We start from the raw sequence: 53,118 nt of genomic DNA on the forward strand, positions 1-53,118 counted from the left end.
GCTCGGGCTTGTCCTGGGCGCCGGTCGTGCCGGAGGGATTGTCGAACCGGATCCGCGAGGCGTTCACCCGGGAGAAAAAGAGTTTGCCCGCGGACGCGCTCGATATGCAGGCCGAGCGGGCGCTCATCGGCGGACGTCATTACCAGAAGCGCGAGGTGCTCGGCGGGACGTACCTGCGGCTGCTCCTGCGCCTGCATTCGGACAGCCAGCCGATCGTGGCGTATGCGCCGGACGCGGTCGCGCGCAAGCTGCCGATGTTCCGCAGGTTCCGCGCGAGAATCGTGGGCGAGCTGCATCCGGCGCAGGACCAATACGAGGCGCGGGGCGAGGCGATCCGGGCGCTCGCCGTCGGGACCGTCACGGTGCCGGAGCGGGGGACGGCCGGGGCCAAGAGCTGAGCTGATGGGGGGCGATTATTATCGCCAGGCCGTCGCCCGATGGGAGGGCACGGCCCACCTGCGGATCACCTCGTGGCGGGCGTTATGGGCCGCTCGGCTCCGGCCGAGCGCGCTCTTCGCGGTGGTGATGATGGCGATCACGGAGCGGCTCTTCGGGCCGGCGCGGCTCGTCACCCGGATGCAGCCCACGTCCGACGCGAATCGCTTCGACCACCTCGCGGAGATTCGCCGCTTCGGGATGCGCGTCTACCGCGGGCGACGACGTATGCAGATTCAGCCCGACGGCGTCTCGGTGCAGATCGAGGGCGAGGAGGCCCTCTGGCCCCGCCTCGGCCGGGTGATTCCGCTGCCGCCGGGTACGGCGACCGTGCTCGACGCGCGCCGCGCCCGGTATCGCATGGCGAGCACCGGGCAGGTGTGGGACATCGATTTCGACATTGGCCCCACGGAGGCCCTGTCCGTGCTCACGTCCCCCTGGGGCCGGGGCGAGGAACGGCTCCGGCGCGCGGGTGACCCCGGCGCCGGAGCGGTTTGACGGTCATTGTTTCGGCCGGGGCTTCGGAATCGGCACATTGGCGGGCGTCTGGGCCGCCTTCGCCGGCGTGGCCGAGAAGATGGCCTTGTTCGCCAGGGCGAAATCGGCCACGCCGTCGGCAATTTCCTGGGCGATGGCGTCACCTTGCGTCATGCACGCGTTCCGGTCGGCGTCGTTCGTGATGAACCCGAGCTCGATCAGCACGGAGGCCTTGGTCTCCGGGCCGAAATATTTCAGGTTGATCACGTAGAGGTTGTCGCGGGACTTGGCGCCGCGGGTCTTGATGATCTTGGCGCGCCCCGAGAGCGTCGATGCCAGCGTCTTCGAATGGGCGTAGCTCGGGTGATAAAGGACCGATTGGCCCGAGGCCGTCGCGCCGGCCGCGTCGAGGTGAAGGCTGATGAAGATGTTCGCCTTCTTCTCCTTGGCGATCGCGACCCGCCATTTGAGCCTCGGCAGGACGTCGGTGATCTCGCCCTCGCGCGTCAGGTACACCGCCTTGATGCAGTCCGTCTTCGCTTCGAGCTTCGATTTCAGCTTCTTGGCGACGTCGAGCGCGATGTTGCTCTCGTAGATCGTGCCGGAGACGGCGCCGGGGTCGACGGGGTTCTTCGCCTTGAGGCGATCGCCATGGCCGGGGTCGATCACCACGATGATGGCGCAGCTCTGGACGGCATTGCCATCGGCCTGCGCCCCCGCGATCGCCTGTTGTTGCTCGCTGGTTACGGTCGCCATGACGGGATCGAGCCTCCGAGGTCAGACGCAGAGAATGGCGCGATTGGCGCTCACGTAGGAGCAGACCCCATCGCAGAGCCAGCCGGCGATGTTGTCCTTGTTGTCGATGACGGCCTTGCGGTCTCCATCATTCGAGATGAAGCCGAGTTCGAACAACGCGGCGGCCTTCACCGATTGGAAGATCGTGGCGTCGCGCCATATGCCGAGCTTGCTCGACTTCCACTTGTACGTGGCGAGCACGCTGAGACCCGACGTCTTGATGGGCGGCTCGCGCCCCGCGATCGGAAGCTTGTACTCCGCATACAGCGCGGCCGCGAGCTTGGCGCTCTCCGCCTTGTTGGAGGATTTGTGGTTGTAGAACACCTCTTTGCCGTTGGCCGAGGCGCTCGAAAAGGAGTTCATGTGAAGGCTGACGAAGACGTCGCACTTCTTGGCCACCGCGACCTGCTGGCGCCACAGGAGTTTTGGCTGTGAGGGGTTGTCGACGTTGCCCTCGCGGGTCAGGTGCGCCGACTCGATGAGATCGGTCTTCGCGGCGAGCTTGCTCTTCAAGAGCTTCGAGATTTCGAGGACGACGTCGCTCTCGTTGAGGCCTCCGCCGACGGCCCCCGGGTCGATGATGGTGCTCTCGTCGTGCGTGTCGCCGTGCCCCGGATCGATCACCACGACGACGGTGCACCGCTGCACGCCGTTGCCCGTCCCCGCGACCTGCTGCTGCTGCTCCGTCCCGACGTTCATATCGGGATCGCGCTCCCGTCTCCGTCGGCCGGATCGTCGATCGTGTATTCGGGCGAAGGCGCGTGATCGTCCGGGCTCTCGCCCGCGGTCGGCTGCTCCTCTTCCTTCTCCTCGAACGGCCCTTCGGGCTTCGAGCCGCTGCCGTCGCCGGGCTCGCCGCGCTCGTTGATCCACACCATCGTGCCCGAAATGGTGACGCCGGCGCCGTCGAGCTTGATGAAGCCGCCCGCGCCCTTGATCGTGGCCGCGCCGCCCGCCTCGCCGACCCACGCCTCGCCGGCCACGTGGTGAATCTCCTGGCCCGCCCGGAGCGCGCTGCGCCCCTCGACCTTCTCGTGCCGGCTCTTCTTCACCGTGAGGGATTGCTTGCCGTCGACCCGCTCGCGCCGGCTGCCCTTCACCGTCAGGTGGACGTCTTTGTTGTACGTCTCGTTCTTGTTTTGCTTCGTGACCTCGTCGTAATCCTTGCCGACCCAGAACTTGCGGTTGCCGAGGGTCTGCTCGGATTCGTCGTTCTTCACGAGCTTCTGCCGGTCGTGGACGATTGTGGCGAACTCGTCGTTGTTGACGTTCCGGTTGCGGTCCTTTTGCGCCTGCTGCCAGACGAGCTCTTTCTGCGCGAGATCCTCGAACATGATCTCGTTGAACCCGTCCGAGCCGAGCGAGGAGTCGCTCTTCCACGTGCTGCGCGTCTTGTCCTGCGGCAGCTTGTACGGGACCTGCTGCGCGGCATTGTAGACGCGGCCTACGATGATCGGCTGGTCCGGGTCGCCTTCGAGGTACGAAACCAGCACCTCGTGGCCGATGCGCGGCACGGTGATCATGCCATACCCCATGCCGCCCCAGCCCTGGCTCACGCGGACCCAGCACGAGCTTTGCTCGTTCTTCTGGCCCTCGCGATCCCAGTGGAACTGCACGCGCACGCGGCCGAACTCGTCGACGTGGATCTCCTGGCCCGAGGGGCCGACGACCGTCGCGCTCTGGAGGCCGTGAATGCGCGGCTTCGGCGTCTGTCGGGCCGGACGATAAGGCGCCTCGGCGAAAAACGCGTGGCCGAAGAAGCTGAAATCGCCGGTGTCCGTGCCTTCGATCGAGGCGCCGACGACGAGGAACGCGCGGCTCTCGGGCAGCGCCGCATGCGGGTGGCGGCCCATCGAGAAGATGACGCCCGGCGCGAGGTCGAACGTGTTCGCCGCGAACGAGATCATCCTCTCGCCCGTGCGCTCGGCTTCGAGGACACGCGTCGAGAGCTCGGTGCCGTATTTGCCGTCGTGCCGCGCGAAGCCACGATCGTCGGCGTTCGGCGTGCCCTCGGCCTTGCCCGTCTCGACGAGGAAGGAGCCCGCGTCGTAATGGTACTGCTCCATCTTGCCCTCGATGCCCGCCGTCGGTTCGGCCTTGCCGAAGAGGGCGAGATCGGGCTTGCGCGGGTCGTAATCGCGGAACGTGGCCGCGCCGGGGCGGACCTCGCGGCCGAAGCGCACGCGGCTGATGAACTCCTTCTCGGCCGACTCGTTCGGGTTGTCGACGTACGGAATGGGCGGGCCGGAGCGGGGCGTGTTCGTCTGGATGCGATCGCCGAAGACGAGCGTCGTGCCGCGCTCGGGGTGCTCGCTCAGGGTATACGCGATGCCCGCCTCTTCGAGCAGGCGGCACAGGAAGGCGTAATCGGTCTCCCGGTACTGGACCTTGTAATCGAGCTTCGGGTACTGGTCGCGCTGGATGCGCCAGGTCGGCTGGATGTTCCACTCGGCGAGCAGACGATCGATGATGTCCGGGATCGAGAGCTGCTGGTAGATCCGATTGCCCTGGCGATGCGTGAGCAGCCAGAGCTCCGGCACGATGTGGATCTGGTACGTCGAGAGCGCGTCCTCGGCGGACAGCTCCTGCATCGCGTGCGCCTGCTCGGCGCGGGCCACGATGCCCGTCCACGTGCGCTGGGCGCCGCCCTGCACGTGGGCATACCCCGCGTGCAGGCGGAAGCCCGCGGGATGCCCGACCGCGGCCCCGAGGTCGAGGCTATGGTCGGGCGAGCGGACGAGGAGGTGGATCGAGAACAGGTTCGAGACCGATTCCCGGACGGAAAAACGCCGCACGTAGAGGTCGCGTTGACCGGAGGCGAGGGAGAGCTCGAGGTTTGCCACGGCATTGACTCCGAATCAGTGAGGCCTTACGAGCGCCGAGAGCGAGAGGTCCTCTTCCTCGACGAAGATTTCCTCCATGCCGCCCGAGAACTCCTGGCGTTGCGCGGTGCTGCACGTCGGCCAGAAGACGCGGAACACGCCCGGATCGTAGAAACGGAAGTAGACCTTCTCGTTCGTCGATTCGAGCGTCACCATCAAGAAGCGCCGCCAGTGCCGCCGCACCTCCACGAACTTGTCGTAGCTCGTGCAGAAGATGCACCAGCGATTGCCGAACCCCTCGGCGAGGAGCCGGTCGAGCAAGGCCGAGTCCTTGCGGAACGGGCCCACGAGGTACGGCGCGACGTCTTCGAGCGTCTCGCCCTGCAATCCGTCGTAGAGCGATTGGTGCGGCTCGACGCCCTCGCGCAGCACTTCGAGGATCCGGCGGTCGCGCGCGCCGTCGACGACCGCATACAGCGGCACCTTCGCCGCCTCGGCGCGCAAGACCTCGCCCGCCCGCGCGGCCGCGTCGAGGCGCGCTTGCTCGTCCTCGGGGGACCGGGTCGGCTTGCGCCGCGGCGGCTGCGTCTTGCCCTCGACGTACACCAGGAAATCGGTCTCGCCCGCCTGAATCCAGCCGCCGTGCGGGACTTCGCCTTGCTCGACGGCCTGGCCGCCGAGGCGCGTCCCGCCCTGGCTGCCGAGATCACGCAACAAGCACGACGCGCCGTCCCATTGCAGCTCGAAATGCGTGCCCGACATCTGCCCGTCGTGCTGGACGACGAGGTCCGCGAGATCCGTGCGGCCGACCTTCAGCGCGCGGCCCGCCTCGACGGCCTTTTTCGTGCCGGCGAGCTTGCCATACCGCACCTCGACGATGAGGCGAGGCTCCGTCACGACCCGTCCCTCCCGGCCTTCTGGCGCGCAGCGCGCTCGGCCGCCTTGCGGGCGCAGTCCTCGCAGAACGGTTTGTCCGTCTGGAGCACGGCCATCGGATTGCTCCCGATGATCACCGTCGGGCATCCCGAGGCGATCGTTCCGCCGTGGTTCGTGGGGTCGCCTTTTCGTGCGGCGTCCTTGCCGCCGATGATGACCGTGGGCTCGCCGGCCGAGATGGCGGCGCCGCAGGCCTCGGCGTCGGTGACGCGCGCCTGCGGCTGAAAGCCGACGATGACCGTGTCCTCGCCCTGGACGATGACGTTCGGCGGGTGAATCCCGCAGACGTGACGATCCGTGATTCGTGCGGCAGGAGGCATTTTCGTGGCTCCTTTATTGCGCGATGAGCGTCTTGCTCACGTCGTCGACGACCGCCTCGATCGCCTCGTCCGGCTTCTCCGGCGACGCGCCCGATCCCTGGCCCGCCGCGCCGCCGCTGTTGATGTAGACCTTCGTGCCGCGGATCGTGACGCCGCTGCCGTCGATCCGGATGAACCCACCCGGGCCCTTCAGCGTGAGGTCCTCGGCCTCGATCACGAGCGCCGTCCCCGCCTTGATGTGCAGCTCCTTCGACACCGCGAGCGCGTGGTTCTCGCCGATGAGCTCGTGCCGGTCGCCCTTCACTTCGAGCGACTGGTTGCCCTCGATGCGCTGGTTGCGCTTGCCCTGCACGTGCAGGTGGCTGTTGCCCTCGACGCGCTCGCGCTTGTCCTGCTTGATGACGATGTCCTGGTCCTTGCCGACGAACACCTTCACGAAGCCGATCGTCTTGTCCTGCTCGTCATTCGAGACGAGCTTCTGCCGATCGTGGCCGATCGTGATCGTCTCGTCGTTCTTGACGAGCCTGCGCCGGTTCTTTTGCGCCTGCTCCCAGACGAGCTCCTGGCCCTTGAGATCCTCGAACATGACCTCGTTGAAGCCGCCGCCGCCGAGCGAGGTGTCGCTCTTCCACGTCGAGCGTGTCTTGTTGTCGGGCAACTTGTACGGGACGGCCTGCTTCGCGTTGTAGACGCGGCCCACGATGATCGGCTGATCTGGATCCCCGTCGAGGAAGCCCACCATCACCTCGTGCCCGATGCGCGGGATCACGATCATGCCGTACCCCGTGCCCGCCCAGCCCTGGCTCACGCGGATCCAGCACGAGCTGCCGTCGTCGTTTTTCCCCTCGCGATCCCAGGGGAACTGCACGCGCACGCGGCCGAACTCGTCGGTGTGGATCTCCTGGCCCGCGGGGCCCACCACGACCGCGCTCTGCACGCCCTCGACCTTGGGCTTTTGCGTCTTCTGCTGCGGCCGGTAGGGCGCGTCCGTGAACGCGGCTTGCCCCGACATCGTCCACTCCTCGCCCGGCGTGCCCTCGACCGAGAACTCCGTGACGAGCAGGCGTTTGTCCTCGCCGAGTTCGGCGTGCGGGTGTTTGTCGACCGAGAAGATTTGCCCCGGCCAGAGGTCGATCGTGTTCGTCTCGAACCCGATCGTGCGCTTGTCCGCGCGCGTGCCGCCGAGCATGCGATCGGCGCGCTCCTTGCCGAACCCTTGATCGTAGCGCGCCGTGCCCTTGTCGTCTGCGGCCGGCGTGCCGCCGCCGCCCTTGCCGTTCTCGACGAGCGTGGCGCCCGGCTGGTAATGGTACTGCTCGTACTTCGCCTCGGGGCCCTCGGCCTTCGGCGCGTCGCCGAAGAGCGCGAACATCGGATTCCGGAAGTCGTAGTCGCGAATCGTGTGCGCGCCCGGCCGGACGATGTGCGTGAGGCGGACCTTCGAGAGGTACTCCTTCTCGGACTCGCGGTTCGGGTTGTCCACGTAGGGAAGGGCGCCGCCGGGGCGCGCGGGGTTCGCTTCGAGGCGATCACTCAACGTGAACTTCGAGCCCTTCGCGTCGTCGTCCGGGAACGTGTACGAGATGCCCGCCTCTTCGAGCAGGCGGCTGACGAAGGCGAAATCGGTCTCGCCGTACTGGACCTTGTACTCGAGCTTCGGGTAGCGGCCCCGATCGATCTCCCACTTCGCCTCGACGCTCCACTCGCCGAGCAGGCGATCGACGATGTCGGGGATCGAGAGGTGCTGGTAGATGCGATACCCGCGGCGCTGCGTGAGCAGCCACAACGTCGGCACGATGCGGAGCGAATACGTCGAGAGCTCCTTGCCGAGGCCTCCCGGCTGCACCGCGTGCACCTGCTCGATGGAGCTCACCACGCCGCTCCAGAGCCGCGCGCCGCCGAGGCGCGCGTACGCCCAGCCGCTGATGACGCGGAGGCTCGCCGGCTGCCCGACGATCGCTTCGAGATCGATCGAGGGGCTCTCCGAGCGCGCCATCACGTTCACGCTGAACAAGCTCGAGACGGACTCGTGCACCGAGAAATAGCGCACCGACAACGACGTCTCACCAGATGCGAACGATAGCTCCAAGATCGGCATGGAAGCCGCCTCCTCGACGTGACCGCCCGGACCAATGCGCGTACTGTCCGATTTTTGGCATCGGCACCCTAAACCGGCTTCGCGGTCGGGCTCAAGATCAAAATGGGTGAAAAAAGGTGTCGCTCTGCGTCAATGATCGCGGTCGATCGCGTCGTCGCCGAGCCGATCGGGCATGTCGCTCACATCCTCTTCGGCCTCGGGGCCCGTGGCCTCGTCGAAGTGGGGCGCCTCGGGCCTTGCCCGAGGGAGGACGGGGAGCTGTGGAAGCTGGCGCGGAGCACCTGGCGGGCTGTATCCGCGGAGCTCAAGAGCGCCGCTCGTCCGTGATCGGTACCGCCCTTTCGTGTGCCCGGCGGGTGATCGACGCCCACGCGTCCGTGTGCTGGAACGGAAACCGCACCTCCTTGCGCGCAAGCCCGCTCGCAATCCGCTCCCGGATGAGCCGCAGCATTGCGAGCGCGTCGCGCTTCTTCACGTCCACCCGTAGCTCCGGCAGCGCGTCCCGTAAGGCGGAGAGCTCCGCCTCCGGCACCCCGCGCACGCGCCCGCTCGTGAGGATCGCCGGGTAGCACCGCTCCGCATAGAACAGCTCCCGGGCGGCCTGGATCAGCGCCTCGCGTGATCCCTCCGTGATCACACCGCGCTGCGCCGCGCGGCGCAGCGTCTCCCGCATATTCACCATGGCCTCCGACACCGGTCGATACCCCCCCTCCGCGAGCCTGTGCGCCACCGCCACCTCGTCATCGTCCGTGAGATCGCCCCGCGCGTACGCCGCATGAATCTCGCCCACCCCCTCCATGCCGAAGGGCCCAAGCTCCGCCGCCCGGAGCGCGCCCAGGCTCGCCGCGCCGAAGACGTGAATGCCCCGTGACATCGCCCATAACACCTCCTTGTGCGCCACGGAGGGCACGTGCTCGAAGGAGCCGTCGAGGATCCCGATGACCGCCGGCTCCTCCTGCGCCGCGCGGTACACGTCGCCCTGTGCGGCCGGGGGGCGGTACATTGCGTCGAGCTCCCGGAGGCCCTCCTCCGCTGAGAGCGTTGGGCCCGTGAAGATATGGACCTTCATCTCGTGCGCCCCTCCATGCGTCTCCGGGCGCGAAGCCCCGGCACATACCCCGGTACATCATGGTTGGCCTCGAGCCCCGGCACGATCACCCGCACCACCGGGATCCCGAAGGCTGCCTTCGTCAGATCGATCGTGATGACTTGCGAGAGCCCTGCCGCCGCGAGGCGTTCGAGGAGCCAGGCCACGTCGTCGTCGAGCGTCTCGTCTTCGTGATCCGGCGCGGCCTCGAAGCTTCGCGCCGGCGGCGACGCCGCGAGCATCCGGAGCGCCCGGCGCGCGGCGTCGAGATCGCCCCCCTCGGGCCGCTCGTGGCAATGCACGTCGTCGCGAGACCCCGTGATCAGCGTGAGCCGGCTCTGGGCCGCCTCCGTGAGCGCACGCGACAGGGCGACGGCGCGCGACGGGTGACAGCCCATGCCCCCCATCGGCCCGATCGGCCGCTGGGGGTTCGGCTCCCGGTCCACGATCACGCACGAGAAGACCGGGACTCCGATATCGGACGTCACCTCCCAGACGGCCACCTCCACGCCCGCCTCTTCGTATTTGTCGAGCAGGGACCGGCAGAGGGGGTCAGGGACCGTGGAGAGGTCCACGCGCGCCTCTTTTTGTGCCTCACCGGCAAGCTGGAAGAGCGCCGTCGCGTCGCGCTCGATCAGCTCGGCGAGGGCGTGGCCGAGCGCCTCCAGCGGGTGATTGCCGGAGGCGAGGCCGTTCGAGCTCATCAAGAAGGACCCGCTGCCCGAGGGGAGCGGCAGCGTGTAATCCATATGGACCATCTCGTAAGGCACCCACATGCTGCCGCCATGGAGCATTTCCTGCCCCTCGATCCACAACGTGCGTAGGTTGTCGTGAAACACGCTCCCCGCGAGGCGCGGCAGGCCGGAGAGGTCGGCCACGCGGTGGGAGAAGCGCAACTCGTTCCGTGTGGCGAGCCGGAGGGGTCGGTCGATATGCTCTGCATGATACTGCTCCACCGACTCCATGAGCGCCGAGGCCCGCGCCGAGGCGCGATCCGCGCCCTTGCCCTGCGATACCGAGAGCGAGCGCGCGTTCGGCCGGATCGCCATCGCCACGGGAATGCCGATGGTGTCGAGCCCGGTCACGTCGGCGATGCGGGTGATACCCATGATGGGCAGGAGGCCCTGGACGCGGGCGAGCGTCGCCTCGGGCGGGACGATGCGGTGTGTCCCCCGCCGAAAGCGCTTCGCTGCAGGCGTGGTGGACATGCCATCACACCTTCCTCACGAGCTTCCCGGGAGCCGGGGTGATTGGCGAGGGGTTCAGGACGTAACATGTGGTCCACGTCGGCGAGGGGGGCACGTAGGAGGCGAGCGTCTTGTCGCTGGACTGGGCCTTGCTGTTCATGTCGCTGAGCGACGGGACTTGGCTGCTTTGGGTAGGAACGATGGTCGCCAAGGTCCAGACGTCGGGCGTGAGCGCGTACAGGGCGCCGTCGGCGCCGTAGACGAGCAGCATCCCTGCGCGCAGCGTCGCATACCCAACATTGCCGTTCGCGTCGGCGGCCTGGATGATGGCCGTCCCGAGGTTGATGGCCTCCGCCTTCCCGTCCTCTGGGCCGATCGTCACCACGGCCTTGTTCAAGCTCGTCCAGGTCACGGCGTCCACGCCGCGTACGGAGAACGTGATGTCGTTACCCGTCTCGATCGCCGTATCTCTCGGGGCTACCTCGAGAGAACCTACGTAGAGGGTGACGCTCGCCGTGTTTTCATCCTCGTCCATGCCCGTGATGGTCACGGGCGAACTGCTTTGCTTGATGCCCGTCACGAGACCTGTTTGATCGACGGTCGCAATGCGCGAGTCCGAGCTTGTCCAGGACAGAGATTGCTGCTTCGTAACGCTCTTCAACGAAAGCTGCGTCTGCTGCCCGACGACGAGACTCCGGGTCTCCGCGTGAAGGATGAGCGTGCTCATGGTTCTTCAATTGCCTTTCTCGATCATAGGTATTCCGTCTCGCCAGCGCGGACGAGCGCGCGCCGCAAGGCATCCTCCGTGCCAACCTCGTCCCGCGCCGCCTCCAAAGCGGCCGTGAGCGCCTCGGGGAGCCGTTGCTGTCCCGGCTCGATCAGGGCCGCGGCGTAGCAGGCCGCGCCTTCGTGATCCCCCCGCGCGAGCGCCGCCGCCGCGAGCGGCAAGAGCGCCATCCACTGGAAAGGATACACCAGCGCCGACGAACGAAAGCGAGCGAGCGCCGCCTCCCCCAGGCGCATCACCTCGCCGAAATCGCCCTCCGCGAGCGCGACCCAGGAGAGGTTCGCGAGCGCCGCGCCCACGTAGTCGTCCATCGCCGCCGCCTCCGCCGTCCCGAGGCTCCTCTTCGCCCACGCCCGCGTCTCGGCCACCCGCCGTCGTCGCCGCCAGACCTGCGTCAGGTACGTCAGGCTCCGCGCTTCGAGCGTCACATCGCCCGTGCGCTCCGCCTCCGCGAGCGCGTCGAGCAGCCGCGCCTCCGCCTCGTCGAGCGCCCCATGCCAGAGCAGCACCGTCGCGAACGCGAACCGCGTCGCGGCGAGATCCGGCGAGCCCTCTTCCTGCTCGCAGGCCAGAAGGCAAGCCCGCGCGTTTCGCACCGTCTCGGCCGAGAGCAAATACCGCTCGCTTCGCAGCCCGATCTGCGTGAGCGCGCGGAAGAAACGCGCCCGCTGCGCCGCCGTCCCCCCTGCCTGTACCACGGGCCGCACCCGCTCCACGATCGCGGCCATCTCGTCGACACGCGCGGCCCAGTAAAACACGGCGATACGGTCGATCTGCACCTCGACCCACGCATCCCACCATGCCGCGGAAGCCCTGGGCGCCGAGGCCCCGAGCGCGGCCTCGGCCTCGGCATACGCCGCGAGCGCCTCACCGTGGTCGTGGTGGACTTCCCACGCCTTGCCGATCTTGCGATGGACGCGGGCGCGCGTGATCGCCCCCTCGGCAGGCAAGACCGCGAGGGTGTCGGCGTAGGCCTGCCGCGCTTCCTGCTGCCGCCCCACGAGCCCGAGCACGTCGCCGAGGCTCTCGAGCACGCCCGCCGGCGCGGCCCCCTGCGCCTCCTCCACGGCGGCCCGGTAGAGCCGGATCGCCTCCCCGTTCGCGTACGAGGCGCGTGCTCGATCCGCCGCGCGAGCAAAGAAGACGCTCGCCTGCGGGTGATCGCCGGCCTCCGCGTGATGATGGCCGATCTCCGCGAGCCGCTCCTCGCCGTCCGCGGTGAGCGCGAGCGCGACGCGGTGGTGCATGGCCCGGCGCAGCGCAGGCGCGATCCGCGCCTGCGCGACCTCCCGGATCGTGTCGTGCACGAAGGCGAGCCGCCCATCTCCCTTTTCTTCGAGGATCTGCCGGACCCGCAGCTCTTCGATCGCGTCCAACATCGCGACGTCCTCGAACTTTCCGAGCTTGTCGAGCATCGCCGTGTCGACATCGCGTCCCAGCACCGCCGCCCATGCGACGACCCGCGCGGCCAGCTCGCCCAGCGCCGACAGACGCCGCTCGACAAGCTCGCCCAGCGTGTGGGGCAGCGTGATCGAGAGCGCCTTCTCCCCGAGCTGAAAACGCCCCGCGGCGTCCCGCGCGAGCAGCCCTTCGCCGAGCGCCGCGCGCAGGTACTCCGCGACGAAGAACGGATTGCCGCCCGTGTGGAGATGCAGCCCATCCACGAGATCCCGGGGCGGCTCCACGAGCGCCACCATGCTCGTGATCATCGCGGCGACGCCCTCGCGATCGAGCCGTCCGATCTGGACGTCGCGCGCGCTCTCCCGGCGCACGATCGCCGAGAGCTCCTCGGTGCGCTCCTCCAGGCGATACGTGCCGAGAACGAAAAGCCCATCGTGACCGCGCTCCTTCGCTGCGAGGGAAGTCAGAAAGCCCAGCGAGAGGTCGTCGGCCCACTGGAGATCGTCGAGCACGAGCAGGATCGGCGCGGGCGTCGCGAAGGCGAGGAGGGTCTCTTCGAGCGCGTCGAGCACGCGCGCTCGGGCGGCCTCCGGAGGGAGCGGGGGCGGCTCCGGGAGCTCTCGCACGCCGGGGAGATCCGCGATCGCCGGCGCGTAGGGCGCGAGCAGCTTGCCCCGCGGGCCGAGCTGCCTCGCCGTCATGTCCGCCCCCGCGGCGCGGCACCGATCCGCGATCGCCGTGAGCGCCGGGCGAACGAGGTGGAGCGGGTCTCCACGCAGGACGGCGCTCCCGGTCCACACCGTCACGCCCTTTTGCACGGCGCGCTGGGCGATCTCCAGCGCGAGCCGCGTCTTGCCCACGCCGCTCTCGCCCCCGAAGAACCAGAGCCCCCCGCGTCGTTCGGCCGCGAGCGCCTCGATCGCCGCCGTGCTTTCGGCCAGGATCGCGGCGCGGCCCTCCAGCGCGGGTCGATAGAGATAGGCGCGGCTCCGCGACGCCGCAGGCGCATCGCTGCCGGGACCATCGAGCGCGGCGAGCGCGTCCGCCACGTCCTCTGCGTACCCGATCCGATCCTCGGGCCGCTTCGCGAGCAGCCGCGCGACGAGCCGATCGAGCGCGTCGGGGACGCCGGACGCCTTCGAGGACGGCGGCGGGGGTCGCAGGTTGAGGTGCCCGTGCCTCATCGCGGCCGCGTCGCGGCCGGCGAAGGGCGGCGCGCCCGTGATGCACTCGAAGAGGATGCATCCGAGGGCGTACAGATCGGCGCGCGCGTCGACGAGGGCGCCCCGGATCTGCTCGGGTGCCATGTACGGGAGGCTGCCCATCATGCCGTCGATCTCGATCGCCTCGCGCCCCTCGACGCCGCCGAACTGCGCGGCGATACCGAGGTCGACGAGCACGGGCGTGCCGTCCCTCCGGACGATCACGTTGTCGGGCTTGAGGTCGCGGTGCACGAGCCCGGCGGCGTGCAGGTGCGCGAGGGGCGCGGTGAGGCGTCGGAGCAGCGCGAGCAAGGGGAGGGCAGTGCGTATCGAGGCGCGGCCGCCCGCGGCGGGGGGAGCGCGGAGGCGAGGCGCGTCCGGGCGGGTCGTGGCGCCGCTCGGGCTCGTGGTCCGGGCGGCGAGGCGAGGGGACACGCGGGGCGCGTGGACGCGGTCGAGGTGGCCGCGGAGCGTCTGGCCCGAGACGAGCTCCATCGCCACCCAGGGCAGTCCGTCCGATACGCCCTGGTCGAGGAAACGCACGATCCCCGGGTGCTGGAGCCGCCCCAGCGCGTGGATTTCCCGGCGAATCGCGGCGATCGCGCTCGCGGAGGGGAGGGCCACGGTCTTTAGCGCGACGGGGGCACCGGTCGTGGGGTGTTTGGCGCGGTAGACGACGCCCATGCCTCCACGACCGAGGACGCTCGTGATCCGATAGGAGCCGATCTGCGGGAGCGAGCGTCCAGCCGCTTTCATCCGACTGCGATGTTACCCGCCTCGCTTGTGTGAGGTCGAGGGGTCTTCCGAGCGTGAGGGCAAGATGTTGCCCGCGGCAAGAGGTTGCTTTCGGGGGGAGGGGGCGTCGGGCCAATTGTTGCCGCTCCCGAGCGGCAATGAGGGGGCGCCGTCGCATGGACGATTGGCATGCGGATTGCTCGGTTTATGTGCACGGACGAATCGAGCGGTGCTCGACGGAATCGAACCATTCACCCGGCCAAACCCGACCATGCCCAACCTGAACGTGATCACCTGGAACAGCACGGGGGAGACGCCGCAGGGCGCAGCCGACCTGCTGGACGTCATCAACCATCTCACGACCAACGGCTGGCTGCCGGATCTGATCGTGATCCAGGAGGCGAACGCAGCACCCGGGGGCCCGATCTACCAGATGCTGCAGGGGCTCGGCGCCGCATACAACCAGCCACCTGCACACGCCACCGAGGGGGGCCCCGGCGGACGAGGTTACATCCTCCTCCTCCGCATCGGCATCGGCGGCAAGGGGTCCTTTGCCAGGGCCGATCTGGCCAATGATCAGGCGCTGTTGAACTGGATGAACATCCATTTGAGCCTCTCGGCACGGCAGATGGCCCTGGCCGAGCTCGCGACCATGCGTATGCCGGCGACGGCGACGCTGACCGTCGGCGGCCGAAACGTGCCGTTTCTGACGTGGCATGCGCCGCGCGGGCCTGGGCAAGTGCTCACCGGCGCCACGTTGGGAGGCGGCGCCAACCCCGATGCCTATCTGTTCCTCCAGAACTCCGGCATCTATGGGCCGCTCGTCGCCCCGGGGCCGAACAACCTGGGTCTCATTGCCGGTGACCTCAACGTGAACGTCGCCACGCTCAATCACAATACCGGTATCCCGGCTCTGCCCTACATTCTTCCCGGATTCGTCGGCGTGTCGGACAACCTCGATCACATCCTTGGACATGCCAATGCCGGCGGAGCGCCCCCCACGTTTTCGGGTTCCGGCCATTTCCCGGCCTCGGGCACGCACAACATCCTGGTCAGTACCGTTGGCTTCTAGCCGGCGCGGCCAGCGGACCAAAGAAGAATTCCCACGAAGCGTCCCCTCGCTGCTGAGGGGGCGCGTCGCCAAGCCCAATAGAAAGTGGCTTCAAGAAGAAGCCAGAGGAGATCGAATCATGCCCACGTTCAAGTTGAGCACCGCGTTTACCCAGGAGGACCTGAACCGCTTCTACGCTTCGGGGTCCAACATCGTCGTCGCCAAGCCGAACGCCGGCGGAATGCCGAACGTCGCGTGGCTCGTGTACAGGCCGCTGCTCGGCAACACGGTCACCTGGGAAGAACAATACGGCATCTACGCGTCCAACGTCGACATCATCAACGGGGCGCAGCTCACGCAGATGTCGAAGTCCGAGTTCCCGGCCCTGGACAACAAGAGCTATCCGCTCACGGCGGCCGGGTTCTTCGGTCCCCCGTCGACGGGCGGGAGACAGGGCTCCTACACGGCCGTGAATGAATATAACAACCTGCCCAAAGGGTACCTGACGTTCGGGTTGTTCCAGGACGCGGTGGTGGATGGAACGCCGGCCCTGGGGAACGCCGTGTCCGCCGCTCCGGTCATCTACAACAGCACCGCGGTCATGACCCCGTTCACCACGGTGTATCTGTGGGTGCAATCCCAGGTGGTGAGCAACACAGTCGTCACCAACGTGACCTCACCCATGACGGAGGTCATTTTCGGCGGCCCCGTCACGGAGGTCTCGCTGATGTACGACGCGAGCTCGGGCAAGTTCATCACGGCACCTGGCAGGACCATGGCCGAGAAGGCCCCGCTGCGACACCACCTCCCCTCGCTGGCCTGATCCAAGCGGATCCGAGGCGTTGGTCACGAGCGCCCCGGTCGCCGGAGGCCGAGCCGCTTCATCCGGTACGACAATGTTCGCACCGGTATGCCCAGCCGCTCGGCCGCCGCCTTTCGGCTCCAGCCCGCCGCCTCGAGTGCCTCCCGTAAGATCGTCGCCTCGTATCCCTCCACGCGCTCGCGGACCCCGGCCGGATCCTCGCCTTCGCCTTCCACGGGCACGTCGGCCGTCCTCGTCGGCGCTGGCCCCTCCCATTCCACCGCCGCCCGTGCCGGCCTCTCCGCCCCCCGCACCCGCGCCGGCAAATCCTCCTCGTCGATCAACGTCCCGCGCGCCACCACCACCGCTCGCTCGATCACGTTCCGCAACTCGCGCACGTTGCCCGGCCACGCATACGCCCGCAGCCGTTCGAGCACCGTCGGCGAAAACCCCTGCACCGCCCGCGCATTGCCCTCGTTCGCCCGCGCGAGGAACCTGCGCGACAGCGGCTCGATTTCATCCACCCGCTCCCGGAGCGGCGGGATCTCGAGCACCACCGTGCTCAATCGATAAAACAGATCGGAGCGGAATGCCCCGTCGCGCGCCATCGCCTCCAGATCCCGGTGCGTCGCCGACACGACCCGCACATCCACCGTGATTTCCCGGACCGAGCCCACGCGGCACAACGTCCCCGTTTCCAGCACCCGCAAGAGCGCCGCCTGCGCCGGCATGGCCAGCTCGCCGATTTCGTCGAGGAACACCGTCCCCCCGTCGGCCTCCTCGAAGACCCCCTTTTGCTGCGCCGCCGCCCCTGTGAAGGCTCCCCGCTCGTGGCCGAAAAGCGTGCTCTCGACCAGCTCCTTCGGGATCGCCCCGCAGTTGACGCGCACCATTCGCTTGTTTCGCCGCGGCCCGCGCTCGTGCAGCGCCCGCGCGAGCACCTCTTTCCCCGTCCCCGTCTCACCGTGCAGGATCACCGGCACCCGTGCCCCCGCCACCCGCTCCACCGTCGAGAGCACCTCGCGCATCGCCCGACCCGCGACGAGTGCGTCGTCCTCGAGCACCTCCCCGTCGGCGAACCCCCTCGTCCCCTCCACCTCCACGGGTCGCTCCGCTGTCGCACGATTGACCGCGTCGCGGGACAAGCTGATCAGCGCCTCCACGGTGCTCCCCGCGTCCGGATAGGCCGCCACGCCGACCCGGAGCTGCGCCCCTTCCTTCCCCTGCGACGCCACGATCCGCTGCGCCACGCGCGTCGCCTCCTCCGTCCCCATCTCGGGCAAGAGCACCTGCGCTGCCCCGGGCCCGTACGTCGCGATCCGATCGAAGGGCCGGATCGCTTCCCGCACCGCGGCGAGCCAGTCCCGCACGTGCGGCGACCGATCCCCCACGGGCTTCGCGCGCACCACGAGCAGCGCGAACGGCCGCCGCAGCTCGCGCGCCCGCGCCGCCTCCTCGTTCACGCGGCGCAAGAACCCCTCTTCGCCGTCAATCCCGAGCGACTCCCCCGTGGGGGCCAGCACGTGAACACACGCGAGCACGCTGCCCAGCATCACCTCGTCGCCGATCTCGATGCCGGCCCTGTCGATTCGCTGCCCGGCGAGCCACGTCCCGTTGCGCGAGCCCAGATCCTCCACGAGGAGCCGATCGCCCGCGAGCATGAAGCGGGCGTGTTGCCGGGAGAGGGTGCGGTCGTGAACCTGCAGATCCGAAGGCTCCGTCCGCCCCACGACGAGCGGCGTGTCCGGCACGAGCAGAGCGATCTCCATGCCCTGCTGGGCCTGAACCACCACCGCGAGCCGCCGCCCTTCCTCGGGAGCGTCCAGCGGCGAGGGCGCCGATGCCATCGGTTCGGTCTCGACTACGCCGCTCATCGTCAACCCGCGACGCTACCATAGGGCGTTCCGAGGCGGACAGAAGCGGAAATTGGAGGGGAGCGGTGAGGCGGTGCACGAGGTCCGGGACCTTGTGGTCATGGTCCGGGTACTTCGACCACGGGGTCTGGGTACTTCGATCACGGAGTCGGCGAGCTTGAAGTCACGGTCCGGGTACTCCGATCACGGAGTCGGCGAGCTTGAAGTCACGGTCCGGGTACTTCGATCACGGAGTCGGCGAGCTTGAAGTCACGGTCCGGGTACTTCGATCACGGAGTCGGCGAGCTTGAAGTCACGGTCCGGGTACTTCGATCACGGAGTCGGCGAGCTTGAAGTCACGGTCCGGGTACTCCGATCACGGGGTCGGCGAGGTTGAAGTCATGGTCGGGGGACTTCGATCACGGGGTCGGCGAGGTTGAAGTCACGGTCGGGGGACTTCGATCACGGAGTCGGCGAGGTTGAAGTCATGGTCGGGGGACTTCGATCACGGGGTCCGAAGACGTCAGGGCAAGCGCGCCGTCGCCTTGGCTGTCAGGCGTTCGAGTGCGTCGAACGCGCACGGCTGTTGCCGCGGATTGAGGGTCATGACCATGGTGACGCGACCCTTTGCCACCGCCACACGGCACAACGAGCCCTCCACATGACGTTCTGCCACGTCGCCGAGGCCGGGCAGGAGTTTCGCCTGCGTCGCCTTCTCATGAGGCCCTCGGACCAGCTCCGCGGCTTCCGTCGCGGTCCGGTGCGATCGAAGGTAAACGATCAAGAACCGCCCATCGTCCGTGTGGAAGTCGCGACTGCAGGTCTCCGTCGAGGTCGGCTCATCGTCATCGGACGGCCTCATCGACAGGCCGAGGTCCGCTTGGATGTCCGCCGGCGCGAGCAATCGATCACAATCGAGGGGAACGCTCGGAAAGGGGTGACTCTCTTCGCAGGCGAGGACGTCGTCGCCTGTCTTCGCGGCGAGGAAGCAGGCGGCACGGCCTGCCCAGCGCTCCTTGTCATCCGCCTGCCCTGTCGACTCCTCCTCCAAACACCCCCGCATGAATTCTTGCTCTTTGCCTTCGTTCACGGGGCGCCCGTCTTTCGAGAGCTCCTGAGAAACGACGGCGCGCAGGTGCTCACACACCTCCCGCGGGCCCGCCGGTTGGGCTTGGGCTGTGGGAGCGACCGTCGCATTCGTGGCGTCCGCGGCGGGAGGAGGCGTGGTGCCGCCGCACGCGCTGCCAGCCGCTGGGAGCACGAGGGCCCACGCGAGGAGCCGAGGCCCGACGAACGTTCGCAGACGGGCGGTGCCAATGCATTGGGAGGAGCGGGTCATCATGGGGGCGCCATGGGTAGCACGGCGCACGCGCGAAGCACATCGTGGATTTTCGCCCGCCGTTTGGAGGACCGGCGCTTGCGATGGACAGGAGCGTCGTGGCACGCTGCGGCCTCGACCCCGGCGGCTTTGCGGCTCCCCCGCAGGCCGTCCGGCGTCCTGCAACCCTTCACGACCTGCCCCCCACTTCGATGAGCGACATCCACAACCGAATCGCGGCCAGCTTTCATGCGCAGGGCCTGATGGCAACCCTCGGTGCAAAGCTCGCCTTGGTGGCAGATGGCGAGGTGCACATCACGCTGCCTTTCTCCGAGCGGCATTCCCAGCAGAACGGTTATGTTCATGCGGGCGCCATCACGAGCATCGTCGACAGTGCTTGTGGGTATGCAGCGTTGACGAAGGCGCCGCTTGAATGCGATGTTGTCTCGGCTGAGTTCAAGATCAATTTCATGCGGCCCGCGCTCGGGGACCATTTCTTGGCGATCGGAAGGGTGCAGAATGCGGGAAAGCTCCTCACGGTCTGCACGGGCGAGGTCCGGGCGTTCTCTGGAGCTGGATCGGCCTACAAGGTGATCGCCCTCATGCAGGCCACGATCGCCAACGTTCGGCCGTGAGGCATGACTTGATAGCGACGTTTCAGACGGCGGGCCGCTGCGCCCAGGCGGTTTTACAGACGGTGACGCCCAAAGCCGGGTCGTGAGGTTCGTCCGTGGCCAACCACCCCCTTGCCAAGAGTTCGTCCGAGGGTGTAGGATGCTCGTCCCGTGGTTCGTCCTTCCTCACGCGCGACTCTGCTGCTTCTGCTCACGCTTTCGGCTTCCACGATGGCGGCGGAACCCGAGACGTCTTCTGCTCCGCCGAACGAACCCAAACCCACGCGGGCGAGCCGGTATCGCAAGTTGAGCCCTGAAGCGGAGGAGCGCTTCAAGTCGCGCGTTGCCGTGGGAGATCGAGCCCTCGAAGCGGGCCGGCTGAATGAGGCTGCCGATGCGTATTCGGAAGCCCTCTCGATGAAGCATGACCCTCGCCTGTCCGGACGCCTCGGTCTCGTCCTCTCGATGTTCCTGCCGGATCCACGAACCGATCTCGAAATGGCATTTGCACTGCAAGTTGCCGTATCGGAGGCAGCCGGGATCTCGTCCGCCGAACGCAGGCAATTCTTCGAGGCGTACGAACGCGTGCGCCGACGCGTCTGTCGCCTCGATGTCATGACGAGCGACGTCGACGCCATGATCTCGATCGGAAGCGACAAGCGTGTTCGAAGCGAAGGTGCGTTTTGGACGTTCATTTCGCCTGGCGAGACGAAGGTCACGGCGACACTCTCGGGCCGAGAGGACCTGAAGCAGACCGCAGAATGCGTCGGCGGGAAGTCGATGCTCCTGCAATTCGAGTTTCCTGAGCCTGCCCAGGCTCAGCCGCAGGTCATCACGATCGAGAAGGAGCCGAAGGAACGACGGGTGGTTGTCCGCGAAGCTGTCCGCACGGCGCCTTCCTCGCAGGATCGAGAACCGTCGAACGCAACCGCGGATGCGTCGTCGTCTCGCCTTTGGGGTGGCATCGGACCTGTGATGGTATTGGGGGCGGCTCCTTCCGTGTCGGTCGGGATATCAGGTAGCGGCTATTATCGACGCAAGGAGTTCTCAGCCGTGGCAACGATTCGCGGCGCCTGGTCGTTGGGCGATACCCGTGGCCTGCCTATCGATACGTTCTCGGCGTCCGCGGTTGTGGGGCCGTGTGCACAATGGGGCTGGATGGATGGCTGCGCTTTCGGTGGTGTGACGTTTTGGGCGCATTCGATGGCCGCCAACGACGTCTATTATTTGCGCTCTGGCACCAACGTTATCCCTTCTCTGGGCCTGGGTGCTGGGGCTACGTTTCCTATTACTCATAAGCTTTCGGCGAGACTCTTCGCCGACGCAACGGTACTAACTCGTGATCTGGTCGTTGATGTCGTTACGACGGAAGGCGACGTTGTTCCCGTGTGGCAGACCAACAGGGTCCTATTTTCTGTTTCCGCATCGCTCATGTTCGGGCGCTAGGAAGGCTATCGTCATGCTTGTAGGTAAGCAACGGGCAGGGCTTCTCGTCTCAATTGTCTTTGCAGGGCTAGGCGTCGGGGCGACGCTCGGCGCGAACGGATGTTCGACCGAACCCCTACACGTAGGCGTCTACTGTAAACCCGATGCAAGCCCCGACGCCGACACGAATGGCTACTGCTTCCCCGATGGCGGCAATGGGCTCGAACCCCTGTCGTGTGTCGCGCGAGGCGGGCAGTGTGTGCCGATGGGAACGTCGGACTTCCGTGAGAAGGCCGTCCTTCTGTGGATGGGGGCGGAGGAAGAGGCTCCCGACTGTCCCGATCGAGCCGATACCGTGTTCTATACCGGGTTCGCCGATCTGTCGGTGCATGTGCAATGTGCGGCTTGCTCGTGCGGACCCGCGTCTTGCACGCTCCCCAGCTCGATCAACGTCGACGCCGCGAGCTTCTGCCAAGGCGCCAATCCCACGGAGTATTCAGGCCCGGAAGGTTGGGACGGTTCGTGCGTCTCACCCGCCGTGCTCCCCTCGGGAAGCTTCTCGTCGATCGAACTGGCGGCTCCCAGCGTGACGGGATGCGAGCCGATCGGGGACCCTGCCCCCAAGGCCCCGGGCTTCGCGCCTGGCCCGCCTGGTGGGCCCAAATCGTTCGCGAACGGCATCTCCTGGGGGAAGTACGCGAAAGCCTGTCATGGCACGGCAGAAGGGCGTTGCGAGTCCACGAGCGAGACGTGCCTGCCGAGCACCGAGCCACCTCCGCCCGAGTTCAGGCAATGTGTGCAATATACGCTGCCGGTCGATGAGGCGAACCTGCCGCAATGTCCCGAGGCGTTTCCCGAGCGCGTCCTCGCCTACCGGGGGACCACCGGGAAGGTCGAGTGCTCGCCCTGCGAATGCGGTGAGCCTACGGGAGCAAAATGCAGCGCAACCCTGTCGGCGTTCCAGGACGCGGTATGCTCTGGCGTTCCCATGTCGCTATTCGAGAACGTGCCGGCTCTGGACGGGAGCTGCATCAACTTCGGCGCAGCTTCCTTCGCCCTCGGATCGATGTCGGCGAAGTGGACCGTCAACGAGCCCGGGACGTGTGAGCCGAAGGGTGGGGAGCACGTGGGAGAGGTGAAGGGCGTCGATCCGAGGGTCTTCTGCTGTCAGGGGTTGCCAGACGAGTGAGCCCGTAAAGGGATCATCGTTGGGCGGCAAGGGTGCATAGAAGACCGCAGTGGTTGCGAGCGCTCTTTTGCTTGGAGCCTGTCGAGCGCGAATACAGGCAGACAGAGGAACATCGACGGCTGCTCGAACGGCGCAGACGAGCCATCACAGGTGCAGAATACGAGGTCTGGCGCGGCCTGCTCCGCCGCCTCCGGGACCGGTTCCCGGATTGCGACGTGGAGAACGCGTTCCCGCATTTTTGGGGGGCAGGGCCGGTCGGGGCTCACGTGGGGGGCATCTGTCTGCCGACGCTCGCCCGGGACGTTGGTTTTCACTCGCTCGCCTTCGAGGTGAGCTTTCTCGTACCGTACTACGTCCTCCATAGTTACCGCTATCTCTACCTCGACGAGCCGGACAGCTACGGCAATCTCTTCCCACCGGCGGAGCGGCGCTTCGAACTCACACCCGAGGAGCAACCCTATGCGGATGGGGTCGCACACGAAATCGCAGTCGTGTATCCCGGGTACGAGTTCATGCCGCCCGAAGTCGGCCATGTCGTCGTTCCAGATGTTCAACACCATCTGCGGTATGCGGGTGAGGCCACGATCTACGATTGCCTGATCGACGAGCAGGTGTTCCCGCGCAAAAAGGACGCCTGAACCGCACCCCGGCATCCTTCACGATGCGCAGACGGCCGCTCCGGTCCTCGACGAGGCGCCGAGCAGACCCATGGAGCCCTGCGTGGCCGGCGGACCCTGCCGGGGAGGGGGGAGACATGGTTCGAGCTGGCAAGCGCTGGTTTGCATGGATGGTCGCCGCCTGTTGTGCGGCGGTTTCTGCGATTGCGCAGGCGGCACCGGGGGACGTCGAGGAGGAGACGGAAGAGGTTGCGGACGCTGAAAGTGCGTTCGTGGGGGCTGGCGGATTCTCGGCGGCACTCTTTCGGTTCGTTACAATTGTCCAGGATGACGGGACGGATAAAGCAGGCGGATGGCAAGCCGCCGCCACCACACTGAACTTCGTGGACGGGCGGCACCTGTTCCCGCAGGGATGGGCCTGTCAGGTGTTCGTCGGAATGCCCATCCGGCATTCGACGCATGGGGTCATCTCTCCGCAGGAGGCTGCGCGGGTGACCTCCGTAGCCGCGACCAACGCTTCTACGATCGTGATGCATAGAAGACCGCAGTGGTTGCGAGCGCTCTTTTGCTTGGAGTTCGAGAAGGAACTGCTGGCGCAGTTGAACATGCAGAAGTCAGGGCTCGGCGCTAGTGTAAGCGCACGATGAAGCACTCGCCCGAGGCGTTGATCGAGATCGCCCGCCAGTACTATCCCGGTATCGGCATCACGCCTTCCACGCCAGAGTACAGGCAGACCGAGGAACATCGACGGCTGATCGAACGGCGCAGACGAGCCATCACAGGTGCAGAATACGAGGTCTGGCGCGGCCTGCTCCGCCGCCTCCGGGACCGGTTCCCGGATTGCGACGTGGAGAACGCGTTCCCGCACTTTTGGGGGGCAGGACCGGTCGGGGCTCACGTGGGGGGCATCTGTCTGCCCACGCTCGCCCGGGACGTTGGTTTTCACTCGCTCGCCTTCGAGGTGAGCTTTCTCGTACCGTACTACGTCCTCCATAGTTACCGCTATCTCTACCTCGACGAGCCGGACAGCTACGGCAATCTCTTCCCACCGGCGGAGCGGCGCTTCGAACTCACACCCGAGGAGCAACCCTATGCGGATGGGGTCGCACACGAAATCGCAGTCGTGTATCCCGGGTACGAGTTCATGCCGCCCGAAGTCGGCCATGTCGTCGTTCCAGATGTTCAACACCATCTGCGGTATGCGGGTGAGGCCACGATCTACGATTGCCTGATCGACGAGCAGGTGTTCCCGCGCAAAAAGGACGCCTGAACCGCACCCCGGCATCCTTCACGATGCGCAGACGGCCGCTCCGGTCCTCGACGAGGCGCCGAGCAGACCCATGGAGCCCTGCGTGGCCGGCGGACCCTGCCGGGGAGGGGGGAGACATGGTTCGAGCTGGCAAGCGCTGGTTTGCATGGATGGTCGCCGCCTGTTGTGCGGCGGTTTCTGCGATTGCGCAGGCGGCACCGGGGGACGTCGAGGAGGAGACGGAAGAGGTCGCGGACGCTGAAAGTGCGTTCGTGGGGGCTGGCGGATTCTCGGCGGCATATTTCCCATTCGTCACGATCGTTGCTGATGATGGGGCGGGTTCAGCTGGCGGGTGGCAGTCGGCCATGGCCGTGCTGAATTTTGTCGATAGGCGGAATCTATTCTCCTCGAATGCTTGGGTTTGCCAGGTGGTCGTGGGGATGCCGATTCGGCATTCGGTCCATGGGGTGATCACTCCGCAGAGAGCTGCCACGGTCACGGCACAAGCAGCGACCTCCGCGTCCAGCATCGTGATGAAGAGCCAGCTGAACTGGCTGCGAGCGACCTACTGCCCAGCCTTTGCGGCCGAGCTGGAGGCGCAGCTGAACATGCGGATGACGAGGGTCGGGGCTAGAGTAAACGCACAATGAAGCACTCGACCGAGGCGTTGATCGAGCTCGCCCGTCAGTATCATCCTCCCCTCGGCGTCTACCCCCACGAACCCGAATACAGGGAGACCGTGGAAGCGCGACGGTTGGCGGAGCGCCGCCAGCAAGCCGTCGCCGACTACCCGTCATGGCTCGCGTTCCTCGGCCGCCTCGGGAAACGGTTGCCTGACTGCGGCATCGCAAATAAGGTCATGTATCTGGCCAAGCTTCCAGAGGGCAACTGCTATGCGGCCGATCTATGGCTTCCTACGCTCCCCAACGACGTCGGAGGCCACGCGCTCTGTTTTCAGGTGAGCTTCCTCGGTCCCTATTACGTCCTCTACAGCAGCCGCTTTTTATGGCGTGACGAGAAAGACGCATTTGGATACCGGCTTTCGGGACCTGGTGAGGAGCGCTTCGACCTCACGCCAGAGGAAAAAACGTACGCAGACAGGCTCGTGCCGGAGATTGAAGCAGGGTTCCCGGGGTACGAGTTGATGCCGCCCGAAATTGGGCACGTCGTCATCTCAGACCTCCAGCATGAGAGTCGCGTGCCGGGCGAGGCGACGATCTATGATTGTTTGATCGACGCTCAATGGATTCCGCGCAAAAAGGACGCCTGAACCTTACCCCGGAGCCATAGCGGATCAGCCCCGGCTGTAGCCTTCGCGCGAGGCTGTCGAGCACGACGGGGACACCTTCGGGTTGCGGAGCCTTTTTCAGGAAGACCCGTCGCCCACGGACGACATCCGGATCGAAGGTGAGACCCTCACCCTGACCCACATGCTCGTGAAGCGAATGCCCGATGGCAGCATCTCCGACGTCTACGAGTTCGAGGACCGCTACGACCTGACGACGCTCACCGAGGAGCGCTGGACGGCCTATCTGGAAGGCTTCCGGCGCGCGTTTCCCGGGAGGCCCACCACGCCCAGCGGACGCTGGTCCACGAGAGCTAAGCTTCGTCTTTGCGCTCTTCCACGGGCGTAGCCTCTTCGGCCGGCGGCGGCGTCGGGGCCGGTGTCGCCGGTGCCACCGCCTCACCGGGCGCCGCGATCACCTTCCGAATCGCCGTCAAATGCCGCTTCGTCACGCCCGTCACGGCGAGGATCTGCGCGTCCGTGGCCGTGCGTAGCGCCCCCATCGAGCCGAGCTCGCGCAGGAGCGCCTTGCGCACGGCGTCGCCGAGCCCGGCGATGTCCTCGATTTCGGAGCGCAGGCGCCGCGCTTTGCCGAGCTTTTCGCGGATGTGGTTCGCGAACCGGTGCGCCTCGTCGCGGGCACGCGCCAGGAAAAACAAGGACGAGCTGCCAGGCCGGAGCAAGATGCCGTTCTTCTGGCCAGGCAAATAGACGCGGTCGACCATTTTCTCGCCGATCACGCTCTCCCGCTCTTTGGCCAGGCCCACGATCGGCAAATCGTGGAGCCCGAGGTCGCGCGCCGCCGAGAGCGCCACATTGAGCTGGCCCCGCCCGCCGTCGACCACGAAGAGGTCCGGCAAGTCCCATTCGGCCTCGGCCTTTTTGCCCGACGACGGCGGCGCCGCTTCGGTCTCCGCCTCGGTTTCGGTTTCGGTCTCGGTCTCGGTCTCGGGCTCCGCCATTGCGTCCGCGGCCGCCTCGATCTCCGTCTCCGTGGCCAGCTCCGCCTCCGCGGCGGCTTCCGCGGCGGCTTCCGCGGCCGCCTCGGCCTCCTTCACCTCTCTCGCCGTGCGGCCACGCCGGAAGCGGCGGGCGAGGACCTCGTACATCGCCGCGTAATCGTCGCCCTCGGTCTTCGTGCGCACCCGGAAGTTGCGGTAATGCTTGCGGTCGGGCTGGCCGTCGCGCAGCGCCACGATCGAGCCGACGGTGTCGCCGCCGCCGAGGTGCGAGATGTCGCAACACTCGATACGCCGTGGGAGCGAGGGCAGGCGCAGTCGCTCGCGGAGGTCGTCGAGGCGCGCTTCGATGTCGTCCGAGGCGCGTTGTTTTTCCTTGAAGGCGTGCTCGGCATTCTCGCGCGCCATCGCGAGGAGCTCGACGCGGGGGCCACGCTGGGGCACGACGAGCGCGACCTTGCGGCCGCGACGATCGCCGAGCCATTCGGAGACACCCTCGGCGCCGTCGGGCAGGACCGGCAGGAGGATCTCGTCCGGAATGACGTCGACCGGGACCTCGGCCTCGTCGCCATAATATTGCGTGAGGAAATTGCCGAGGATCTCCTCGTCGGGCAGCTCGACGCCGCGCAAGGAGAACGAGACGGTGTCGGCGACGCGGCCGCTGCGGACCTTGATGAGCTCGACCTCGGCGATCGAGCCCTCGCGGTAGAGGCCGACGACGTCCTGGTCGACGTCCTTCACGGAGACGACGCGCTGCGATTCACGCGCGATCTCGACAGCCTTGAGCTGGTCGCGGTAGATCGCCGCGCGCTCGAACTCCATGGAGCGCGCGGCCTCCTTCATGCGTTTTTCGAGCTCGCCCGTGAGCTCGTCGTGCCGGCCTTCGAGGAAGAGCGAGACGGAGCGGACCTGCTCGGCGTATTCGTCGCGGTCGACCTCGTAGACACAAGGCGCGGGGCAACGCTTGATCTGGTATTGCAAGCAGGGCCTGCGCCGCGAGGCCATGTCGAGGTCGGTGCAGGTGCGGAGCTTCCAGTGCTTGTTGACGAGGTGCAGCGTGCGGCGCGCGCTCGTCGCCGAGTGGAAGGGGCCGAAGTAACGGGCGCCGTCGGGCGAGGGGCGGCGCACGGTTTCGAGGCGCGGCCACGCGGCCTTCGAGTCGATGCGCAAGCAGAGGAAGTCCTTGTCGTCCCGGAGCTTCACGTTGAAGCGCGGCTTGTGCTTCTTGATGAGCTCGTTCTCGAGGACGGCCGCTTCCTTCTCCGTGGAGGTGACGACGGTCTCGAGGTCCCGCACGATCTTGCGCAGGATCGGGATGAAGTAACGCGAGTCGCTGCCGCCCTCCTGGAAGTAGCTGCGGACGCGCGAGCGCAGGCTCTTCGCCTTGCCTACGTAGATCGCAGCGCCGGTCTTGTCGTAGAAGAGGTAACAGCCAGGCTTCGTCGGGAGCGTGTCGAGCTTCGCGAGGACTGGATCGGTCTCGGGCTCGGGAGCACGTGCGTCGTCGGACACTCCCATCGTCTAGCGCCGGATCGCCGCTCCAAGCAAGCTCTGGCTTGACGCGACGCCGAACCGAGAGCGACGCTCCCTCCGCACGAGCGTCCGCACGAGCGTCCATGCCCAGCCCCAAACCCACGCCCAAGCCAGCACCCAGGCCCACGTCGAGCGAGCCGTCGAAAGGCTTTCGCGTCGCGCTGACCCTCCTCAAGATCGTCGCGATCGTCTGGGGGTTCGTCGCCACCCTGATCTCGCTGATGGCCGTGGTCGGCGCGTTGACGGAGAACGGCTACGCCCGGGTGCTCGTCGCGCTCGCCGTGGCCGTGATCGTGCCGCTCGGGATCGCCGACAGGCTCCTGCCCGAAGGGCAAACCAAGGGCGGCGCGAGCATCATCACCGACGTGCTCGCGATCGTTTGGCTGGGCGTGGCGCTCGCGTTCACGGGCGCCGCGAAGTTCACCGGGTCGCTCTACGTGAAGGAAGGCGACAGGCTCGCCGCCGCTGGCTACAAGCAGCTCGCGCAGGTCGCGTACCTGCTCGGCGGCGTGCGGCCCGCGTTCCCGGAGCCGACGCCCGCGCCCGTCGCGGACGTGGCCGCGGACGCAGGCGCAGACGCCGAGGCCGCAGCGGACGCGGGCGCGGCGGTGGACGCGGCGGCCGTGCCCGCGGTCGTGGACGCGAGCGCGCCCGTGGATGCGAGCGCGCCCGGGGACGCCGGCGCGACGGGGAAGCTCGACAAGACGCCGGCCGAGCTGTTCCGTGATCTCTCGCCTTCGGTCGTGACGATCTTCGTGAAGAAGGGCGAGGCGCAGGGCGGCGGGACCGGGTTCTTGATCGACGAGGCCGGGGTCGTCGTGACGAACCACCACGTGATCGAGGGCGCGACGTCGGCGCGGATCAAGTTCGAGAACGGCGCGGCCTACCAGGACATCCAGGTGCTCATGGACAACCGCGAGGTGGACCTGGCCCTGCTCGAGATCAACCTGAAGGAGCCGCTCGAAGGCGGCGCGCCGCCGGACGTGAAGCCGCTCGATCTCGGCGACTCGGAGAAGATCGTGGTCGGCGAGAGGGCGATCGCGATCGGCAACCCGCTCGGGCTCGAACACACGCTGACCGACGGGCTCGTCTCGGCGCGGCGGCTGCACGAGGGGCGGCAGTGGATCCAGATCTCGGTGCCGATTTCCCCGGGAAACTCGGGCGGGCCGCTGTTCAACATGCGCGGTGAGGTGATCGGGATCAACACGGCCCAGTTCGGCGGCGCCTTCGAGAGGGCGCAGAACCTGAACCTGGCCGTGCCGGTGAACGAGCTCAAGCGTCTCGTCAAAACGAGCTACCCCGGGCGGCGCAAGCTCGGCGATCCGAGCGCCTCCTCCAGCCAGTGGTGAGTCCCTTGCGCCAGAAAATCGTCTTCGTTTTGCTCATCTGTCTCCTCGGGGGGTTCGGCGCGATCTTCGTGACGCGGAGCCGCGCGCCCCACACGGCGCCGCCGCCGAAGCCCGAGGCCGTCGAAGCGGCGTTGCCCGCCCCGAGCGGGAGCGCGAGCGCAGGCCCCGAGACGAGCGCCGTCGCGAGCGCAGGCGCGGTGCCGAGCGGGAGCGCGGGCGCCGCGCCCGTGGCGAACGGGAGCGGGAGCGCGGGCGCGCCGGCGGTGGACGCGAAGCCGGAGCCGCTGCTCGATCGGCCGCTGAAGGTGGTGTCGCTCGGCTGGGAGCTGGCGGCGCCGGGGCTGCTCGCGAACGAGGGGCAGGCGCCGGGGCCGAAGAGCGTGTTCACGGCGGTGGGGCTCGACGTGCGGATCTCGGTGCAGGACGCGATGAGCGCGGTCGAGGAGGCGCTCGCGCGCGGCGGCGGCGACGAGAACGGAGCGGACGTGGCCGTGGTGCCGCTGCCGACGTTCCTCGCGGCCTACGAGCGGCTGCGGGCCCTGTCGCCCGAGGTGTTTTTCGTGGTGGGGTTCTCCCGCGGGCGGGAGGCGTTCGCGGCGAAGGACGGGCTGCCGACGGGGCCCGTGAAGGGCGACGTGACGCTCGTGGGGACGCCGGGCGCGCCGGCGACGTTCGTCGGGCTCTTCTTGCTCGACGTCGCGGGCGTGCCGGCCGCGAACGTGAAGGTCGTGGCGCCCGGGAGCCGTGAGGAAAAAGAGGCCGGGTTCGTCGCCTTCGATCGGACGGAGGCGGGCGCGGACGGCGCGGCGGGGCGCAAGATCGTGCTGACGACGGCGGACGCGCCGCGGCTCGTTCCGCTCGTGGCCGTGGCGCCGCGTGGGCTCGTGACGGACAAGGAGCGCGCGCTCGCGGCGCTCGCGAAGGGGTTTTTGGAGGGGCAGAAGAAGCTCGCCGCGGATCCGCCGGGCGGGGCGCGGATCGTGGCGGCGGCGAAGGGCGCGCCGGAGCCGCTCGCGCTCCTGCGGCGGCTCGGGGACGTGGCCCCGGCGTCGATCGGGGACAACGCGAGGATGGCGGGGTTGTCGGGGCGCGGGGCGCTGACGCTGCCGACGTTGTTCCAGCGGACGTGGCAGCTCTACCGCGGGGCCTCGGTGCTCGCGACGCCGCCGCCGGAGACGCCGCCGATTGCGACGAACGTGATCGCGGCGCTCGCGCGCTCGGGCGTGCTTCCCGGCGGTGATGGGAAGAGCGAGGCGGGCAAGGGGAAGCTCGCGGAGGGCGAGAAGCCACTCGTGGTGTTCCGTCAGGAAAAGTTCGACGAGGAGGCGCTGATCGACACGGTCGGGCTGCTCGCGGCGGTGTTCGAGCGGAGCGTGGTGCGCGTGTCGGTGACGAGCGCGGCGGGCGTGGACGGGGCGAAGTCGAAGAAGGTGATCGAGGCGGCGGAGGGGCGTTTTGATCTGGAGAGCGGAAAACTCGTGGCGCCGAAGAAGGCAGGCGCGAAGGGGGCGGCGGTGGTGGAGGTGATGGCATTGCCATAAGGGGGCGCCGTGATTTCGGTCGGCGGGACAGACGATTCGTCGATCGTGACGGGCTCGTGATCTAGAGGACTTCCGAAGGTTGGGCACCTCGTGTACCCTGCCCCGAATGGCATCCGAGAGCGGCCGTTACGACAAGCTCGCCGAGATCGCCTCCGGTGGCATGGCCACGGTCTACCTCGCGCGGACCCACGGCCTCGGCGGGTTCGAACGGCTCGTCGCCGTGAAGGAGATGCACCCGCACCTCGCCAAGGAGCCGGAGTTCGTCGCGATGTTCCTCGACGAAGCCCGGCTCGCCGCGCGGATCCGGCACCCGAACGTGGTCGCGACCCTCGACGTGACCGAGGCCGAGGAGGGCGCGCTCTCGCTCGTGATGGAATACGTCGAGGGGCCGAGCCTTCAGCAGATCCTGCGGCGCGCCGTTCGTCAGAACGATCCGGTCCCGATCGACGTCGCGCTCCGGATCTTCCTCGACGCGCTCGCAGGCCTCGAAGCCGCGCACGAGCTCGCAGACGAACAGGGCGTGCCGCTCCGGATCGTGCATCGCGACGTGTCCCCGCAAAACATCCTCGTGAGCACGGACGGCACCACCAAGCTGACGGATTTCGGGGTCGCCCGCGCCGATTCACGGCTTTCGAGCACGCGCACCGGGACGGTGAAGGGGAAAGTGCCGTACATGGCCCCGGAGCAGATTCGTTCGAAGCCGCTCGACAGGCGCACGGACGTGTACGCGGCCGGGGCGGTGTTATGGGAGATGCTCGCCCGTCGCCGGCTGGTGAGGGCCGAGAGCGAGGTGGCGATGATGTACCAGATCACCGAGAACGCGGCCGTGTCGCCGCGCGAGGTGATCCCGGAGGTGCCCGAGGCCGTCGCGCAGGTGTGCATGAAGGCCCTGGAGAAAAACCCCGACGAGCGTCACGCGAGCGCCGCCGATTTCGCCGATGCGCTGGAGGCGGCGGCGCGCGCCGACGGGGTCGTGCTGGCCAACGCGCGCGTGGTGGCGGCGTATGTCCGGACAATCAACGTGCACCGCGCGCCGTCGGCGCTCGCCCCGGAGGGCCGGCGTTCGACGGTGTCCGGCATTTCGAGCGTGACGGGGCCGGGAGGAACGGGGAGCCAAGAGGCAGCCCTGCCCGCGCCGGCGGCGACCCCGGCGCGCACGGCGCTCACGAGCACGCGGGACGCGGAGGTCGAGCCGCCGAAGAAGAGGTCGCTGCGGGGGATGTTCGTTCTGGTGGCCGTGGCGGCGGCGGCCCTCGGGGTGTTCGTAGGGGTGCGGTATGGGCAGCCGTCTCCGGAAGCGAATGGGCCGAGCGAGGGGCACGTCGCGCAGGGCGCGCCGATCGAGACGCAGGTGCCGCCCGTGACGACGGCCGCCGAGCCGCTGCCCGCCGCGTCGACGGGGGCGTCTGCGGCGGCGGCGCCGATGCCCCCACCCACGCAGGCGGCGCCGTCCGCGGTGGCAAAGCCTGCGGCGCCTCTTTCGACGGCTTCGACCCTTCGGACGGCAAACCCTCCGTCGAAGGGGGGCTATCGTCCCCGGGAGTTATGACGCGTTTCATGCGACGTCCCCTCGCTGCATTCGTGGTGGCGGTCCAAATCGCCATGTCGGGCGCGCCCGCGCTCGCCGCGCCAACGTCCGCATCCGCGGCTGCGGCGCAGAAGGCGTTCGACGCGGGGCAGGATCTGTACGACAAGGGCCAGCACGAGGAGGCGATCGCCCGGTTTCGTGAGGCCTACGCGATCACGAAGAGCCCGAATGCACGGATGATGGTCGCCCGGTCGCTGCTCGCGCTTGGCAAGATCGTCGAGGCGTATGAAGAGCTCGCGGCGACGCGGGTCGAGGCGGCGGTCCTGGCCCAGGAGCAACCGAAATACGAGCGGGCCCGCGACAGCGCCGCGGCCGACCTCGCCGCGCTCGAGCCCAAGGTGGCGAAGGTGATCGTGGCCCTCGCGCAGCCCGAGGGTGCCCGCGTGACCCTCAATGGCACGGCGCTGCCGGCCGAGCGGCTCGGCGTGGCCATCGTCGTGTTGCCGGGCAAGGTGGTGGTGGTGGTCGAGCCGGCCCAAGGCGCGCGGATGCAGCGCGAGGAGACCGTGGTCGGCGGGCAGACGAAGACGATCTTCGTGGCCCCGGGCGCCGAGGCGCCGAAAAACGAGCCCATCACGCCCGCGCCCGCAGAATCGACGACGGGCGGCGGCGTGCGGATCGCCGGGTACGTGGTCGCGGGGCTCGGCGTGGTGGGGCTCGGGGTGTTTGGCGTGACGACCGCGATGGCGCAGAACAAATACGACGGGCTCATCGCGGATTGCGGGGGTCAGCGGTGCAGGGAGCCGCGGTATGCGGACGTGATCGACGAGGGAAAACGGCTCGATACGATCGCGCTCGGCTCGCTCGTGGGCGGCGCGGTGGGCGTGGCGGCGGGCGCGTTGATGATCGCGCTCGGCGGGCCGAAGGGGGCGAAGAAGACGGACGCGCGGGTCGTGGTCGGGCCCGCGGGCGCGTTCGTCGAAGTGGGTGGGGCGTTCTGAGCCGGGCGAGGGTTGGCATGACGTACAACAACACGATTTCGAGGCTCGCCTGGTTGCCGCTCTTCGTAAGCCTCGTCGGCTGCAACCGGGACTGGGACGCGTACGATCCGCGGCTCGGCGGCGGAGGCGCGGACGTGGGGACGAGCGCTTCGAGCGGCAGCGATTCAGGCGGAGGCGCGCCGGTGAGCAGCAGCAGCGCAAGCTCCGGCATGGGCGGCGCGGGCGGCGCGGGCGGCGCGGGCGGCGCGGGCGGCGCGGGCGGTGGGGGCGGGGCCCCGCAGTGCACGATCGCCTTGAAGGACGATTTCGACGACGAGATGATCGATCCGGAGAAATGGTCGCTCTACACGGAAGGCGGCGCGTCGGTCGCCGAGTCCAAGGGCAACGTGGTCGTGACGATCGCGCCCGGTGCCACCGGATACGCGGTGCATTACTCGACCCAGCCGTACGACGTTTCGAATTGTGGCGCGTTCGTCCAGGTGCTGGAGGTCCCGGACCCGACGGCCCAAGCTTATGCGGCGTTCCAGATCGGCACGGGGAGCGATAACGCGGTCGAGATCGCTTTCTACCAGGGGACGCTGTACTGCCACAAGATCCTCGCCGACAACTACACCGATGTGGCGTTCACCGAATACGATCCCATCGAGCACGCGTTCTGGCGCATTCGCGAGCAGGACGGGACGACGTTCTGGGAGACGTCGCCCGACGCGCAGCAATGGACGGTGCAGGCGAGCGAGCCGAACCCGCTGCCCGTCGTCGGAGAGCTGTACGTGGCCCTGACCGGAGGGATCGACGCGCCGGCGCCGAACCCGGGCCGGGCACGTTTCGACAATCTGAACCTCCTGCCCTGACGCGGGCCGGCTGTTCAGCGCGTCAATGTGATTCGACGCTGATCACGTTGCCCGTCACGTCCGTGGCCACGGCCCGGATGCGGAGCAGGCCGCTCGTGACGGTGCCGACGAGCCCCGTGAACGTGAAATCGACTTCGTACGAGGGCATCGTGTTGTTGTATTTCTTCGGCCGCACGAGGATTCCCTCGTTGTCGGGGTCGTCGATGACGATGTCGGATTCGCTCGACGTATAGGTGCGATTCCAGTCATCGGTGTCGTACGACCGCTCGGAGAGGGGCGTGAGGCCTTCGAGGATGACGCCGGCGTCGGCCTCGAAGGTGGCGACGGAGACGCGGCGGAGATCGAGCTCGCCCGCGCCCACGCGTGCCGTGATCGTGATCTTGGGCTGGAGAGGGTTCGTCATGTCCACCTTGCCGATCTCCAGCGTGGGTGCGCCTTTGTCCGTGTAGGGCAGGACTTCGAGCGGGTGGACGCAGTCCTTTTTGTTGTCGCCGGGCTTGCGAATCTCGAAGTGGAGGTGCGCGAAGCCATTGGATGCTTTGCCGCTCTGGGCGATGACCTCGCCGGCGTCGACGCTGTCGCCGACGTCGACCTCGACGTCGGAGCAATGGACGTACGTGCTGTAATAGCCGCCGTGATCGACCTTGACGAGCATACCGCCGGCGCTCGTGTTTTTCTGAATCTCGCTGACCCGGCCCGCGGCGATCGCGTAGATGTCCGTGCCCTCGGGGACGGCGATGTCGATGCCGCGATGAAAGTCGTAGACGTCGTCTTCCGTACGGACGCGGGGGCCAAAGGTGGATGAGAGCGGAAAATCACCCTCGGTCGCGCCGCTGATAGGCCATACGACTGGTCCATCGGCGCCGCAGCCGGCGAGGAAGAGCGCGCCCGCAGAAACGAGGACGGAAGCACCCCGCAGCAATAAGAATTTCATGAATGTATGATATCATTCGTGGCCGGCCGCGGGAGGGAAATGCGCCGGCGATTGCGTGCCGTTCAGGGCAACGCGGCGCCCTGGGGCAGCTCTGCGCGAAAATTCGGCGCAAGCAGGTCCCGCGCGAGCTGGACCTCGACGAGATCGAAGATCGGGCTGTCTGCGACTTTACGCAGGCGCTCCTGTGTGGCCGGGTCGCCCGACGCACGGCGTGCCATGGCCGTGTAAAACTCCGCCTCCACTCGCTGCGAGGCATTCTGCGCAGCCGCGAGGAGGCCTTCGTCCGTCATACGCCCGAGCGCCCACTGCGCGAGCTTGACGACCCACGCGTCGCGATCGCCATTCGTCGAGAGCGCACGCGCAGTCGTATCGTCCGGCGTCACGCGAAGCTCCCGTTCGAGGAGGAAGAGCCAGAGGCCACCATAGATGCGTTCTTCCTGATCGACGTCGGCTTCGAGGCCCTGGCGAACAGCCGCGCGCGCCGCGTCGAGGTCACGCCGGACGAGCGCGCGCGAGACGACTTGGAGGACCGTGGCGCCGAGGGCAGGACGATCGGTGGCCGCAATGGCGAGGGCTCGATCCTGCGCGCGTCGCGCCGCCTTGGCGTCGCCGTACGCTTCGAGGACGCGGCCGAGCAAGGTCTCGGCCCGCGCGCGCGTGCCCGCCTCGCCGCGTTGCTTCTGCGAGGCGAGCGCAGCGGAGAGCGCGTCCGCGAGCTCGGCCTTGGCGGCATCGGTGGCCCCAAGGTCGCGGTGAATCTCGAAGGCGAGCAGGTGCGCCTCGGCGAGGTCGGCGAGGGAGGCACGCGCGTCGGGCGCGGAGAACGCGCGGCGCAGGTTGTCGAGCGCCGCCGCGGAGTCCTTGGCCTGACGATCGGCGCGCGCGACGCGGAGCCACGCGGCGACCGAAGGGTCGCCCTTGGCAGCGGCGACGAAGAGCGGGCGCGCCGCGGCGAGGTCGCCGGCGTGCACCTCGACGGAGGCCATGAGCAAGCGCAGGCGCGAAGGCGTGGGTTCGAGGCCCGCGGCCGCGATCTCCGGGCGATCGGCCGCCGCGAGCAGGGGCGCCGCCGCGCGGAAGGTGCGGCGCACGGCGTCGATGTCCCCGATGTCGGCGTCGACAGCCATGCCATCGAAGACGATGTGGTTGGCGGCCGCGAGGAGCCTCGCGTTCGGCTGCGGGCCGAGCGCGCTCGCGAGCACGGCCGGCGCGCCCTCGGACATGCCGAGCAGGACGAGCTCCCCGGCGAGGATCCGGGCCGCGGAGAAGTCCTTCGGGTCCTTGCGGTACGCTTCGAGCACGCTGCCCCAAAGGCCCGCCTCGACGAGGCGCGGATCGAGGCGCTCCTCGCGGTCCTCTTCCTCGTCGTCGCTCATCGGGGTGCGTTCGTTGACGAAGGCCGAGGCGAGCAGCTCCCACGCGCGCGCGTCGCCGTCCTCGGCGGCCATCAGGAGGCCCTGGCGGAGGCCAGGCGCGGCGATGAGGCGGACCTCGGAGCTCTCGATGCGCGAAAGGGCGCTCTGCGCGTCGCCGTGCCGCGCGAAGATCGAGGCGAGCATCATCGCGCCGGTCTCGATGGCGCGCGCGGCCTCCATGGCCTCGGCGCGCTCGGGCCGCTTGCCCGTCTGCCGGAAGATGCGGTTGATCTCGATGCCACGCCCGACCCACGCTTCGATCGCGTTCGCCGCGGCGTCGAGCGTCTCGCCGGACGGATCGACCATGGCGCGCGCAGCAAGGTACCGCGCCTCGGCGCCGAGCTTTACGCCGGGGCTGCCCGCGTGGGTGTCGCCCATCCAGCGTTCGAGGTTGGCGAGGTGCTCGTCGAGCTCGGTGCGCCCCGGGGCGTTCGCGCCGAGCGCGGCGGCGCGCATGCGCATGAGCGCGTGCACGCGGCCCTCGTCGCCGAGGCCCGAGAGGTGGCGGATCGCGCCGTCGAGCGCGCGCGCGCCGGTCGCGTCGACCATCGCGCCTTGCCCTTCGCCGACGCGGACGAGGTAGAGCGCGCCGAGCACGCTCGCGGTCCCTCGCTCGGCATGTCCGAGCGCGAAGCGACGTTCGGCATGCGCGAGCTGGCGGCGCACGACGCCCGCGACGAGGCCGAGCCGCTGCGGGGTGCGCGCGCCGTCCGAGAGGACACGCGCGAGGCTGGCGGAGAAGTCCGCGTCCTGGACGTCGACGGCGCGGACGGGGCCCTCGACGACCTGCACGGGGGTCTTCGTGGTCCGGTTCGACGTCCCGCAGCCCACGGAGCCGGCGGCGAGGAGCGAGGCGAGGATGGCTCGGGCGAACGCGCGCGCGCGGGGCGTAGATCTCGAAGGCATCTTCGCGGAGTGTACACGGCGGGCGCGAACCTGCACGAGGGCACGAGGCCCCCCGGACGTCGGAAGCAGGCTGGAAACCGGCGTAGACGAACCGGAGCGCTTCGCGCTTACGCCTTCGTGCTCAGCTTGTGTCCGAGGAGCTTGCCGGCGAGCTCGTCGCCAAGCTCGTTCGCCATGAGCTTTTCGACGATCGCCTCGGTCTCGCGTCGCTCTTTCTCGTCGTTGTACTGGAACTCGATGCCCATGCCGGCGGGGGAGTCGGGCGTGGCGTCGACGGGACGCACGATCCACTTGACCCGCCCGCGGAGGCGGAGCGGCTCGGCCAGGTTCTTGATGCTGAGCGCGAAGACGAACTCGGTGTTCACGTCGAGGGGCCGGTCCGTGCGGATGAAGGTGCCGCCCTTCGAGATGTTGCGCGTGTAGTCGGCGAAGAACGTGTTGAGCCGCTTGTACTCGACGTTCAGCTCGATGGCCGCGCGGCCTCCGGTGTTTCGCCGGTCGCTCACGGGAGTAACCTATCCCCAACGTCGCGAGACTACAATCCGGGCATGCACTGGAAGGAGAGGCTCTCCTCGCTCAAGCGGGCCGCCGAGGATGTGGTGTTCGGGGCGCGGACGGTAGGCCGCGTCGCGATCCAGACCAAGATGCCGAGCCACATCCGCTGGACCGGGCTCGAAGCCACCGCGCGCGAGCTTTTGCGGACACGCAAGGCCACGCCGCCGCTGCTCTTTCACTTCATGGCGCACAACGATCCGCACACCGTGGGCCTCGTGGGGCTCTCGGCGTCGCCGAGCGGCAGGCTCATGGAGGATCGCGCGTACTCGTTTCAGGAGATGAACGAGCGCATCGAGCGCATCGCCGCGGGGCTCGCGGAGCGAGGTGTTCGGCCCGGCGATCGGATCGCGCTGATGATCAAGAACCGGCCGGAGTTCGTGCTGTTGCAGATCGCCGCGGGGAAGCTCGGGTGCGGCGCGGTGAGCTGCTCGTTCCGGTCGACGCCGAGCGAGCTCGAGTACGTGGCGACGCACTCGGGCGCGCGCGCGCTCTTCTTCGACGTGGACGTGGTCGAGACGGTGCGCGAGGCGGCGCCGAAGCTCGCGCAGATCGGCGAAGCGCGATGTTTCTCCGTGGGTGGCGAGGCCGCGCCGTTCCCGACGCTCGAAGCGCTGGTCGCGTCGGCGAAGGGGCCGCCGCCGAAGCCCGGCGACGAGCCCGCGGTGGTGATGTACACGTCGGGCACGACGGGCAAACCCAAGGGCGCGGTGCGGCAGTTCGCGAAGGGAGCGACGAGCGCGGCGCTCGCGTTCATCGGCGAGACGCCGATGGAGATGGGCGAGGTGCACCTCGCGGTGTGCCCGCTCTATCACGCGACGGCGTTCGGGTTCATCACGATGTCGTACCTCGTCGGGAGCACGGTGATCGTGCTGCGCGACTTCCGGCCCGAGTCGTTCCTCGAAGCGATCGAGCGCTACCGCGTGACCACGACCGCCGTGGTGCCGACGATGCTGCACCGGATCGTGGAACTCGGGGAGGAGACGATCCGGCGCTACGACACGTCGTCGCTGAAGGCGATCTTCACGGGCGGCGCGGCGATCTCGATCCCGCTCGCGAACGACGTGCTCCGGCTCTTCGGGGACAAACTGTTCAACTTCTACGGGGCGACGGAGACGGGCGTGGTGACGCTCGCCAAGCCGGCGGATCTGCGCGCGGCGCCGGGCACGATCGGCCGGACGATCCCGGGCGCGGAGGTGCGGCTCTACGACGAGGCGGGGCGCATCTGCGGGCCGGGCGAGGTGGGCGAGCTTTACGCGCGGAGCGGGCAGCTTTTCTCGGGCTACCACGCCGACGACGCGGGCACGCGCGACGCGATGCGCGACGGGTTCTTCTCGGTCGGTGATCTCGCGCGGAGGGACGAGCGCGGCTACTTCTTCCTCGAAGGTCGCAAGCGCGACATGATCATCTCGGGCGGCGTGAACGTGTATCCGGCCGAGGTGGAGCACGTGCTGCACGATCATCCGGCGGTCGCGGAGGTCGCGATCGTGGGCGTCCCGGACGAAGCCTGGGGCGAGCGGGTGCGCGCGTTCGTGGTGCTGAAGGCGGGCGCGCGCGCGGAGTCGAAGGAACTCGAAGCGTTCGCGCGCGCTCGGCTCTCAGGCGCGAAGGTGCCGCGCGAATTCGTGTTCGTTCCGTCCTTGCCGCGCAACCCGACAGGCAAGGTGCTGAAGCGCGAGCTGCGCGCCATGGCCCTGTGACGAGCGCGGAGGTTTGGTGTAGGAGGGCAGGATGGTCCTCCGCGTTGGCCTGCTCGTCGGACGTGAGCGCTCTTTTCCCGATGCCCTGATCGCCGAGGTCGCGCGGCGCGACGCCGGCGTCGTGGCGAGTTACGCCGAGCTCGACATCACCTCGATCGATCGGCCGCCGCCGTACGACGTGCTCGTCGATCGCATCTCGCACGAGGTGACGTGTTACCAGCCCGTGCTGAAGCTCGCGGTGCTGAACGGCACGCGCGTGGTGAACAATCCGTTCTGGCGGATCGCGGACGACAAACTCTTCGGGACAGCACTCGCGGCGCGGCTCGGCGTGCGCGTGCCGAGGACCGTGGTGCTGCCGTCGAAGTCGTACGGCGAGGGCGTGTCGAACGAGACGCTCTGCAACCTGCGTTTCCCGCTCGACTGGGAAGGCGCGGCGCGTGAGCTCGGCTTCCCGATGTTCATCAAGCCGCACTGGGGCGGAGGGTTCCGTGACGTCTATCGCGTGAGCTCACTCGAAGAGCTGTGGCGCGCGTACGATCGGACGGGGATGCTCACGATGATCGCGCAGGAGGCGATCCCGTGGTCGCAGTACGTGCGGTGCATCGTGATCGGCAAGGAGCACGTGCTGCCCGCGTTGTGGGATCCGCGGCTCGGGCACTTCGACAGGTACGTGCGGGCGAGCGAGACGATGCCGCCGCTCGAACCCGCGCTGCTCGCGCGGTGCGTGGAGGACGCTCGTTCGCTCTGTCGCGCGCTCGGCTACGACATGAACACGGTCGAGCTCGCGATCCGCGACGGCGCGCCGTACGCGATCGACTTCATGAACTCGGCGCCCGACTTCGACATCACGTCGCTCGGGCCCGAGCACTTTCCGTGGGTGGTGGAGAAGATGGCCGACCTCGTGATCCGGCTGGCCCACGAGGGGCCGCCGAAGCCGGCGATGAGCTTCAAAGACGTGATGCGCTGATCACTCGGCGTCGGCGAGGGCGAGCGCCTCGTGCGCGTCGGCCTTCGCAGAGACCGGCTTGCGGGAGCCGGGCGGCGGCGCGAGGCGCTTGCGCTTGATCATCTCGACGAGCGTCGTGCGGTTCAGGCCGAGCAGGCGCGAGGCGCGGTTCTTGTTCCAGCCCGTGCGCTCGAGCGCCTGGAGGATCATGCGCGTCTCGAACTCCTCGACCGCAGCGCGCAGATCGAGCCCCTGCACGGGCAGGGCGCCGAGCAGGAGCGGCGAGGCGGGCGCCTTCGGCGCGCGGATCTCCTCGGGCAGATCCGAGACGGTCACGAACGGGCCCTCGGCGAAGCCGATCGCCTGTTCGATCGCGCGTTCGAGGCCACGCACGTGGTCGGCGAACATGTGACCTTCGAGCAGCGAGCTCGCCTCGGGGGAGATGCCGCGCAGATCGCTGCGATGGGCGCGCGCGGCGTGGAGCTCGAAGAAATGCTGGACGAGCTGGGGCAGGTCGTTGGCGCGCTCTTGCAGGGTAGGGAGCTTGACCGTGGTCTCGGCGAAGAGCGCGCAGAGCGCGGCGTGACAGCCGCTGCTCGGATCGAGCGGTCGCTCGGAGGTCGCGACGAGGCGCGTGTCGCCGTGGTTCGCGAGGGCGACGAGCTCGTCGGAGAGTTCGGCGGGGAGGCGATCGATCGCGACGACGACGAGCGTCCCTCCGCGGGCGCTCTCGGCGGCGGCGTGGAGCGCGGCGGCGTCGAGGGGCGCGCTCTCGTCGGAGAGCACGACGAGCGGGCCCTGGGCCGTCGTCTCGTGCAGGACCCGCGCGAAGAAGCGCTTGCCGGCGCCGGGCTCACCGACGAAGTGCACGGGCGCGCGGGACATCGAGAGGCGTCCGATCACGCGGACGACCTCCTCAATCATGGCGCTTTGCCCGACGACGCGAGACCCCATGAAGGCCAGCGCCGGGCGCACGGCGCGGGTCTGCGAAGAGGGCTGGGTTTCGTGGCTGTGCTGATCCTGCGTGGCCGTCGACATGTCAGGAACTCCCCGATGCTGAAGTCAGGTCCGCAATGGACATCAGCAACGGGCATGCCAGCCAAGGAATTGACGAAGTTTCGCAGATTTACGTCAAATGGGGGGGTCGAGGAAGACCCAGGCTTGATTTTGTAAGCTATCGAAATGACGTAGGTGTCGATCCCGTGACGTTCCGTCAGGAGGGTATCGGTTGACCCATAGGGGTCAACGTGGACCCCCCTTGCGGAACCGACGTACGAAGGCCGCGACGCCGGCGAGGGCGGTGAGGGCGAGGCCACCGGAGGTGGGCAGAGGCGCGTCGGTGCCCGCGGCGCGGCAGGCGCAGCCGCTCTCCTGCGAGATGTCCTGCGACGGAGCCACGGGGCCGCCGAAGCCCACGCCCTTGAGGACGATCTCCTGGACCGGGTCGTTCGGATCGTTCGAGGCGATGAACAACGTCGCCTCGAAGGGGCCGTTTTTCTTGGGCATGAAGCGCACGGCCGTGTCCGCCGTGACGCCGGGTTCGATCTCGAGGCTCGGATCCCACGCGGGGAAGAGCTCCGGGCTGCTCGATACGATCGTGACCTTCGCGCGCGCCTCGCCCGCATTCCACAAGCCGAAGCTCTCGAGGCTCTTCTGGCCGACCTCGACCTCGCCGAAATCGATCTCGGCCTTCGGCAGCACGAGGTCGGGCAGGGGGACGTGGACGCGTTGCTTGGGGAACGACCACTTCGTCTCCGTGATCGGGAACGAGATCGGGATGTCGACGATGTCGAACGAGAAGTTCTGGCCGAGGATCTCGACCCACATGCCCGGGATGAGGTGGATGATGCCGTCGTAATCGATGTTCCCCTCGGGATGCACGTCGAGGTCGATCGAGGGGCCGTTCAAGTACTCGGCCTTCGTCTCGCCGTCCTCCTCGGTGATGTCACCGCCCGCGACGGGTTTGCCCTCGACGTTTTCCACGACGATCCGCTCGGTCGTGTACGTCGCGGCGAGCTCCATCTGCACGTCGACCTTGAGGCCGCCGTCCACGAGGACGCTGGGAATGCTGATGATGTCGCTGAGGGGGACCTCGATGATCGTCTGCTTCGTGGTCTTGCTGGCGAGCGTGACGCCGGGCTTCCAGCCCCATGCGTCGAAGATCTGTTCCCCTTCGACCTGGAAGTCGATCTGCGGGATGTACGGGATGTCGCCGACCCAATCGTAGGGGATGCCGGCGATCTTCACGTGGAGCTGCGCCTGCGCGCCGAGCTCGACGCCGTAGTGATACGAGAGCAAGCCGCCCTCGGGCGTGCCGGGCGCGCGAAGGAGGAGCGCTTCGGGCCAGCTCGTTTCGAGCGCGCCTTTGAGCGTGACGCGCGTGGTCGCATAAACGCCCGCCCACAGGTGGACCTGCAAGGGCGAGTTCGCCGGGACCCAGCCGGTGTCGAAGCTCCATTCGATCGGGAGCGAGTCGCTGTGCGAGAAGGCGATCGGGGCGGTCTTGCACCAGTCGGGATCGACGTCGCAATCCACGGCGACGACCTCGGCGCGCGCAGCGCTCGGAAAAAGCGCGACCCCGAGGGCAAAAGCAGAGGCCGCGAGAACACCTTTTCGCCAAAGAAAGCGCGTCTTCATGATCGCGGCGCATTATCGCCGCGATGCCCCGCGAAAGCCATCCGCGATGCGCGGCTTTTACCGCGCGCCCGCCATCGCGCCGACGGCGATGGCCACGGCCGCGAGCACGAGCGCCAAAAGGATCCACGGCCACCGCGTCGCCGGCTGTCCCGGGCGCTCCGCGGCCGTCTTCACGGGCGGCGCAGGCTTGGGATCGAGCGCGACGGCCTTCGCCACGGCCGTGCGGAGTTCGAGCTCGGTGTCGCCGATGGCGAGCGCATCGGCGTCGTCGACGGCCGCAGGCGCGATGACGTGATGCTCGTCCCGCGCGCCGGAGAGGGCCTCGGCAAAGGCGCGCGCGGTCTCGTACCGCTCGTCGGGGTTTTTCGCGAGGGCGCGATGGACGACGGCTTCGAGCGCGGGCGGGATGTCCCGATCGGGGCTCGACGCGCGCGGCGAGGGGACAGGCTCGGTGAGGTGCGCGGTCATGGCCGCGATGGGCGTCTTGCCCGCGAACGGCGCGCGGCCCGTGAGCATCTCGAAGAGGAGCACGCCGGCTGCGTAAATGTCGCAGCGATGATCGACGTCGTCGCCGCGGACCTGCTCGGGCGACATGTACTCGGGCGTGCCGAGGATCATGTTGCGCTCGGTGAGCGAGGTGCCCGAGGGATCGCGGTGCAGCGCCTTGCCGAGGCCGAAGTCGACGACCCAGACCATGGGCACGCGGCCCGTGCCGAGCTCGCCCTGGATGATCACGTTCGCGGGCTTGAGGTCGCGGTGCACGAAGCCGCCCGCGTGCGCGGCGCCGAGCGCGGCGCAGATCTGGAGCGTGATCTCCACGGCATCGTCGATCGAGGGCCGATGCTTGCGGAGCGCCACGTCGAGCGAGAGACCCTCGACGTATTCGAGGACCAGCACGGGCAGGCCGTCGTCCTCGGTGACGTCGAGCAGGCGCACGATGTGGTTGCCTTCGAGCTGCGTCAGGATCGAGGCCTCGCGCGTGAAGCGGCGCGAGAAGAGCGGGTCGAAGCAGAGGCTCCGGTGAATGACCTTCAGCGCGACACGCGCGTCCGTCTCGCCGTCCTTTGCGACGTAGACGATGCCGCTCGCGCCCTCGCCGACGACGGACTCGACGGTGTACCGCGCGGCGACGACGCAGCCCGGCGCGAGCTGCTCGGCGCCGGAGGCGATCGGGGCGCGCGGCTCGCCTTGCTCCACGCCTACCGACCTCCCGCAGGCGCGCGGCGTGGCGCGGAGGGCGCCGCGGACGCGGACGCAGAAGGGATCACGGAGGGGGGCGGTGCGGCGGCGCCGAGGGTGCTCGCGTTCGTACAGGCACGAACGATCTTCGGGGAGAGCTCGATCGGGTCGAGGACGAGCGCGGGATCGGCCTCGCGCCAGGCGAGACAGGAAGTCTCGGCGAGGCCCTGGGCGTCGAGCGCGACGTAGGCCTCGACGAGGCGCTGGTGGATCTGCGCGAGCTGCGTGCGCGAGAGGTCCCCCGAGCCGAGCATGCGGCTCGCGCGCGCCACGGCGTCGACGTACCGGCCGTTGCGCACGTCGGCGGCGAGCTGCGGCAGGTCGGTCTCGACGCGGCGCTGGGCGTCGCGCGCGCGGCCTGCGCCTTCCGAGCGGACGAGCGCGCCGGCGCTCGCGGCGAGGGTCTTTCCTTCGGCCGTGAGCTCGAGCTCCGTGAGCGGCACGAGCACCACGTCGCCGCGCTGGAGCGCCTCGCCGCCGAGGCGGTTGTACCGATCGAGCATCCACGCCTTGTCGCGCTGGCCGAGGAAGCGGTAGGCGACGGTCAGCGTGGAGTCGCCCGGACCGGCGACGTAACGCAGGTTGTAGGGGACGCGGATCTCCTGGCCTTCGGTCGGCTGGATCCAGGGCTTGGCTTCGTTCGTGAGGGCGAGGACGTCGCTGCGATCGGGGTGGCCGAGCAGCGTATCGGCGAGCGAGGTCCAGGTCTCGCCGGCGGCGACGCGGTGATGCCCGACGGACGGGATCTCCAGGCGCATGCCGGGCACGATCGACAGGCCCCTGCCTGCGTCGAGGGCGTTCGCGGAGACGAGGATCTGCTCCATCTCGACGCGGCCGTACACGCGCTCGGCGATCTGCGCGAGCGTCTCGCCGGCGCGGACGACGTGCGGGAATGCGCCTGCGGGTCGGGCGGGGACGAGGAGGAGGGCGAGCGCGGTCGCCACGCCTGCGAGGGGGATCCTCCGCGGGCCGTGCCGGCGACCGAGACCTTGGCGAAGCACGCTCCGAGCGTACCAGACGGACGCGAGGAATGGCGACCGGTTACGCCCGCGGGGGGCAGAGGAAGGACGGCTCTGCCGCCCGACCGGAGCCCCCGACCGTCAGGCCAAGAGCGCCTCCAGGAGGGACAGGCTCTCCTCCTCTTCCGGATCGACGGTCCCGTCGGCCTTGACCATGCGTCGCGCGAAATCGAGCACCATCTGCCGGTGCGCGCGCGGGATGGCGGCCGGGTCGACCTCCTCGGCGCGCGGCGGCACTTGCAGCCAGCCCTCGACCTGCTTGGCCTCGTCCGGATCGAGCTTCAGCTCCTTGACCATCTTGTGGACGAGAGCGCGCTCCTTGGGCTTGATCTCGAGATCCGCCCAGGCAAACGAGCACACGAACCCCATCACCCGGAGACGATCCTCGCGGCTCAGGTTCTTCAGCATGACGGTACTCTATCAGACCTGGTCAGGACGGTGGGGAACGTCTACGGCCGCAGCGGCGGGCGCGGCGAGCGCTCGGGAGGGTCGAAACACGAGGGCCGCGAGCAGGCAGAGGACCGGCGTGATCACCACGTGATACCGGTCTTCGCCGAAGAAAACCGCGTGCGTCAGCGCCACGGTGGCGACGGCGAAGACGAGGTACCCGACGCTCGCGTTGCGGGCGGGCGCGCCCGGGAGCGGCAAGGCGCCGAAGAGCACGATCAGCAGGGCGAGCGGCCAGAACGGATGTGCGTCCGCGGAGATGCCGTGGAGGACGACGCCCACGACCGCGAGCAACGCGGCGATCTGCGTGAGCCGCGCGCGGAGCGGCAAACGCCCGAGCGGGGAGGCCACGAGGCCGAGCGCGGCGAGCGCGAGCAGCACGACGTGCACGGCGGTGAGCACGGCGCGGCCCGTGGCTTTGCGGGGCTCGGGCCAGGCCGCGGGGTTCGCCTCGCCGAGGTAACCCATCGGGAACGACTCGTGATCGAAGGTGTGGCCGAGCTTCTTCGGGACGAGCGAGAGCCAGCGGATCGGGTCGTTCGTGATCCAGCGCAGGCCCTCGTCGCGCCAGCATTGATCCTGCTGGACCTGGCCCGTGACGACCTTGCAGCCGTCGCTCGCGCGCAGCGTCTCGAAGCGCCCCGTCGCGTGCGGGGAAGCGCCGATCGCGAGGTTCCAGCCGGCGTTCGTCGACACGAAGGCGCACCCGTCCATCACGCGGCAGTTGCGCGCGGTCCAAGGCACGACGACGAGCACGGCGGTCGCGAGCGCGAGGCCGGCCGTGACGAGACCCTTCTTCAGCTTCGTCCGAAGCGTCCCGTCGCCCAGCGTGAACAGACCCAAGGCCGGCGCGCAGAGCAAGCTTTGCGGCCGGACCAGCGTGGCGAGGCCGAGCGTGAGGCCCGCGAGGAGCGCGCCGCGCAGGGGTTTTTCCTTGGCGTCCCGCGCGACGAGCCACCCCGCCGCGACGAGGCCGAGCGCGGCGAGCGGCTCCGTCATCACGAGCGCGGCGTAGATGATGAGGCCGGGATCGAGCGCACAAAGCAGGCCCGCGGCGCGCGCACGGTTCTTCGTCGTCGCGTACCGCGCGAGCCTGTGCACGAGCACCGCGACGAGCGCGCCCGTCACGGCATTGACCACGGGCGCGGTCGCGGGGCCTGCGCCGAAGAGGCGGTAGAAGATCGCGAGGAAGCCGCTGTAGCCGACGGGGTAGTGGCACCACGGGTGCCAGATGCGTTGTCCCCCGACGACGACATCGTCGGAGTAGCCGAGGCCCTCGGCGATGCGGCGGGCGCCGAAGTCGTAGTAGTGCCCGTCCCACACCGGCTCGCGGGCCCAGGCGATGGCGACGTAGAGGCGCGGCAGGAGCGCCAGCACGAAGAGGGCGGCTGAAAAGAGCCGATCCCGTCCTTCGTCCGAAGGCTTATCCACTGCTCCTCGCGCGCCCAAGGGAGAGATCTCGCAGCCTTCGCGAGTACGTCTTCGCGACCTGCGCAGGGTCGAGCTTCAGGTGCTTGGCGACCTGCTGGACGAAGCCCTGCACGTACACGAGCGCCGGCAGATCCCCGAACGACTCGTTCTCGATCGCGTTCAGGTGCGCGACGTTGATCTTCGTGCGCTGCGCGATCTCGGTGATCTCGATCCCCTGCGACTCGCGCACCTTGCGCAGGAGCGCGCCCGTGAACTGCGTCTCGGCGTTGATCTCGCGCGCGAGCTCGGCCTGGAGCATGGCGAGCTCCGCCATCTGCGCGGCGTTGCTGCTGCGCTGCGGCACCACCGTGGCCGGCGTGTCGTCGGGGAACGTGGAGAGGTCGTAGGCGCGGCGGCGCACGGGATCGAGCAGCGTGTCGTGCGCCTCCTCGATCCGCGCCTGCACCTGGCGCAACACCTCGGGCGCGACGACCGAGCAGAGCGGCAAGCTGCCCTCGCGGAAGATCTCCCGCTGCCGCTTCACGGCGCGGCGGATCTCGTCGTCGGCCGCGGTGCGTGGCACGCCCAGCACTTCGTACAGCGTGGCGGGCAAGGCGGCGGCGCGCTGCTGGGTGACGGGCGCGCGGGGCGGGAGCGCGCCGCCGCGGGTGCTCTGCGCGGCGAGCAGCGCGAGGATGCGGCGCGCGACGCGCTCGATGTTACGCGCGCTCTTCGACGTCGGGCTGTCGATCAGGAGCGGCTGCCTGCGCCGCACCGTCAGCCACACGGCGTCGTCGTGCTCGATGTGGCCGAGGTTCTCGAGCGAGATGCCGAGGAAACGCTCGGCGATCACGGACATGCTCACGCCGAGGTCGAGGTCCGAGCGCAGGCGTGTCTGCCCGACGACGAGGTGCGCGGCGACGCGGAGCATCTCCTCGGCCGCGACCTTGGCCACGCCGTCGTCGTAGCGCTTGATCTCCGCGACGATCGCGGGCGGCGGGGCGAGCGGCGGCAGCGCCGCGATCACCCGCTCGACGAGGCGCAACTTGAAGCGCTCCTTCGTGAGCGCGCGCCGCAGCACGCGCAGGTAGAGCGCGCGGCAGAAGCGGTACGTCGTCTCGATCGCGAGCGGCTCGGGCGCCGTCACGCAGATCCCCACGTCGGCCTGGAGGAAGAGATCCAGCGTCGAGGCCGTCGTCGAGGCGCCGAGGTTCAGCAGCACGTAGTCGACGTCGAGCTTCTCGATCTGCCTCGCCCAGTGCGACCCGCGGTTCGGGCGGATCGGCGTCGCCGTCATGGGATCGTAGGCCGTGGGCAAGAGGCGCAGACCCGGCACGATCGTGCTCACGGGCTTGGCCTTGCCCTCTTCGAGCGCCTCGCTCGTCACGAGCGGCGGCGTCTCCAGGCCGAGCACGCCGTGCAGGTTCGAACCGAACGGATCCGTGTCGCAGACGACGACCTCGCGGCCGAGCTGGGCGAAGTAGACGCCGAGGTTCACGGTGAGCAGCGTCTTGCCGACGCCGCCGCGCCCGCCTCCCACGGCGATCACCCGCCGCGTGCGGGCGCCCGAGGCTGACTCGATCATGGGCGGCGGCGGGATCGTGGGTGTCAGCCGCTCGTTGTCGTCGTCTCCGGGCACGGGCACGCCCGGACGTGTACCACAGGATCCGCTTGGCCAGCCCAGGACGCGCCTGTCTCGACACCTGGGCCCAACCAAGCTAACCGCCACGCATGGCCAAAGTCCGCCCCTTCCGCGCCTTCCGCCCCCCGCCCTCCTTGGCCCTCGACGTCGCGAGCCCGCCGTACGACGTCATCTCCACGGCCGAGGCGCGCAAGCTCGCGGAGGGCAACGCGGCGAGCTTCCTGCACGTCTCCCGCCCCGAGATCGACCTCCCCGAGGGCACGGACGAGCACGACGACGCGGTCTACGCCATGGGCGCGCACAACCTGGCGAAGCTCATCGCCGAAGGCGCGCTCGCCGCGGACCCCGAGCCGCACCTCTACCTCTACGCGCAGACCATGGGCGACCACCGCCAGATCGGCGTCGTCGGCTGCGCGGCCGTCTCCGAGTACCTCGCCGAGACGATCAAGAAGCACGAGAAAACCCGGGCCGACAAGGAAGACGACCGCACGCGCCACATCGAGGAGCTCGCCGCGCACGACGAGCCCGTCTTCCTCACGTACCGCAAGGACCCCACGATCGACGCGCTCGTCCGGGCCTCCACCGAGGCGCCGCCGATCTACGACTTCACCACGAAGGACGGCGTCGGCCATCGCTTCTGGGTGCTCGGCCGCGACGCCACGCGCGCCCTCGAAGAGCGCTTCGAGGAGGTCCCGTGCCTCTACGTGGCCGACGGCCACCACCGCAGCGCCGCCGCGGCCCGCGTGCACCAGACCTATCGCGGCGACGGCCGCGAGCACGACGTCTTCCTCGTGGTCGTCTTCCCGCACGACCAGATGAAGATCCTGCCCTACAACCGCGTCGTGCGGGACCTCGAAGGCCGCTCGCCCGAGGCGATCCTCGAGCGCCTCCGGTCCGTCATGCAGGTCGAGCCGCGCCCCGACGGCCTCGCCGCGACCCCGCCCGAGCCGCGCACCTTCGGCGCGTACCTCGCCGGCAAGTGGTACCTCCTCCGCGCCCCGCAGGATCCCGTTCGCGCCGAGGACCCGGTCGCCTCGCTCGACTGCTCGATCGCGCAGGACCTCCTCCTCGGCCCGATCTTCGGCGTGAAGGATCCTCGCCGCGACAAACACGTCGACTTCGTGGGCGGCATCCGCGGCTACGGCGAGCTCGAGCGGCGCGTCGACGCGGGGGATTTCACCTTGGGCCTCCACCTCTACCCGACGCAGATCGAGCAGCTCTTCGCGGTGAGCGACGCGGGCCTGCTCATGCCGCCGAAGAGCACCTGGTTCGAGCCGAAGCTCCGGAGCGGCCTCTTCGTCCACACCTTCTGAAGCGCCTGGCCGCTTGCCGAGCGGCCTTTTCCGTGGAAACGAGACTGCCCCACGCCGATGCCCCTCACGCGCCGCCAAGCCCTCGCCTCCGGCCTCGCCCTCCTCACGCTCGGCGGCGGCGGTTACGTCTTCTGGGCGGCGTCTCGTTTCCCGCCGGACACCACGCCCGAGGGCGCCTACCTGCGCATCGCCTATAACCTCTCGCAGGGCGACGCCCGCACCTGCTTCCATTACCTCGAAGACTCTGCGCAGCACGCCGCCTACAGCATCCGTGATTACCGCAAAAAGGCGAGCGAGCGCATCGCGCAGGCCTACCCCGAGCCCGAGCGCACGCGATTGGTCGACGCGTACCGCACGCACGCGACGGCCGAGGACGGGGCGGACGTCTGGGTGGACCTCGCCACGAAAAAGGGATTCGTGACGCGGCTCCGGCGGGACCTCTCCGGCATGGCGAAGGTCGAAATCGTGGGTGAGCGGGCGACGGTGGAGACGGCGCGCGGGACGCGGTATGGGTTTCGGCGGCGCGAGAATGGGATCTGGGGGCTCACGTTGTTCACGGCGGATCTCGTGGCCGAGTCGGAGCGGGCGGCGCGGGATTGGGACATCGTCGAGCGCGCGGCGAAGGATTACGAGCGAGGGCGTTAGGAGCGATTCCGATGGCAGACGACGACGACGATCTCCAAGGGCGGCTCGACACACTCACGGTCTCCGAGATGCGGCGCCGTGTCGACCTCGTGGTGGCTTTTTTGCGCGAGCAACGCCGCGCGCTCGCGGTCGAGGTGGGCATGACGCTCGAGGACGCCCCTGGGCCGCGGCCCACGGTCGACCACGAGCAAGGGCAGCGGCACTTGCAGGAGCTCATGGAAATGCTCCCGCTGCTCCGGAGGCGGCTCACGCCGGAGGAGCGCGCGCGGATGATGCCCCGGAGCGAAGCGCGGTCGGAGCAGATGAAGGAGGTCTTGGACGAGCTCGCCTCGCAGCCGGAGCTCTTTGATTCCCTCATGGAGGAGGGGGGACTCGACTACCGGCACGAGGACATCGTGCGGATGCGCGAGGACATCGAGAAGATGGACATGCTCAAGGACGTGGAGCGGGAGCTCCGGCTCCTCGTGGAGGAGATGCGCGCGTACCGGGAGCGGCTCGAAGCGAGCGTCGCGGACATCATGAAGAAGGCGGGGGAGCCTTCGAATTGAGGGGGCAGCCTGCTCGACAGCCGATTGAAGATCGTTACTCCTCCTCGACGACGCGGATGGGGAGCCACTTGAACCCGGTCACGCCCGCGTCGCGGAAGATGCGCCAGACCTTCGGGGTAACGACGAAACTGGGTTGTGAGAGCACGGCCGTCTTCAGGTCGCCGTTCCACCGCGCACGACCGAAGTGCTCCCACATGCGGTTCACGTCCTGGGCCCCTTCGAGGTCCTTGGCGCGGTAAACGAGGCGCAGGGGCTCCGGGTGCATCAACTGCACCTTGCTGCGACGGCAAGACTTGCACACGCGGTCCCAGGAGACCCCCGTCGACCGCGGGGACATCGGGTGCAACGTGTGCGAAGCCCATAATTGCCGCCAGGGCAGCTTGAGCTGCCGCATGTCCTCCTGCCTCGCGTACACGCTCCGGAAGGAGAGCCCCGAGAGCCCTGCGCCTTCGAGCGTCCCGCCCAGCCGCTCGTCCACCAGGACCTCGCTGTAGCTACCCACGGCGCGAAACTGCCCGAGCTTGTCCATGCTCTCCGCGTCGGACCCATCGAGCACGTACGCCGAGGTTTGTCGCATCCCTGCGCCGCACGTCGGGCATGCGGTCGAGAGGTCGTAGTCCGTGCCAAACCGGGGGCCTCCGAGGACTTCTACTTCAAGGGTGCCCGCCATCTCGATCAACGGCGCGGCCTCGAACTCCTCGTCCGTGTACTCGTCCCAGCGATCCTCGAACCATTCAACCTTGTGGACGAGAAGGAGTTGGAGGAGGAGAGGCAGACGAGGGTCGTTCGCGTCCAGTCGGACATCGACGAAGATTTGTCCGAGGACTGGCCTGTCTCTCACCTCCGCCACATCGGGCCCGCAGCCCGAGGGCGAAAGAACTGTTTGCTCCCGCCCCGGGATATCATTGCCATCGAAGCGTACGTGCACCTTGGTTTTCATCAGCTATGTCCTGCTGGCTCCCGCTGGAATCAATCCAGGAAATAATGGGCGATCGCCTTTCGCCAGTGCGGTCTCGATTTGTAGACGGACTTGTACACGGCCCAGAGCTTGGCCAGGTCTCCCCGCGCGATGCCCTTCGTAGCCTCGCGGAGCTCGTTTGTCACCACCGTGTGCTCCTCGCTCGAGAGAATCACCGACGGACCATCCAGGGGATCGAGGCTGACGTGCTTCATCCTCGCAGTCTCGTAGAGGTGGTGCGCTTGCCGTGCGACCAGGAAAGACTGGTCAGGAAGGATTGAACATGCGAGGTTCATGAAATTCTGAATCGTCGTCCAGTGGGTGCGAAACCCACCCGGCCCAGGGTGGACCTACACCAGC

At 68.4% G+C, this 53,118-nt stretch carries 48 protein-coding genes (1 of these 48 cut by a window edge); 23 read left to right on the forward strand and 25 right to left on the reverse strand.

Annotated features, from left to right (window positions below):
* Both E8A74_RS31915 and E8A74_RS31920 read left to right on the forward strand, forming a co-directional pair.
* A protein-coding gene (locus E8A74_RS31915) for a DUF2169 family type VI secretion system accessory protein (RefSeq protein WP_136932895.1) crosses the window boundary here: on the forward strand, positions 1-398 show its final stretch. 2,188 nt of this gene lie to the left of the window's left edge; only the last 398 of its 2,586 coding nucleotides appear in the window; its start codon lies beyond the left edge, outside the window; the stop codon is at positions 396-398.
* A 4-nt stretch (positions 399-402) separates the two neighbouring features.
* Complete coding sequence (locus E8A74_RS31920) at positions 403-933, forward strand: hypothetical protein (protein WP_136932896.1); 531 nt, start codon at positions 403-405, stop codon at positions 931-933.
* A 3-nt stretch (positions 934-936) separates the two neighbouring features.
* Here the strand turns inward: E8A74_RS31920 and E8A74_RS31925 are convergent, their stop codons facing one another.
* The 10 genes from E8A74_RS31925 to E8A74_RS31970 all read right to left on the reverse strand — a co-directional run bounded on the left by E8A74_RS31925 (position 937) and on the right by E8A74_RS31970 (position 14,303).
* Positions 937-1,668: an N-acetylmuramoyl-L-alanine amidase gene (locus E8A74_RS31925; protein WP_136932897.1), complete on the reverse strand. Its 732-nt coding sequence runs from the start codon at positions 1,666-1,668 to the stop codon at positions 937-939.
* 21 nt (positions 1,669-1,689) lie between these two features.
* Positions 1,690-2,406 (reverse strand): N-acetylmuramoyl-L-alanine amidase family protein, encoded by a 717-nt coding sequence (locus E8A74_RS31930; RefSeq protein ID WP_136932898.1) that lies wholly within the window; start codon positions 2,404-2,406, stop codon positions 1,690-1,692.
* Entirely contained in the window at positions 2,403-4,550 is a 2,148-nt protein-coding gene (locus E8A74_RS31935; protein WP_136932899.1) for a type VI secretion system Vgr family protein, read from the reverse strand. Before E8A74_RS31935 ends, E8A74_RS31930 begins: the two co-directional genes overlap by 4 nt.
* Before the next feature lie 15 nt (positions 4,551-4,565).
* A complete protein-coding gene (locus E8A74_RS31940; protein WP_170229532.1) occupies positions 4,566-5,426 on the reverse strand; it encodes a DUF4123 domain-containing protein in 861 nt (286 codons plus the stop codon).
* Positions 5,423-5,785 (reverse strand): PAAR domain-containing protein, encoded by a 363-nt coding sequence (locus E8A74_RS31945; RefSeq protein ID WP_136932901.1) that lies wholly within the window; start codon positions 5,783-5,785, stop codon positions 5,423-5,425. The genes E8A74_RS31940 and E8A74_RS31945 overlap by 4 nt, the downstream gene beginning before the upstream one ends.
* 13 nt (positions 5,786-5,798) lie before the next feature.
* Complete coding sequence (locus tag E8A74_RS31950; protein WP_136932902.1) at positions 5,799-7,883, reverse strand: type VI secretion system Vgr family protein; 2,085 nt, start codon at positions 7,881-7,883, stop codon at positions 5,799-5,801.
* A 304-nt stretch (positions 7,884-8,187) separates the two neighbouring features.
* Positions 8,188-8,952: a TfuA-like protein gene (locus tag E8A74_RS31955; protein ID WP_136932903.1), complete on the reverse strand. Its 765-nt coding sequence runs from the start codon at positions 8,950-8,952 to the stop codon at positions 8,188-8,190.
* Positions 8,949-10,178, reverse strand: a complete 1,230-nt coding sequence (locus E8A74_RS31960) for a YcaO-like family protein (RefSeq protein WP_136932904.1) — start codon at positions 10,176-10,178, stop codon at positions 8,949-8,951. Before E8A74_RS31960 ends, E8A74_RS31955 begins: the two co-directional genes overlap by 4 nt.
* A gap of 4 nt (positions 10,179-10,182) precedes the next feature.
* Positions 10,183-10,884 carry an Ig-like domain-containing protein gene (locus E8A74_RS31965; RefSeq protein ID WP_136932905.1) on the reverse strand — a complete coding sequence of 234 codons (702 nt, stop codon included), beginning with the start codon at positions 10,882-10,884 and terminating at the stop codon, positions 10,183-10,185.
* Between the two features lie 23 nt (positions 10,885-10,907).
* Positions 10,908-14,303 carry a serine/threonine-protein kinase gene (locus tag E8A74_RS31970; RefSeq protein ID WP_136932906.1) on the reverse strand — a complete coding sequence of 1,132 codons (3,396 nt, stop codon included), beginning with the start codon at positions 14,301-14,303 and terminating at the stop codon, positions 10,908-10,910.
* A gap of 208 nt (positions 14,304-14,511) precedes the next feature.
* Here E8A74_RS31970 and E8A74_RS31975 point away from each other — a divergent pair, with 208 nt between their 5' ends.
* The gene (locus tag E8A74_RS31975; RefSeq protein ID WP_136932907.1) at positions 14,512-15,354 is read left to right on the forward strand and encodes a hypothetical protein; all 843 of its coding nucleotides are present in this window, start codon (positions 14,512-14,514) and stop codon (positions 15,352-15,354) included.
* 118 nt (positions 15,355-15,472) lie between these two features.
* Complete coding sequence (locus E8A74_RS31980) at positions 15,473-16,156, forward strand: hypothetical protein (protein ID WP_136932908.1); 684 nt, start codon at positions 15,473-15,475, stop codon at positions 16,154-16,156.
* Positions 16,157-16,179: 23 nt separating this feature from the next.
* Here the strand turns inward: E8A74_RS31980 and E8A74_RS31985 are convergent, their stop codons facing one another.
* Positions 16,180-18,009 carry a sigma 54-interacting transcriptional regulator gene (locus tag E8A74_RS31985; RefSeq protein WP_136932909.1) on the reverse strand — a complete coding sequence of 610 codons (1,830 nt, stop codon included), beginning with the start codon at positions 18,007-18,009 and terminating at the stop codon, positions 16,180-16,182.
* Between the two features lie 502 nt (positions 18,010-18,511).
* Positions 18,512-19,330, reverse strand: a complete 819-nt coding sequence (locus tag E8A74_RS31990; protein ID WP_136932910.1) for a hypothetical protein — start codon at positions 19,328-19,330, stop codon at positions 18,512-18,514.
* Positions 19,331-19,518: 188 nt separating this feature from the next.
* Between E8A74_RS31990 and E8A74_RS31995 the strand changes: the two genes are divergently transcribed.
* From E8A74_RS31995 to E8A74_RS32035, 9 genes are all read left to right on the forward strand, one after another.
* A complete protein-coding gene (locus tag E8A74_RS31995) occupies positions 19,519-19,941 on the forward strand; it encodes a PaaI family thioesterase (protein WP_136932939.1) in 423 nt (140 codons plus the stop codon).
* Between the two features lie 150 nt (positions 19,942-20,091).
* On the forward strand, positions 20,092-21,366 hold the full coding sequence (locus E8A74_RS32000) for a hypothetical protein (protein ID WP_136932911.1): 1,275 nt from the start codon (positions 20,092-20,094) through the stop codon (positions 21,364-21,366).
* A gap of 967 nt (positions 21,367-22,333) precedes the next feature.
* Entirely contained in the window at positions 22,334-22,534 is a 201-nt protein-coding gene (locus E8A74_RS32005) for a hypothetical protein (RefSeq protein WP_136932912.1), read from the forward strand.
* A gap of 71 nt (positions 22,535-22,605) precedes the next feature.
* On the forward strand, positions 22,606-23,172 hold the full coding sequence (locus E8A74_RS32010; RefSeq protein ID WP_136932913.1) for a hypothetical protein: 567 nt from the start codon (positions 22,606-22,608) through the stop codon (positions 23,170-23,172).
* A 116-nt stretch (positions 23,173-23,288) separates the two neighbouring features.
* Positions 23,289-23,798: a hypothetical protein gene (locus E8A74_RS32015; protein ID WP_136932914.1), complete on the forward strand. Its 510-nt coding sequence runs from the start codon at positions 23,289-23,291 to the stop codon at positions 23,796-23,798.
* A complete protein-coding gene (locus E8A74_RS32020) occupies positions 23,795-24,421 on the forward strand; it encodes a hypothetical protein (protein WP_136932915.1) in 627 nt (208 codons plus the stop codon). The genes E8A74_RS32015 and E8A74_RS32020 overlap by 4 nt, the downstream gene beginning before the upstream one ends.
* Positions 24,422-24,537: 116 nt before the next feature.
* Positions 24,538-25,050, forward strand: a complete 513-nt coding sequence (locus E8A74_RS32025) for a hypothetical protein (RefSeq protein ID WP_136932916.1) — start codon at positions 24,538-24,540, stop codon at positions 25,048-25,050.
* Positions 25,047-25,670 (forward strand): hypothetical protein, encoded by a 624-nt coding sequence (locus E8A74_RS32030; protein WP_136932917.1) that lies wholly within the window; start codon positions 25,047-25,049, stop codon positions 25,668-25,670. Before E8A74_RS32025 ends, E8A74_RS32030 begins: the two co-directional genes overlap by 4 nt.
* A 160-nt stretch (positions 25,671-25,830) precedes the next feature.
* Positions 25,831-26,034 (forward strand): hypothetical protein, encoded by a 204-nt coding sequence (locus tag E8A74_RS32035; RefSeq protein ID WP_170229533.1) that lies wholly within the window; start codon positions 25,831-25,833, stop codon positions 26,032-26,034.
* On the opposite strand, the gene uvrC is transcribed toward E8A74_RS32035, so the two are convergent.
* Positions 26,000-28,156, reverse strand: coding sequence for an excinuclease ABC subunit UvrC (gene uvrC, locus E8A74_RS32040; RefSeq protein ID WP_232379840.1), 2,157 nt, complete (start codon positions 28,154-28,156; stop codon positions 26,000-26,002). The genes E8A74_RS32035 and uvrC overlap by 35 nt on opposite strands.
* 104 nt (positions 28,157-28,260) lie before the next feature.
* Between uvrC and E8A74_RS32045 the strand changes: the two genes are divergently transcribed.
* From E8A74_RS32045 to E8A74_RS32065, 5 genes are all read left to right on the forward strand, one after another.
* On the forward strand, positions 28,261-29,526 hold the full coding sequence (locus tag E8A74_RS32045) for a S1C family serine protease (protein WP_136932920.1): 1,266 nt from the start codon (positions 28,261-28,263) through the stop codon (positions 29,524-29,526).
* Positions 29,527-29,531: 5 nt separating this feature from the next.
* On the forward strand, positions 29,532-31,067 hold the full coding sequence (locus E8A74_RS32050; protein ID WP_136932921.1) for a substrate-binding domain-containing protein: 1,536 nt from the start codon (positions 29,532-29,534) through the stop codon (positions 31,065-31,067).
* 106 nt (positions 31,068-31,173) lie between these two features.
* Positions 31,174-32,616, forward strand: a complete 1,443-nt coding sequence (locus E8A74_RS32055) for a serine/threonine-protein kinase (protein ID WP_136932922.1) — start codon at positions 31,174-31,176, stop codon at positions 32,614-32,616.
* A gap of 8 nt (positions 32,617-32,624) precedes the next feature.
* Positions 32,625-33,596, forward strand: a complete 972-nt coding sequence (locus tag E8A74_RS32060; protein WP_136932923.1) for a CDC27 family protein — start codon at positions 32,625-32,627, stop codon at positions 33,594-33,596.
* A gap of 17 nt (positions 33,597-33,613) precedes the next feature.
* Positions 33,614-34,447: an SseB family protein gene (locus E8A74_RS32065; protein WP_136932924.1), complete on the forward strand. Its 834-nt coding sequence runs from the start codon at positions 33,614-33,616 to the stop codon at positions 34,445-34,447.
* Between the two features lie 22 nt (positions 34,448-34,469).
* On the opposite strand, the gene E8A74_RS32070 is transcribed toward E8A74_RS32065, so the two are convergent.
* The 3 genes from E8A74_RS32070 to E8A74_RS32080 all read right to left on the reverse strand — a co-directional run bounded on the left by E8A74_RS32070 (position 34,470) and on the right by E8A74_RS32080 (position 38,208).
* Positions 34,470-35,381, reverse strand: coding sequence for a M23 family metallopeptidase (locus E8A74_RS32070; RefSeq protein ID WP_136932925.1), 912 nt, complete (start codon positions 35,379-35,381; stop codon positions 34,470-34,472).
* Between the two features lie 62 nt (positions 35,382-35,443).
* Entirely contained in the window at positions 35,444-37,702 is a 2,259-nt protein-coding gene (locus E8A74_RS32075; RefSeq protein WP_136932926.1) for a tetratricopeptide repeat protein, read from the reverse strand.
* Between the two features lie 107 nt (positions 37,703-37,809).
* A complete protein-coding gene (locus E8A74_RS32080; protein ID WP_136932927.1) occupies positions 37,810-38,208 on the reverse strand; it encodes a PilZ domain-containing protein in 399 nt (132 codons plus the stop codon).
* Positions 38,209-38,250: 42 nt separating this feature from the next.
* Between E8A74_RS32080 and E8A74_RS32085 the strand changes: the two genes are divergently transcribed.
* Positions 38,251-39,954, forward strand: coding sequence for a class I adenylate-forming enzyme family protein (locus E8A74_RS32085; RefSeq protein WP_136932928.1), 1,704 nt, complete (start codon positions 38,251-38,253; stop codon positions 39,952-39,954).
* 31 nt (positions 39,955-39,985) lie between these two features.
* On the forward strand, positions 39,986-40,921 hold the full coding sequence (locus tag E8A74_RS32090) for an ATP-grasp domain-containing protein (RefSeq protein WP_136932929.1): 936 nt from the start codon (positions 39,986-39,988) through the stop codon (positions 40,919-40,921).
* Here the strand turns inward: E8A74_RS32090 and E8A74_RS32095 are convergent, their stop codons facing one another.
* The 7 genes from E8A74_RS32095 to E8A74_RS32125 all read right to left on the reverse strand — a co-directional run bounded on the left by E8A74_RS32095 (position 40,922) and on the right by E8A74_RS32125 (position 49,297).
* Positions 40,922-41,938: a helix-turn-helix domain-containing protein gene (locus tag E8A74_RS32095; protein ID WP_136932930.1), complete on the reverse strand. Its 1,017-nt coding sequence runs from the start codon at positions 41,936-41,938 to the stop codon at positions 40,922-40,924.
* Between the two features lie 204 nt (positions 41,939-42,142).
* Positions 42,143-43,537, reverse strand: a complete 1,395-nt coding sequence (locus E8A74_RS32100) for an Ig-like domain-containing protein (RefSeq protein ID WP_136932931.1) — start codon at positions 43,535-43,537, stop codon at positions 42,143-42,145.
* A gap of 57 nt (positions 43,538-43,594) precedes the next feature.
* A complete protein-coding gene (locus tag E8A74_RS32105; RefSeq protein ID WP_232379841.1) occupies positions 43,595-44,734 on the reverse strand; it encodes a serine/threonine-protein kinase in 1,140 nt (379 codons plus the stop codon).
* A gap of 2 nt (positions 44,735-44,736) precedes the next feature.
* Complete coding sequence (locus E8A74_RS32110; protein WP_232379842.1) at positions 44,737-45,777, reverse strand: LysM peptidoglycan-binding domain-containing protein; 1,041 nt, start codon at positions 45,775-45,777, stop codon at positions 44,737-44,739.
* Between the two features lie 99 nt (positions 45,778-45,876).
* On the reverse strand, positions 45,877-46,203 hold the full coding sequence (locus E8A74_RS32115) for a tellurite resistance TerB family protein (RefSeq protein ID WP_136932932.1): 327 nt from the start codon (positions 46,201-46,203) through the stop codon (positions 45,877-45,879).
* A gap of 12 nt (positions 46,204-46,215) precedes the next feature.
* Complete coding sequence (locus tag E8A74_RS32120) at positions 46,216-47,673, reverse strand: ArnT family glycosyltransferase (RefSeq protein ID WP_232379843.1); 1,458 nt, start codon at positions 47,671-47,673, stop codon at positions 46,216-46,218.
* On the reverse strand, positions 47,666-49,297 hold the full coding sequence (locus E8A74_RS32125; RefSeq protein ID WP_232379844.1) for a helix-turn-helix domain-containing protein: 1,632 nt from the start codon (positions 49,295-49,297) through the stop codon (positions 47,666-47,668). The genes E8A74_RS32120 and E8A74_RS32125 overlap by 8 nt, the downstream gene beginning before the upstream one ends.
* Before the next feature lie 86 nt (positions 49,298-49,383).
* Between E8A74_RS32125 and E8A74_RS32130 the strand changes: the two genes are divergently transcribed.
* The 3 genes from E8A74_RS32130 to E8A74_RS32140 are packed head-to-tail and all read left to right on the forward strand — an operon-like array spanning position 49,384 to position 51,800.
* A complete protein-coding gene (locus E8A74_RS32130; protein ID WP_136932934.1) occupies positions 49,384-50,607 on the forward strand; it encodes a DUF1015 domain-containing protein in 1,224 nt (407 codons plus the stop codon).
* 57 nt (positions 50,608-50,664) lie between these two features.
* On the forward strand, positions 50,665-51,252 hold the full coding sequence (locus tag E8A74_RS32135) for a hypothetical protein (RefSeq protein ID WP_136932935.1): 588 nt from the start codon (positions 50,665-50,667) through the stop codon (positions 51,250-51,252).
* 11 nt (positions 51,253-51,263) lie between these two features.
* Positions 51,264-51,800, forward strand: a complete 537-nt coding sequence (locus tag E8A74_RS32140) for a hypothetical protein (protein ID WP_136932936.1) — start codon at positions 51,264-51,266, stop codon at positions 51,798-51,800.
* Between the two features lie 34 nt (positions 51,801-51,834).
* Here E8A74_RS32140 and E8A74_RS32145 read toward each other — a convergent pair whose 3' ends face one another.
* Together E8A74_RS32145 and E8A74_RS32150 are read right to left on the reverse strand one after the other, a co-directional pair.
* A complete protein-coding gene (locus E8A74_RS32145) occupies positions 51,835-52,740 on the reverse strand; it encodes a hypothetical protein (RefSeq protein ID WP_136932937.1) in 906 nt (301 codons plus the stop codon).
* Positions 52,741-52,769: 29 nt separating this feature from the next.
* Positions 52,770-52,973: a hypothetical protein gene (locus E8A74_RS32150; RefSeq protein WP_136932938.1), complete on the reverse strand. Its 204-nt coding sequence runs from the start codon at positions 52,971-52,973 to the stop codon at positions 52,770-52,772.
* Between the last annotated feature and the right edge of the window lie 145 nt (positions 52,974-53,118).

Source organism: Polyangium fumosum, from assembly GCF_005144585.1.
In the GTDB taxonomy this organism is placed as follows: domain Bacteria; phylum Myxococcota_A; class Polyangia; order Polyangiales; family Polyangiaceae; genus Polyangium; species Polyangium fumosum.

Coding starts and splice junctions, on each gene's coding strand:
- E8A74_RS31920 (WP_136932896.1), top strand. CDS start 403: ATGGGGGGCGATTATTATCGCCAGGCCGTCGCCCGATGGGAGGGCACG.
- E8A74_RS31925 (WP_136932897.1), bottom strand. CDS start 1,668: ATGGCGACCGTAACCAGCGAGCAACAACAGGCGATCGCGGGGGCGCAG.
- E8A74_RS31930 (WP_136932898.1), bottom strand. CDS start 2,406: ATGAACGTCGGGACGGAGCAGCAGCAGCAGGTCGCGGGGACGGGCAAC.
- E8A74_RS31945 (WP_136932901.1), bottom strand. CDS start 5,785: ATGCCTCCTGCCGCACGAATCACGGATCGTCACGTCTGCGGGATTCAC.
- E8A74_RS31950 (WP_136932902.1), bottom strand. CDS start 7,883: ATGCCGATCTTGGAGCTATCGTTCGCATCTGGTGAGACGTCGTTGTCG.
- E8A74_RS31955 (WP_136932903.1), bottom strand. CDS start 8,952: ATGAAGGTCCATATCTTCACGGGCCCAACGCTCTCAGCGGAGGAGGGC.
- E8A74_RS31960 (WP_136932904.1), bottom strand. CDS start 10,178: ATGTCCACCACGCCTGCAGCGAAGCGCTTTCGGCGGGGGACACACCGC.
- E8A74_RS31965 (WP_136932905.1), bottom strand. CDS start 10,884: ATGAGCACGCTCATCCTTCACGCGGAGACCCGGAGTCTCGTCGTCGGG.
- E8A74_RS31970 (WP_136932906.1), bottom strand. CDS start 14,303: ATGAAAGCGGCTGGACGCTCGCTCCCGCAGATCGGCTCCTATCGGATC.
- E8A74_RS31980 (WP_136932908.1), top strand. CDS start 15,473: ATGCCCACGTTCAAGTTGAGCACCGCGTTTACCCAGGAGGACCTGAAC.
- E8A74_RS31985 (WP_136932909.1), bottom strand. CDS start 18,009: ATGAGCGGCGTAGTCGAGACCGAACCGATGGCATCGGCGCCCTCGCCG.
- E8A74_RS31990 (WP_136932910.1), bottom strand. CDS start 19,330: ATGATGACCCGCTCCTCCCAATGCATTGGCACCGCCCGTCTGCGAACG.
- E8A74_RS31995 (WP_136932939.1), top strand. CDS start 19,519: ATGAGCGACATCCACAACCGAATCGCGGCCAGCTTTCATGCGCAGGGC.
- E8A74_RS32005 (WP_136932912.1), top strand. CDS start 22,334: ATGTCGCTATTCGAGAACGTGCCGGCTCTGGACGGGAGCTGCATCAAC.
- E8A74_RS32015 (WP_136932914.1), top strand. CDS start 23,289: ATGGTTCGAGCTGGCAAGCGCTGGTTTGCATGGATGGTCGCCGCCTGT.
- E8A74_RS32020 (WP_136932915.1), top strand. CDS start 23,795: ATGAAGCACTCGCCCGAGGCGTTGATCGAGATCGCCCGCCAGTACTAT.
- E8A74_RS32025 (WP_136932916.1), top strand. CDS start 24,538: ATGGTTCGAGCTGGCAAGCGCTGGTTTGCATGGATGGTCGCCGCCTGT.
- E8A74_RS32030 (WP_136932917.1), top strand. CDS start 25,047: ATGAAGCACTCGACCGAGGCGTTGATCGAGCTCGCCCGTCAGTATCAT.
- E8A74_RS32035 (WP_170229533.1), top strand. CDS start 25,831: ATGCTCGTGAAGCGAATGCCCGATGGCAGCATCTCCGACGTCTACGAG.
- E8A74_RS32045 (WP_136932920.1), top strand. CDS start 28,261: ATGCCCAGCCCCAAACCCACGCCCAAGCCAGCACCCAGGCCCACGTCG.
- E8A74_RS32055 (WP_136932922.1), top strand. CDS start 31,174: ATGGCATCCGAGAGCGGCCGTTACGACAAGCTCGCCGAGATCGCCTCC.
- E8A74_RS32060 (WP_136932923.1), top strand. CDS start 32,625: ATGCGACGTCCCCTCGCTGCATTCGTGGTGGCGGTCCAAATCGCCATG.
- E8A74_RS32065 (WP_136932924.1), top strand. CDS start 33,614: ATGACGTACAACAACACGATTTCGAGGCTCGCCTGGTTGCCGCTCTTC.
- E8A74_RS32070 (WP_136932925.1), bottom strand. CDS start 35,381: ATGAAATTCTTATTGCTGCGGGGTGCTTCCGTCCTCGTTTCTGCGGGC.
- E8A74_RS32075 (WP_136932926.1), bottom strand. CDS start 37,702: ATGCCTTCGAGATCTACGCCCCGCGCGCGCGCGTTCGCCCGAGCCATC.
- E8A74_RS32085 (WP_136932928.1), top strand. CDS start 38,251: ATGCACTGGAAGGAGAGGCTCTCCTCGCTCAAGCGGGCCGCCGAGGAT.
- E8A74_RS32090 (WP_136932929.1), top strand. CDS start 39,986: ATGGTCCTCCGCGTTGGCCTGCTCGTCGGACGTGAGCGCTCTTTTCCC.
- E8A74_RS32095 (WP_136932930.1), bottom strand. CDS start 41,938: ATGTCGACGGCCACGCAGGATCAGCACAGCCACGAAACCCAGCCCTCT.
- E8A74_RS32100 (WP_136932931.1), bottom strand. CDS start 43,537: ATGAAGACGCGCTTTCTTTGGCGAAAAGGTGTTCTCGCGGCCTCTGCT.
- E8A74_RS32115 (WP_136932932.1), bottom strand. CDS start 46,203: ATGCTGAAGAACCTGAGCCGCGAGGATCGTCTCCGGGTGATGGGGTTC.
- E8A74_RS32130 (WP_136932934.1), top strand. CDS start 49,384: ATGGCCAAAGTCCGCCCCTTCCGCGCCTTCCGCCCCCCGCCCTCCTTG.
- E8A74_RS32135 (WP_136932935.1), top strand. CDS start 50,665: ATGCCCCTCACGCGCCGCCAAGCCCTCGCCTCCGGCCTCGCCCTCCTC.
- E8A74_RS32140 (WP_136932936.1), top strand. CDS start 51,264: ATGGCAGACGACGACGACGATCTCCAAGGGCGGCTCGACACACTCACG.
- E8A74_RS32145 (WP_136932937.1), bottom strand. CDS start 52,740: ATGAAAACCAAGGTGCACGTACGCTTCGATGGCAATGATATCCCGGGG.
- E8A74_RS32150 (WP_136932938.1), bottom strand. CDS start 52,973: ATGAAGCACGTCAGCCTCGATCCCCTGGATGGTCCGTCGGTGATTCTC.